The 56,117-nt window shown below is 65.8% G+C and carries 53 protein-coding genes and 1 pseudogene (1 of these 54 running past the window's edge); 23 read left to right on the forward strand and 31 right to left on the reverse strand.

Annotation, left to right across the window (positions count from 1 at the left end; all coding sequences use genetic code 11):
- Positions 1 to 135 precede the first annotated feature (135 nt).
- From AC50YM_RS12045 to AC50YM_RS12055, 3 genes are all read right to left on the reverse strand, one after another.
- Positions 136 to 651 carry a cupin domain-containing protein gene (locus AC50YM_RS12045; RefSeq protein WP_494957185.1) on the reverse strand — a complete coding sequence of 172 codons (516 nt, stop codon included), beginning with the start codon at positions 649 to 651 and terminating at the stop codon, positions 136 to 138.
- Positions 652 to 832: 181 nt separating this feature from the next.
- Positions 833 to 1,534, reverse strand: coding sequence for an SCO1664 family protein (locus AC50YM_RS12050; protein WP_494957186.1), 702 nt, complete (start codon positions 1,532 to 1,534; stop codon positions 833 to 835).
- Positions 1,535 to 1,577: 43 nt separating this feature from the next.
- On the reverse strand, positions 1,578 to 2,261 hold the full coding sequence (locus tag AC50YM_RS12055; RefSeq protein ID WP_494957187.1) for an MSMEG_4193 family putative phosphomutase: 684 nt from the start codon (positions 2,259 to 2,261) through the stop codon (positions 1,578 to 1,580).
- Positions 2,262 to 2,352: 91 nt separating this feature from the next.
- Here AC50YM_RS12055 and AC50YM_RS12060 point away from each other — a divergent pair.
- Positions 2,353 to 3,743 (forward strand): annotated as a pseudogene (locus AC50YM_RS12060) (sigma 54-interacting transcriptional regulator).
- Between the two features lie 14 nt (positions 3,744 to 3,757).
- Entirely contained in the window at positions 3,758 to 5,761 is a 2,004-nt protein-coding gene (locus AC50YM_RS12065) for a vWA domain-containing protein (RefSeq protein ID WP_494957188.1), read from the forward strand.
- A gap of 16 nt (positions 5,762 to 5,777) precedes the next feature.
- Here AC50YM_RS12065 and AC50YM_RS12070 read toward each other — a convergent pair whose 3' ends face one another.
- The 11 genes from AC50YM_RS12070 to AC50YM_RS12120 form a co-directional block, all read right to left on the reverse strand.
- Positions 5,778 to 6,350: an MOSC domain-containing protein gene (locus AC50YM_RS12070; protein ID WP_494957189.1), complete on the reverse strand. Its 573-nt coding sequence runs from the start codon at positions 6,348 to 6,350 to the stop codon at positions 5,778 to 5,780.
- A gap of 80 nt (positions 6,351 to 6,430) precedes the next feature.
- A complete protein-coding gene (locus AC50YM_RS12075) occupies positions 6,431 to 6,679 on the reverse strand; it encodes a hypothetical protein (RefSeq protein ID WP_494957190.1) in 249 nt (82 codons plus the stop codon).
- Positions 6,680 to 6,914: 235 nt separating this feature from the next.
- Positions 6,915 to 7,703 (reverse strand): SDR family NAD(P)-dependent oxidoreductase, encoded by a 789-nt coding sequence (locus AC50YM_RS12080; RefSeq protein WP_494957191.1) that lies wholly within the window; start codon positions 7,701 to 7,703, stop codon positions 6,915 to 6,917.
- Entirely contained in the window at positions 7,700 to 8,029 is a 330-nt protein-coding gene (locus tag AC50YM_RS12085) for a hypothetical protein (RefSeq protein ID WP_494957192.1), read from the reverse strand. The genes AC50YM_RS12080 and AC50YM_RS12085 overlap by 4 nt, the downstream gene beginning before the upstream one ends.
- 40 nt (positions 8,030 to 8,069) lie before the next feature.
- Positions 8,070 to 8,903, reverse strand: coding sequence for an alpha/beta fold hydrolase (locus AC50YM_RS12090; protein WP_494957193.1), 834 nt, complete (start codon positions 8,901 to 8,903; stop codon positions 8,070 to 8,072).
- A 55-nt stretch (positions 8,904 to 8,958) separates the two neighbouring features.
- Positions 8,959 to 9,543 carry a histidine phosphatase family protein gene (locus AC50YM_RS12095; RefSeq protein ID WP_494957194.1) on the reverse strand — a complete coding sequence of 195 codons (585 nt, stop codon included), beginning with the start codon at positions 9,541 to 9,543 and terminating at the stop codon, positions 8,959 to 8,961.
- Positions 9,544 to 9,625: 82 nt separating this feature from the next.
- A complete protein-coding gene (locus tag AC50YM_RS12100; RefSeq protein WP_494957195.1) occupies positions 9,626 to 10,516 on the reverse strand; it encodes an alpha/beta fold hydrolase in 891 nt (296 codons plus the stop codon).
- Between the two features lie 34 nt (positions 10,517 to 10,550).
- On the reverse strand, positions 10,551 to 12,338 hold the full coding sequence (locus AC50YM_RS12105; RefSeq protein ID WP_494957196.1) for a cytochrome b/b6 domain-containing protein: 1,788 nt from the start codon (positions 12,336 to 12,338) through the stop codon (positions 10,551 to 10,553).
- The gene (locus AC50YM_RS12110; RefSeq protein WP_494957197.1) at positions 12,338 to 13,324 is read right to left on the reverse strand and encodes an electron transfer flavoprotein subunit alpha/FixB family protein; all 987 of its coding nucleotides are present in this window, start codon (positions 13,322 to 13,324) and stop codon (positions 12,338 to 12,340) included. The genes AC50YM_RS12105 and AC50YM_RS12110 overlap by 1 nt, the downstream gene beginning before the upstream one ends.
- Before the next feature lie 11 nt (positions 13,325 to 13,335).
- A complete protein-coding gene (locus AC50YM_RS12115; RefSeq protein WP_494957284.1) occupies positions 13,336 to 14,112 on the reverse strand; it encodes an electron transfer flavoprotein subunit beta/FixA family protein in 777 nt (258 codons plus the stop codon).
- 61 nt (positions 14,113 to 14,173) lie between these two features.
- Positions 14,174 to 14,383, reverse strand: a complete 210-nt coding sequence (locus tag AC50YM_RS12120) for a hypothetical protein (protein ID WP_494957198.1) — start codon at positions 14,381 to 14,383, stop codon at positions 14,174 to 14,176.
- A gap of 303 nt (positions 14,384 to 14,686) precedes the next feature.
- On the opposite strand from AC50YM_RS12120, the gene AC50YM_RS12125 reads away from it, so the two are divergent.
- The 4 genes from AC50YM_RS12125 to AC50YM_RS12140 are packed head-to-tail and all read left to right on the forward strand — an operon-like array spanning position 14,687 to position 18,494.
- The gene (locus tag AC50YM_RS12125; RefSeq protein WP_494957199.1) at positions 14,687 to 16,408 is read left to right on the forward strand and encodes an MFS transporter; all 1,722 of its coding nucleotides are present in this window, start codon (positions 14,687 to 14,689) and stop codon (positions 16,406 to 16,408) included.
- 53 nt (positions 16,409 to 16,461) lie between these two features.
- Complete coding sequence (locus AC50YM_RS12130; protein ID WP_494957200.1) at positions 16,462 to 17,634, forward strand: cytochrome P450; 1,173 nt, start codon at positions 16,462 to 16,464, stop codon at positions 17,632 to 17,634.
- Positions 17,631 to 17,822 (forward strand): ferredoxin, encoded by a 192-nt coding sequence (locus tag AC50YM_RS12135; protein WP_494957201.1) that lies wholly within the window; start codon positions 17,631 to 17,633, stop codon positions 17,820 to 17,822. The genes AC50YM_RS12130 and AC50YM_RS12135 overlap by 4 nt, the downstream gene beginning before the upstream one ends.
- 57 nt (positions 17,823 to 17,879) lie before the next feature.
- Positions 17,880 to 18,494 (forward strand): TetR/AcrR family transcriptional regulator, encoded by a 615-nt coding sequence (locus AC50YM_RS12140; RefSeq protein WP_494957202.1) that lies wholly within the window; start codon positions 17,880 to 17,882, stop codon positions 18,492 to 18,494.
- A 51-nt stretch (positions 18,495 to 18,545) separates the two neighbouring features.
- On the opposite strand, the gene AC50YM_RS12145 is transcribed toward AC50YM_RS12140, so the two are convergent.
- Positions 18,546 to 19,190 carry a 4a-hydroxytetrahydrobiopterin dehydratase gene (locus AC50YM_RS12145; RefSeq protein WP_494957203.1) on the reverse strand — a complete coding sequence of 215 codons (645 nt, stop codon included), beginning with the start codon at positions 19,188 to 19,190 and terminating at the stop codon, positions 18,546 to 18,548.
- 242 nt (positions 19,191 to 19,432) lie between these two features.
- Between AC50YM_RS12145 and AC50YM_RS12150 the strand changes: the two genes are divergently transcribed.
- The 5 genes from AC50YM_RS12150 (at position 19,433) to AC50YM_RS12170 (ending at position 27,419) form a co-directional block, all read left to right on the forward strand.
- The gene (locus AC50YM_RS12150) at positions 19,433 to 25,342 is read left to right on the forward strand and encodes an Ig-like domain-containing protein (protein ID WP_494957204.1); all 5,910 of its coding nucleotides are present in this window, start codon (positions 19,433 to 19,435) and stop codon (positions 25,340 to 25,342) included.
- Between the two features lie 63 nt (positions 25,343 to 25,405).
- Positions 25,406 to 25,663, forward strand: a complete 258-nt coding sequence (locus tag AC50YM_RS12155; RefSeq protein WP_494957205.1) for a hypothetical protein — start codon at positions 25,406 to 25,408, stop codon at positions 25,661 to 25,663.
- Positions 25,664 to 25,840: 177 nt separating this feature from the next.
- Positions 25,841 to 26,050: a hypothetical protein gene (locus AC50YM_RS12160; RefSeq protein ID WP_494957206.1), complete on the forward strand. Its 210-nt coding sequence runs from the start codon at positions 25,841 to 25,843 to the stop codon at positions 26,048 to 26,050.
- Between the two features lie 264 nt (positions 26,051 to 26,314).
- The gene (locus AC50YM_RS12165) at positions 26,315 to 27,070 is read left to right on the forward strand and encodes a GOLPH3/VPS74 family protein (protein WP_494957207.1); all 756 of its coding nucleotides are present in this window, start codon (positions 26,315 to 26,317) and stop codon (positions 27,068 to 27,070) included.
- A gap of 46 nt (positions 27,071 to 27,116) precedes the next feature.
- Entirely contained in the window at positions 27,117 to 27,419 is a 303-nt protein-coding gene (locus AC50YM_RS12170; protein ID WP_494957208.1) for an antibiotic biosynthesis monooxygenase family protein, read from the forward strand.
- Positions 27,420 to 27,446: 27 nt separating this feature from the next.
- Here the strand turns inward: AC50YM_RS12170 and AC50YM_RS12175 are convergent, their stop codons facing one another.
- The gene (locus tag AC50YM_RS12175; protein WP_494957209.1) at positions 27,447 to 27,839 is read right to left on the reverse strand and encodes a VOC family protein; all 393 of its coding nucleotides are present in this window, start codon (positions 27,837 to 27,839) and stop codon (positions 27,447 to 27,449) included.
- A 240-nt stretch (positions 27,840 to 28,079) separates the two neighbouring features.
- Between AC50YM_RS12175 and AC50YM_RS12180 the strand changes: the two genes are divergently transcribed.
- On the forward strand, positions 28,080 to 28,865 hold the full coding sequence (locus tag AC50YM_RS12180) for an alpha/beta fold hydrolase (protein WP_494957210.1): 786 nt from the start codon (positions 28,080 to 28,082) through the stop codon (positions 28,863 to 28,865).
- Positions 28,866 to 29,011: 146 nt separating this feature from the next.
- On the opposite strand, the gene AC50YM_RS12185 is transcribed toward AC50YM_RS12180, so the two are convergent.
- From AC50YM_RS12185 to AC50YM_RS12205, 5 genes are all read right to left on the reverse strand, one after another.
- Positions 29,012 to 30,382, reverse strand: a complete 1,371-nt coding sequence (locus AC50YM_RS12185) for an MFS transporter (protein ID WP_494957211.1) — start codon at positions 30,380 to 30,382, stop codon at positions 29,012 to 29,014.
- A gap of 231 nt (positions 30,383 to 30,613) precedes the next feature.
- Positions 30,614 to 33,007: a bifunctional salicylyl-CoA 5-hydroxylase/oxidoreductase gene (locus AC50YM_RS12190; RefSeq protein ID WP_494957212.1), complete on the reverse strand. Its 2,394-nt coding sequence runs from the start codon at positions 33,005 to 33,007 to the stop codon at positions 30,614 to 30,616.
- 12 nt (positions 33,008 to 33,019) lie between these two features.
- Positions 33,020 to 34,678 carry an AMP-binding protein gene (locus tag AC50YM_RS12195; protein ID WP_494957213.1) on the reverse strand — a complete coding sequence of 553 codons (1,659 nt, stop codon included), beginning with the start codon at positions 34,676 to 34,678 and terminating at the stop codon, positions 33,020 to 33,022.
- Positions 34,679 to 34,718: 40 nt separating this feature from the next.
- Complete coding sequence (locus tag AC50YM_RS12200) at positions 34,719 to 35,624, reverse strand: acyl-CoA thioesterase (protein WP_494957214.1); 906 nt, start codon at positions 35,622 to 35,624, stop codon at positions 34,719 to 34,721.
- A 3-nt stretch (positions 35,625 to 35,627) separates the two neighbouring features.
- Positions 35,628 to 36,110 (reverse strand): cupin domain-containing protein, encoded by a 483-nt coding sequence (locus AC50YM_RS12205; RefSeq protein WP_494957215.1) that lies wholly within the window; start codon positions 36,108 to 36,110, stop codon positions 35,628 to 35,630.
- Positions 36,111 to 36,276: 166 nt separating this feature from the next.
- Here AC50YM_RS12205 and AC50YM_RS12210 point away from each other — a divergent pair, with 166 nt between their 5' ends.
- Positions 36,277 to 36,675 (forward strand): RidA family protein, encoded by a 399-nt coding sequence (locus AC50YM_RS12210; protein WP_494957285.1) that lies wholly within the window; start codon positions 36,277 to 36,279, stop codon positions 36,673 to 36,675.
- Between the two features lie 53 nt (positions 36,676 to 36,728).
- On the opposite strand, the gene AC50YM_RS12215 is transcribed toward AC50YM_RS12210, so the two are convergent.
- Entirely contained in the window at positions 36,729 to 37,175 is a 447-nt protein-coding gene (locus tag AC50YM_RS12215; protein WP_494957216.1) for an acyl-CoA thioesterase, read from the reverse strand.
- Positions 37,176 to 37,369: 194 nt separating this feature from the next.
- Here AC50YM_RS12215 and AC50YM_RS12220 point away from each other — a divergent pair, with 194 nt between their 5' ends.
- From AC50YM_RS12220 to AC50YM_RS12230, 3 genes are all read left to right on the forward strand, one after another.
- Positions 37,370 to 38,242 carry a PaaX family transcriptional regulator gene (locus AC50YM_RS12220; protein WP_494957217.1) on the forward strand — a complete coding sequence of 291 codons (873 nt, stop codon included), beginning with the start codon at positions 37,370 to 37,372 and terminating at the stop codon, positions 38,240 to 38,242.
- A gap of 263 nt (positions 38,243 to 38,505) precedes the next feature.
- Positions 38,506 to 39,282 (forward strand): cyclase family protein, encoded by a 777-nt coding sequence (locus tag AC50YM_RS12225; protein ID WP_494957218.1) that lies wholly within the window; start codon positions 38,506 to 38,508, stop codon positions 39,280 to 39,282.
- Complete coding sequence (locus AC50YM_RS12230; RefSeq protein ID WP_494957219.1) at positions 39,279 to 40,955, forward strand: thiamine pyrophosphate-binding protein; 1,677 nt, start codon at positions 39,279 to 39,281, stop codon at positions 40,953 to 40,955. Before AC50YM_RS12225 ends, AC50YM_RS12230 begins: the two co-directional genes overlap by 4 nt.
- A 157-nt stretch (positions 40,956 to 41,112) precedes the next feature.
- Here the strand turns inward: AC50YM_RS12230 and AC50YM_RS12235 are convergent, their stop codons facing one another.
- From AC50YM_RS12235 to AC50YM_RS12245, 3 genes are all read right to left on the reverse strand, one after another.
- Complete coding sequence (locus tag AC50YM_RS12235; protein WP_494957220.1) at positions 41,113 to 41,910, reverse strand: AraC family transcriptional regulator; 798 nt, start codon at positions 41,908 to 41,910, stop codon at positions 41,113 to 41,115.
- A 319-nt stretch (positions 41,911 to 42,229) separates the two neighbouring features.
- Complete coding sequence (locus AC50YM_RS12240) at positions 42,230 to 43,330, reverse strand: LLM class flavin-dependent oxidoreductase (RefSeq protein WP_494957221.1); 1,101 nt, start codon at positions 43,328 to 43,330, stop codon at positions 42,230 to 42,232.
- 64 nt (positions 43,331 to 43,394) lie between these two features.
- Positions 43,395 to 43,910, reverse strand: coding sequence for a flavin reductase family protein (locus AC50YM_RS12245; RefSeq protein ID WP_494957222.1), 516 nt, complete (start codon positions 43,908 to 43,910; stop codon positions 43,395 to 43,397).
- Positions 43,911 to 44,118: 208 nt separating this feature from the next.
- Between AC50YM_RS12245 and AC50YM_RS12250 the strand changes: the two genes are divergently transcribed.
- On the forward strand, positions 44,119 to 44,490 hold the full coding sequence (locus AC50YM_RS12250; RefSeq protein WP_494957223.1) for a VOC family protein: 372 nt from the start codon (positions 44,119 to 44,121) through the stop codon (positions 44,488 to 44,490).
- Between the two features lie 80 nt (positions 44,491 to 44,570).
- Here AC50YM_RS12250 and AC50YM_RS12255 read toward each other — a convergent pair whose 3' ends face one another.
- The 5 genes from AC50YM_RS12255 to AC50YM_RS12275 form a co-directional block, all read right to left on the reverse strand.
- Positions 44,571 to 45,830, reverse strand: coding sequence for an NYN domain-containing protein (locus AC50YM_RS12255; RefSeq protein WP_494957224.1), 1,260 nt, complete (start codon positions 45,828 to 45,830; stop codon positions 44,571 to 44,573).
- Between the two features lie 102 nt (positions 45,831 to 45,932).
- On the reverse strand, positions 45,933 to 47,441 hold the full coding sequence (locus tag AC50YM_RS12260; protein ID WP_494957225.1) for an MFS transporter: 1,509 nt from the start codon (positions 47,439 to 47,441) through the stop codon (positions 45,933 to 45,935).
- 141 nt (positions 47,442 to 47,582) lie between these two features.
- On the reverse strand, positions 47,583 to 47,759 hold the full coding sequence (locus tag AC50YM_RS12265; RefSeq protein ID WP_494957226.1) for a CsbD family protein: 177 nt from the start codon (positions 47,757 to 47,759) through the stop codon (positions 47,583 to 47,585).
- Positions 47,760 to 47,905: 146 nt separating this feature from the next.
- The gene (locus tag AC50YM_RS12270) at positions 47,906 to 49,249 is read right to left on the reverse strand and encodes a permease prefix domain 1-containing protein (RefSeq protein ID WP_494957227.1); all 1,344 of its coding nucleotides are present in this window, start codon (positions 49,247 to 49,249) and stop codon (positions 47,906 to 47,908) included.
- Positions 49,249 to 49,611, reverse strand: coding sequence for a PadR family transcriptional regulator (locus AC50YM_RS12275; RefSeq protein WP_494957228.1), 363 nt, complete (start codon positions 49,609 to 49,611; stop codon positions 49,249 to 49,251). The genes AC50YM_RS12270 and AC50YM_RS12275 overlap by 1 nt, the downstream gene beginning before the upstream one ends.
- A gap of 103 nt (positions 49,612 to 49,714) precedes the next feature.
- On the opposite strand from AC50YM_RS12275, the gene AC50YM_RS12280 reads away from it, so the two are divergent.
- Positions 49,715 to 50,269 (forward strand): hypothetical protein, encoded by a 555-nt coding sequence (locus tag AC50YM_RS12280; RefSeq protein ID WP_494957229.1) that lies wholly within the window; start codon positions 49,715 to 49,717, stop codon positions 50,267 to 50,269.
- Between the two features lie 34 nt (positions 50,270 to 50,303).
- On the opposite strand, the gene AC50YM_RS12285 is transcribed toward AC50YM_RS12280, so the two are convergent.
- Entirely contained in the window at positions 50,304 to 51,227 is a 924-nt protein-coding gene (locus tag AC50YM_RS12285) for an AraC family transcriptional regulator (protein ID WP_494957230.1), read from the reverse strand.
- 265 nt (positions 51,228 to 51,492) lie between these two features.
- Between AC50YM_RS12285 and AC50YM_RS12290 the strand changes: the two genes are divergently transcribed.
- The 5 genes from AC50YM_RS12290 to AC50YM_RS12310 form a co-directional block, all read left to right on the forward strand.
- Complete coding sequence (locus tag AC50YM_RS12290) at positions 51,493 to 52,842, forward strand: ABC transporter substrate-binding protein (RefSeq protein WP_494957231.1); 1,350 nt, start codon at positions 51,493 to 51,495, stop codon at positions 52,840 to 52,842.
- A 25-nt stretch (positions 52,843 to 52,867) separates the two neighbouring features.
- Positions 52,868 to 53,836, forward strand: coding sequence for a carbohydrate ABC transporter permease (locus AC50YM_RS12295; protein WP_494957232.1), 969 nt, complete (start codon positions 52,868 to 52,870; stop codon positions 53,834 to 53,836).
- A complete protein-coding gene (locus AC50YM_RS12300) occupies positions 53,833 to 54,750 on the forward strand; it encodes a carbohydrate ABC transporter permease (RefSeq protein ID WP_494957233.1) in 918 nt (305 codons plus the stop codon). Before AC50YM_RS12295 ends, AC50YM_RS12300 begins: the two co-directional genes overlap by 4 nt.
- Positions 54,751 to 54,806: 56 nt before the next feature.
- Positions 54,807 to 55,868, forward strand: coding sequence for an NAD(P)-dependent alcohol dehydrogenase (locus AC50YM_RS12305; protein WP_494957234.1), 1,062 nt, complete (start codon positions 54,807 to 54,809; stop codon positions 55,866 to 55,868).
- Positions 55,869 to 55,936: 68 nt separating this feature from the next.
- Positions 55,937 to 56,117, forward strand: the 5' portion of a protein-coding gene (locus AC50YM_RS12310; RefSeq protein WP_494957235.1) for a carbohydrate kinase family protein. 794 nt of this gene lie beyond the right edge of the window; only the first 181 of its 975 coding nucleotides appear in the window; its start codon is at positions 55,937 to 55,939; its stop codon lies beyond the right edge, outside the window.

A 56,117-nucleotide genomic window follows, 5' to 3' on the forward strand; every position in this document is an offset into this window, starting at 1 on the left:
AGGGGGGGCTCCCGCTGGCCCGACGCCAGCTTACACTTTGTGAGACCCCGCTGCAGGCTTGTCACTGCAGACGCGGACGTGCTGCCGCAGGACGGGTTCGGGTTTTCCAGGAGCACGCCAGTGCAGAGGTGAAGGTCAAGGAGCAAGCGGCGGCCCCATGATCTCAATGTTATGGCGGGCAGCAATGCTGGCCAGGACGTCGCCGTCGATGGGTGCGGGTTCCGGCAGTTCCCTCCGTGCTGCGGGGGCTCCCGCCTCGGCGGCGAAGGTTTCGAAGCCGGCCGGCACGGTGATCACCAGGCACCGGAAGAACTCGTGTGGGCCCGCGAGGAACGTGTGGGTGGAACCTTGGGGAAGGAAGACGAAATCGCCCGTTTGCACGCTGAAGCGGTCACCGTCACTCTCGAAGAGAGCCGTGCCCGAAATAATGTAGAAGGATTCGTCCTCAACCAAATGCCGGTGCATCGGCGGTGCGTATCCAGCCGGATGCAGAATCTCCATAACGGTCAGCCGCTGCTTTGTCTCGGGGCCGCCCGTCTTGACCGCGACCAGTGCGTTCGTGAACCACAGGGCGGTCCCCTCGTCGGCTGCGAGCTTGTACGCCCTGCCCTGTAAGCCGGTGGCCGCCGCCGTGTCGTCGGGCTTGTCCATGATGCCCCCTTGCCTGGATGTGCTAGCAATGCTACTCAGGATCCCGGTCCGATCAATGCTGCGCGGTGCCTGCCCTTGTCGCACCGTGCACGGCAGTCCACAGCATCCAAATCAGGATCGAGGGCGCCTCGGTCAGCTAGATGACGCCCGTTTCAGGATTCGGCAGCGTGTGTAGGAACGCCTACACCAGCGGCCACGGGTAACGCATGCCGGTGCGGTCAACCGGCAGCACCCCTGCGTGCAGCAGGTGTTGCACGCGGTGTTGCAGGGCGGTGACCTCGTCGTCGTCGAGTAGCCCGGCCACCTCGGGAGGCACGCCCGCTGCGAGCGGGGCGATGGCTGTAAGTAGCGCTTCGGGGATGGGCTCGCCCGCGAAGTCCCAGATCACGGTGCGGAGTTTGAACGCCGCGGAGAAACAGAGTCCGTGGTCGATGCCCCACACCCGACCGTCGTCGCCGCGCAGCACGTGGCCGCTCTTGCGGTCCGTGTTGTTGGCGACGTAGTCGAACAGGGCAATCCGCGCCAGCTCGCGGTGCGTCTCGGGGGCGTCCTCGTACAGCGTGAAGTAATGCTCGCCGAAGTCGCACTCGATGAACCACTGCAGCGACCCGACCCCCAAGGGGGCTTCCTCGCGGATCACCGTCGCCGGCACGAGGCCCCACCCCAGGGACTCGCTGAGCAGGTAGGCCGCGCGTTCCCGCCGGTAGAGCCCGGGCTCGAAATCGGACAGTGGCCTTTCGCCGGCCTCCGGCTTGTAGACCGCGTACCCGACGTCGTCCGCGCGGGAGACCTGAACCAGGAACGTCTCGTTGCTGCTGCGCGGGATGCGTCCGAGCAGCTCGACGCGGCCCTCGGTGAGCAGCGTCAGCTCCCGGCCGGACACCGTCGGCCCCTTGTCACCTGAGATACCAACTTAAGCACCAACCTCACGGCGCCCTCAGCCCGCTGAGCGGTTCCGACGTCGAATTCACCATCAGCACGGCGGGTGCCTGGCCCTCGACAAACGAGATAGCCGACACCGAGCCCGGGCTGATGACGATGCGCTGGAACAGGTCGAGGTGGGTGCCGAGGGCGTGCGCGACGGCGGCCTTGATGGGATCGGCATGGGAGAAGCACACGACGACGCCCCCGGCGTGGGCCGCGCACAGCGCCTCCATTGCGCCGACGACCCGTGCCTGCATCTGGGTGAAGCTCTCGCCGCCCGGGAAGCGGAACGCGGACGGATTGTGCTGGACGGTCTCCCACTCCGGCAAAGCCGCCAGCTCGGCGATCGCGGCGCCGGTCCAGTCGCCGAAGTCGCATTCGAGCAGCCCGTCGTATTGGTTCACGCTCAGTCCGGTGCTGGCCGCCGTCGGCTCCGCCGTCTCGCAGGCGCGTTCCAGCGGCGAGGAATAGATGGCGCTGATGGACAGGCCCGCGAGCCGTTCCGCGACCTGTTCGGCCTGGTTCCGGCCGCGGTCGGAAAGATGAAGTTCCGGGGCCCGCCCCGGGAGCACCGTTCCCGTCGTCGGAGTCTCCCCATGGCGCACCAGAAGGAGGAGCGTGCCCGGCTCCCTCGCTGGGAGCCCCGATGGTGGTGCCGGCGAGGCCGGCGGCGTTGCTGCAGTCATCAGCATCCAGCGTAAATCGCACGGCTGCCCGATGAGCAGAGAATCTGAAAATTCCTCGATTCCCGGCGTGGTCGAGGACTACCTTAGAGGGGTGAGTGATCGCCCCGATATCTTCACTGTTGGTGAACTGCGTGCCTCCGGCCACGTTCACAAGGACCTGCGCCGCGAAATCCGCGAGAACCTGCTCGCCGCGCTCGCCGCCGGCCGCGACCCCTGGCCCGGAATGTTCGGCTTCAGCCGCACCGTCCTGCCCCAGCTGGAGCGGGCCCTGCTCGCCGGGCACGACGTCGTCCTGCTCGGCGAACGCGGGCAGGGCAAGACCCGGCTCCTGCGCACCCTGACCGGGCTGCTGGACGAGTGGTCGCCGGTGATCGAGGACTCGGAACTGAACGAACACCCCTACGAACCCCTCACCGAGCACTCCCGCGCGCGCGCCCTCACCGAGGGGGACCGGCTGCGGGTGGCGTGGCGGCACCGCTCGGAACGGTACGTCGAGAAGCTCGCGACGCCGGACACCTCCGTCGCCGACCTGATCGGCGACGTCGACCCGATGCGGGTGGCCGAGGGCCGCCGGCTGGGCGACCCGGAAACCATCCACTACGGCCTGGTCCCGCGCTCCAACCGCGGGATCATCGCCATCAACGAACTCCCCGACCTCGCCGAGCGGATCCAGGTCTCCATGCTCAACGTGATGGAGGAACGCGACATCCAGATCCGCGGCTACGTTCTGCGGCTGCCGCTCGACGTCCTGGTCGTCGCGTCCGCCAACCCGGAGGACTACACAAACCGCGGCCGGATCATCACACCCCTGCGGGACCGCTTCGGTGCCGAGATCCGCACCCACTACCCGATCGAGCTCGACGACGAAGTGGCCGTCATCCGGCAGGAGGGTCATCTGGTGGCCGGCGTCCCGCCCGTCATCCTCGAGATCCTGGCCCGCTATACCCGGGCGCTGCGGCAGTCCCCGGCGATCAACCAGACCTCCGGGGTGTCCGCGCGGTTCGCCATCGCCGGTGCCGAAACCGTCGCCGCGGCCGCCCTGCGCCGGGCCAGCGTGCGCGGCGAGGACGAGGCCGTCGCCCGGATCATCGACCTGGACGCCGCCGTGGAAGTCCTCGCCGGGAAGATCGAGTTCGAATCCGGTGAGGAAGGGCGGGAACAGGACATCCTGGACCACCTCCTGCGCATGGCCACCGCGGAAGCCGTGCGGGCGCACTTCCACGGCATCGACATGGGCGAACTCGTGGCCGCGCTCGACGGCCACACCACGGTGACCACCGGGGAACTGGTCACCGCGCGGGAGTTCCTGGACAACCTCCCGTCGCTCAACGGATCAAGCCTTTACGACGACATCGGTGAGCGCCTCGGCGCGGAAAACGACGGGCAGCGCGCCGCCGCCGTCGAACTGGCGCTGGAGGGCCTGTATCTCTCGCCCGGCGGATCTCCAAGGAGTCCGACGACGAGGAAACGATTTACGGGTAAGGACGGGAGGCCTGATGAGCGTTCACAACCGGTCCCGGTACAGCCGGTACAGGGGAGGGCCGGATCCGCTCGCGCCGCCGGTGGACCTGGCGGAGGCGCTCGACGCCGTCGCCGAGGACGTGATGGCCGGCTACTCGCCCCGGCACGCCCTGCAGGAGTACCTGCGGCGCGGTGGCCGCAACCGGGAGGGGCTGGACGACCTCGCCGGCCGCGTGCAGCAGCGGCGCAGCGACCTGCTGGGCCGGCACCGGCTTGACGGCACGCTCAACGAGGTCCAGAAGCTGCTGGACACGGCTGTGCTGGAGGAGCGCAAGCAGCTGGCCCGCGACGCCATGATGGACAACACTGACCGGGCGTTCCGGGAGATGCAGCTGCAGAACCTGCCCAAATCCACGGCGGCGGCGGTCAACGAGCTCGCCTCCTATGACTGGCAGTCGAGCACCGCCCGGGAGGCCTATGAGCGGATCAAGGACCTGCTGGGCCGCGAGGTCCTGGACCAGCGGTTCGCCGGGATGAAGGAGGCCCTCGAGGTCGCCACGGAGGAGGACCGCGCGGCCGTGGCCGAGATGCTGCGGGACCTCAACGAGCTGCTCGACAAACACCGGCGCGGCGAGGACACGGACGCCGACTTCCAGGAGTTCATGGCAAAGCACGGCCAGTTCTTCCCGGAGAACCCGAAGTCGGTCGAGGAGCTGGTGGACGCGCTCGCCCAGCGCGCGGCCGCCGCGCAGCGGCTGCTGCAGTCCATGTCCGCCGAGCAGCGCGAGGAGCTGATGCGGCTCTCCGCCCAGGCGTTCGGCTCGCCCGAGCTTATGGCGCAGCTGGGCCAACTCGATGCCAACCTGCAGGCGCTGCGCCCCGGCGAGGACTGGTCCGGCTCCGAACGCTTCGAGGGTGAGGAAGGGCTCGGACTCGGCGACGGCACCGGCGTGCTGCAGGACCTCGCCGAGCTGGACGAGCTCGCCGAACAGCTGTCCCAGTCCTACAACGGCTCCCGCCTGGACGACCTGGACCTGGACGCCCTCGCCCGCCAGCTCGGACCGGACGCGGCGGTGTCGGCCCGCACCCTCGCGGAGATCGAGCGGGCCATGCACGACGGCGGCTTCCTCCAGCGCGGGGCCGACGGCGACCTCCGGCTCTCACCGCAGGCCATGCGGCGGCTCGGCCGGTCGCTGCTGCGCGACACCGCCAAACAGCTCTCCGGCCGGCAGGGCCGCCGGGACACCCGCGTCGCCGGAGCGGCCGGGGAACAGACCGGCTCCAGCCGACCGTGGGAGTTCGGCGACGCCGAACCGTGGGACGTCACACGCACCATCACCAACGCGATCCGCCGCACGATTGCCGACGGCGGCAACCCGCGCCACGGACTGCGCCTGGCCGTGGACGACATTGAGGTCACCGAGACGGAGGCGCGCACGCAGGCCGCCGTCGCGCTGCTGGTGGATGTGTCCTTCTCGATGGCCGCCGAGGGACGCTGGGTGCCGATGAAACGCACCGCGCTCGCCGTGCACCACCTCGTCTCCACCAGGTTCCGCGGAGACCGGCTGCAGTTGATCACGTTCGGCCGGTACGCGCAGTCCATGGACATCGGCGAGCTGACGGCCCTCCCGACGCTGCGGGAGCAAGGCACCAATCTGCACCACGGGTTGCTGCTGGCCGGCCGGTACTTCCGCCAGCATCCGTCGATGCAGCCCGTCCTGCTGGTGGTGACCGACGGCGAACCCACCGCGCACCTGCTGGCCGACGGCGAGTCGTGGTTCTCGTATCCGCCGGACCCGGAGACCATCCGCGTCACGGTGGCCGAGCTGGACCGCCTGGGGCGTGCCGGCACGCAGGCCACGTTCTTCCGGCTGGGCGATGACCCGGGCCTGGAACGGTTCATCCAGCGGATGGCCCGCCGGATCGGCGGCCGCGTGGTGGCGCCTGAGGCCGGGGATCTGGGTGCTGCCGTGGTGGGGGAGTACCTCCGCGCCCACTTCCGCGGCCGCCCCTACGACGACGCCGATTGGGCCAAGTAGACGGAGGCACCTCGTTCTACGGCAGCCGGGAGGGACGCAGCAGGGTCGCGTCTCCCGCGCGGTCAGGATCGAGGGGCACGGGACTGACCAGCACTGCCGGGCCGCGGTGCAGGACGCCGTCGGAGAGTACCTGGCACCGCACGCCGCCGCGCCCGCGCATGGCTTTGTGGGCGCCCGGGGCGAGCATCGCATCCATCCAGACGCACGGATGCGCGGGCCGCCCGGCCTTGAAACGCACCAGTTCCCCGCCGGACTCCAGCGCGAAGTCGTGACCGAGCAGCGGCGCCAGCTGGGCTCCGCGGATGTGCACGTTGCGGCGCGTCAGCAGCGGGTCAAGGGGCGCCGTTCCCAGCTCGGCGGCGATCGCTTCGAGGGCCTCGACGGCGAACACAGTGACGGCGGCATCCATGTGCGCGGCTTTGCCGAAGAACCGGTCGCCGACGATTCCCTTGCCGGCCACGAAGGCCGCCTGCTCGGCATCTGTGGTGGGGACAACGGCGGCGCCCTCTCCGGCGCGGCCGAAGTAGGCGTGCGCCGGCGACACGAGCAGGTGCAGGATCTCGACGTCGTATCTGTAGCTGGCCGTCATGCCACCAAACTATCGTCTCCGTGAGATTTCCGGTCTGGGGGTCCGGCCCGACCGCGCGTCAGGGCCGCGCACGGCGGCGCCTAAGGCTCGACGAGCATCAGCATTGTTTCCGGACGGACGCCGTCGAATTTCATGGCCTCGGCCGCCGCTTCAGACTCCATAATCCGCTGGAAAGTTTCCATATCGGGAACTTGGACGATCAGGCCTACACGGTCGCTCTTTGCCGGGTCGATGAAGGTTTTAACCGTTATGCCCAACGGCCCGAATACTTCTTCCCTTTTTGGTGAGTTGAGCCAGTGCTCAACGTCGTCGACTTCGTGGACGATCATGAGAGTTGGCATCGTTGCCTCTGCTTTCTGGGGTTGTGCCAGGAGCCGGGCGGGATAGGGGGCCGCGTTGGGACATCCTGATCACGCTGAACGTACCACGGCCTTGAATGCAGCGGTAGCGGGGAAAATCGACGGTTTGGCCCCCCGCAAAAGGGGCCCGCCGGGAGCTCCGCGCCCACTTCCGCGGCCGCCCCTACGACGACGCTGACTGGGCCTGGCAGATCCTTGCGTTCTCCTAGATGTCTGCAAGGGTCAGCGCGGGTGGGGACTCTCCGTCGATGTCCAGGACGCCGGACTCCTTCGCGACCGCCGCGGCGACGAGCACCTGGCCGGTGCGCGACATCAGGTTCGGATCATGGAACAGTGCGTTGATCACGCGGCCGATGAATTCGGGGCTTTCGCTGGTCGAGAGATCGAAAGTGCCGCTCTCCGCCGCCGCCAGCACCGCCTCGGTCCGGACCAGGCCGGGGTAGAGCGAGATCACCGGAATATCGAAAGGTTTGAGTTCGACCGCCATGTCGGACGTCATCTTGTCCGTCGCCGCTTTTGCGATGCCGTAGATCGTGTTGCCGAGGTGACGCTGGGCGGCCCAGAAGCTGATGTTGACGATCAAGCCGCTGTGCCGCGGCGTCATCATGCGCGCCGCATGCGCCGAACAGACAAAGGCGGCGCGGACGCCGGCGTCCATCATCCCGGTCCAGCGGTGCATCGGCTGCTCCCAAAACGGCGCGGGCCACGTGAACGCGCCGCCGTCGACCATCTTCTCGTAGCCGCCCCACGCACAATTGACGAGCAGATCGAGGCGGCCGCACTCGGCCCGGATCACGTTAAACACCCGCGCCGTCTCTTCGTCTTTGAGATGGTCGCAGCGCAGCCGCCGGATCTCCTGCGGCAGATCGGCCTGGTCGATCGAGCGGCCCGTGCCGTACACCCGAAACCCCGCGGCCAGAAGGCCAAGGGCGATGCCCCGGCCTACCCCTCGGCTCGCGCCGGTCACGAGCGCCACGTTGCGCACCAGGTTCATTCCCGGGCGCTGAGGTCCCAGTGGACTCGGATGGCCTCGGCAATGGGGCCAGCGGTGACGTCGACCCGGAAAGCAACGGGCGCGGTCCCTGTCTCTTCGATGACCGAGTCACGGTACACGCGGCCGCAGGAGGGACACAGGGTGTAGAGGTCCTCATCCGCAGGCCATTCCGCCAGCCCGCCCGGGGCCGGGGTGTTGCCGCCGATGTAGACGGGGACGCCTTGGGAGTTGGCCTGAATCAACCCGTCCTTGCTGACGGTGTTGCCGCACACGCAGGTGATGGTGGTGACATCATGATCGGTTACATCGGCGGTTTCAGGTTCCATGATGACCTTCCCGGCGCTGGACGAGATGTTTGATATCAGCTTATGCCTGCCGATCTGGCTTCTGAAAGGGAGTTTGCCCGCGCACGCGCGCGAGCCATTCGACAACCAGGGCACGTGTGAGGGCGGGTTGCTCGTGTAACAGGGCATGGCCGGCGCGGTCGAGGACAGCAAAGGTGGAGCGGGGGTAGTGCTCGATCAGCTCCCATGCCCCTGTGTACCCTGCCGTGGCATCCTGTCGGCCTGCAAGAATTAGCACGGGATGAGGATAGGTTTTCGCAGGTTCCGGCCCGTCCCGTAGCTCCCAGCGCGAAAAGATCCGCATCAGGCTCGACTCGTCAGTGAGTGACGCTGCGGGAGCCACAAACTCCTGGAAGCGGCTGAGCGTTTCGGTCGTCTGCACAACGAAGTAGCTACGATAGGACGCCTCGAGCTCCGGACTCAGGTCGCCGGTCAGGTCCGGCGACGAAGCGAGAACCTCGTGCTTGGGCACGTTGCGAGTGTGCGCGCCAACCGGGCAGATCAGCGCCAACCCGACAACCTGTGCAGGTCTCCGGTTGGCCACCGCACGGGCTAAGTACCCGCCGTATGAATGACCCATGACAAGAAACGGTTCATCACAGATGGTGCTGTCGATCAGGCCGAGCAGAATGTCCAGGACGTCGTCGTTGCCCGCAATCGACTCGGGCGCCGGAGTGCGGCCCATCCCCGGCAGGTCCGGATACAAGCGCCGGAATCCGGGAACGTTGCAGAATATCGGTTCAAGAGCGCCGGCGATCTCGCGATGATCGACCCCAGCGCCGTGCAGAGCGAGAACCGGCGTGCCGGTGCCGTACTCGGCGTAATGAACAGCTACTCCGCTGACCGTAGCCTCCATCCAGACAGTGTAGATCGCGTCGCGACGCGACTCTACGCTGTTCCGCCGGTGCGGGTCAGCCCGGAACGCCGGCGGCAACCCGCTCGCCGTTGAAGTATTCGAGCTGCCAGCCGTCAACAGTATGGTGGTGGGCCAGGTTGAGGACGGCGTTGTCGATGCTTTGCAGGGTTCGGCCGATGGCACGGCTGAGGCTCACCCGGATCAGCGAACCGTGGGCGACCACCAGGACACGGCGGCCGCGGAACTCCCCGGCGAGGGCTTCCAGCGACGACAACCCGCGGCGGGCTGCCCCGTCCTCGCTTTCTGCGCCTCGGAAACCACCGGGGATCCGGAGCGCGTCCAGTTCAGGGCCGCCCTGCAAGCCCTCCGCAGGGCCGAAGCTGCGCTCGGTGAGTTCGGCCACGCGGCGGGCGGGGCCGAGTCCCAGCCCCGCGGCGATCAGGTCGGCGGTTTCCGCGGCACGGCTCAGCGGTGATGACACGACGGCGTCCCACTGGTAGCCGGACAGGACGGCGACGGCGTCACGCGCCTGGCCGCGGCCGACGTCGTTCAGGGGAATATCGGTGGACCCCTGCAACCGGCGCTGGGCATTCCAGTCCGTCTGGCCGTGGCGGACAAGGGCGAACGTCGTAAGGGTCATGCGTTCCATTCTGCCCTGAATTCTGGCCCGAGGGGCCGGCTTCCGGCAGCAGCGAACGGCCCGGGCCCGCGAGCGGAAGCAACTAGAGCAGGCTCACCACGGCTTGCGCGAACGCGTCCGGATTCTCCTGCGGAACGTTGTGTCCAATCCCCGGCAGGACGCTCTGGCTGTAGGGGCCGCTGAAGTGGTCCCTGCCTGCGCCCGCCGCCGGGCCGCCGACGCCGTCGTCCCCGCTTTCGAGCACCACCGTCGGAACGGTGATGCGCGGCTCCCGGGCGATCAGGTCCTCGAACCGCTGGTACCGCGGGTCGCCGTCGACCAGCCCGTACCGGTGGCGGTAGGAGTGGATGACGACGTCGACGAAATCGGGGTTGTGCAGGCTCGGGGCGCTGGCGGGAAACGCCTGGCATGCCCCGGCCCAGGCGGGCGACCAGGTCCGCCAGAGGAGCTCGCACAGTTCGTTCCGGTTCCGTTCCAGCCCGCGGCGCCCCCGCTCCGAGTGGAAGTAGTACTGGTACCAGTAGCTTCGCTCCCACTCCGGGTCCACGGGCTCGCCGGAACGCGCGAGGTTGTGCATGTTGTAGCCGCCGACGGTGACGAGGCCGGTGACGCGTCCGGGGTCTAGTGCCGCGACGATGCACGCCGCCCGGCCGCCCCAGTCGTAGCCCGCGACGACTGCCCGCTCGATGTCGAGGGCATCCATGAAGTCGATGAGATCCTGCCCGAGGGCGGCTTGCTGCCCTGAGCGGACCGTCGTGGGTTCGAGGAAACGGGTCGGACCGAAGCCGCGGAGGTACGGCGCAAGCACGTGGGCGCCCTGGCCGGCAAGGGTCGGAGCGACGCCGTCGAAGGCCCGAACGTCGTACGGGAACCCGTGCAGGAGGATGACCGGGGTCCCGCCCGGATCGCCCGCGGACTCGTACCCGATTTCCAGGACGGGCGTCTGGATGCGGCCGAAGGAGGTAAAGCTCATGCTGCCGGGGTCCTCTCTGTTCCGGCGGTGAAGCCTAGCGGCTGCTCACCTGGCCGAACAGTTTCGCGATGGGTGCGAGCAGGATCGGGCGGGCGGCGTACCACCCGGCCACGGTGATGGCGATTGCGGCGGCGAAGAGCCAGAACCCGGCCCAGTTCACCTCATCGGTGCCGGCGAACATGTGGTTCAGGTTGCGCAGCGCGCCGGTCGAGAACACCAGGAACACGTGGATGAGAATGAACAGCACGAAGAACAGCATCGTCGGGAAGTGGATCGCGCGCGCAACCTCCACCGGGTAGACCTTGTTCAGCGTCTTCGCGTCCTTCGGCCAGAACTCGCTCATGCGCACACCCGTAACCGCCGCGAGCGGGGCCGCGATGAACACCACGAGGAAGTACATGAGCTGCTGCAGGCTGTTGTAGTTCACCCAGCCGTTCTCCACGGGCCAGTCCAGTGTCATGTACTGGAGCAGTGCGGAGAGCGCATTCGGGAACACCTCCCAGCTGGTCGGGACGATGCGCATCCAGTGGCCGGAGGCAAACAGCAGCACCGCAAAGATAAGCCCGTTGGCCAGCCATAAAATGTCGAGCGACTGGTGCAGCCACAGGTTGATGCTGATCTTCTTGCCACCGCGCTTGGGCGTCCAGAACGCCGGCGGCTTCTGCTGGGTGCGCACCTGATAGCCGGAGCGAATGATGAGCACCATCAGGAAGATGTTCAGAAAGTGGCTCCACTGCGCCCACCAAGGGAATCCCGGCTCGGCGGTCTCGGGCAGGTGATACTCGCCGGGGTACCTCACGAGGAACTCCGGCACGCCCGGCAGCGTCGTCACACCGCGCGCGGCGAGCACGAGAATCGCTGCGGCCGCCACGGCGCCGAGCGCGAGGAGCGCAACGCGGTTGATCCACTGAGCCAGGGTGTGTGAACCGTAGAGCCTGGCGTCGGCCTTTGGCTTCACGGGCTGTTCGACGGCGGCGGCCGGTGCCGCCGCTGCTGGCGTGGACGGTGCCACCGATACTGGGGCGGCTGGCGCCGCGGGGGTATTCGCAGCCGACGTCGGCTCCGCCTCGGCAACGGGCGCCACGACGCTGGGGGCCGGGGCCGGGGCCGGGGTCGTGGCCGGAGCCTGGGTCAGGGCGAGGTGTTCGGGGGCTGCCTGCACCGCCGCGGGGGCGGCGGCGACCGCCGGAGCAAGTCCAGCGGGCGGCCAGGGTTCACCGGCGGGGACCCGGGGGAGGCCGCGGCGAAGCGGGGTGGTGCCCTCCGTGAGTGGGGCGGGTTTGGTGGCGGGTGCGGTGGCCGGGGCAGCTGCAGCCGACGTCGCTGCCGGTACTGCTGGCGCAGCAACACCTGCGGCCACCGGGGGCGCAGGGGTATCCGGGGCCGGCCTGGGCGTGGCGACCACGGAGGGTGCCCCGGACAGAGCCGCCACTGATACCGAAACCTCACCCGCCGGCGGCCAGGGTTCGCCGCCCGGCACCCGCGGCAGGCCGCGGCGAAGCTGCCGCACCAGCGCTGAACCCGCTTGCACGGCAGGAGCTGCAGCGGTCGACGCCGCTCCCGGTGCCGCCTGCCGGGCGGGGGCGGAGGGCTCGACGGCGGTCGGCAGTACAGACTCTGGCGCGCGGGCCGAGGGAGAGGCGTCCGACGTCGGGACAGCCGCTGGGGCGGCGGTGACCGGTCCCAACCCGGGAGCAGCCGCCGTCGGGGCTTCCGCTGCTTTCGAGATGATGCGGGCGGGCGCCCGGCCTGCTGCCGGCCAGGCGTCCCCGCCTTCGACACGTGGCAGGCCCCGACGGATCGACCCAGACAGAGGTGCCATCACTGATTCTTCCGAGCCTCAAGGGCACTGATCAGCTGGGGCACAACCTTAAAGACGTCTCCGACCACACCAAAGTCGGCGATCTCGAAGATCGGCGCGTCTGAATCCTTGTTGATGGCGACGATTGTCTTCGCCGTCTGCATGCCGGCCCGGTGCTGAATCGCACCGGAAATGCCCAGCGCGATGTACAACTGTGATGACACGGAAACCCCGGTCTGGCCGACCTGGTGCGACTGCGGAATGTAGCCAGCATCCACCGCGGCACGCGAAGCACCAACGGCAGCACCGAGCGTATCGGCGAGCTGTCCAACGAGGGCGAACTGTTCCTCCGACCCGAGTCCGCGGCCGCCCGCGACCACCTTCGTGGCACCACGCAGCTCCGGCCGTGAGGTGGCAGCAACTGCCTCCTCGAATGAGTCGATCCGCGCGGCCGGCTTCTCGGAGCGGGCCACATCCAAGGTCTCCGACGCTTCCGGCTGGGCCGCAGCGCGCGCTTCGATGGAGCCCTGGCGAACCGTAATGACCGGCGCCCCGAACGTGGAGGTTGACGTCACATCGTAGGCACCGCCGTAGACGGAATGGTGGGCCACAACACCCTCGTCATCACGTGAGACGCCGATCGCGTCGGCGGAAACCGCGGCCCGCGTTCGGGCGGCGTAGCGGCCGGCAAGGTCGCGCCCGTTCAGGGAATGCGAAATCAGGATCGCGTCCGGCTGCACCTGCTCCACCGCGGCGGCAAGCGCGTCAACGCTTGGCGCCCCGAGCGCAGCAGGATCCGGAGTCTCCGCGATCAGGACGCGTGCGGCACCGAGGGCCGCGGCCTCCGCGGCGGCGGCGCCCCCGGCGCCGGCTGAGGCAAGGACCAGTGCAATTGGGGTGCCAGCGGCAGCGGCGGCACCGAACAGTCCGGCTGCAGCCTTCTCGAGTTCACCGGAAGACCCGGCTTCCACGACAACCAGGATTGCGTCAGGAGCGAATTCAGTCATGTCGTTACTCCCTAAGCCAGTCGGTTTTCAACAAGGAAGGCAGCGAGTTTCTCGCCGGCATCACCCTCATCAATGATCTTTACGCCCGCCGCACGCGGGGGCTTCTCCGCAACGGTCAACATGATCGAACGTGCCGCGTCCGGGTTGTCGGCCGTAATCCCCAGGTCGGCGAGGCTAAGCGTCTCAAGCGGCTTCTTCTTTGCCGCCATAATTCCTTTGAAGTTCGGGAAGCGCGGCCCGGGAAGCGCCTCGGTAATCGAAATCACCGCGGGCAGGTCCGCTGACACCTTCTGGACGCCGGATTCAACGGGCCTGGTGCCGGACACCACGCCATCGCTGATTTCCACGGAGCTGAGTCCGGAAGCTAGCGGCACGTCCAGCAGTTCTGCAAGCATCGCGGGAATCATGCCGCCGGACCCATCGGTGGAGACGTTGCCGGTGATCACAAGGTCAAACTCCATGCGACGGATCGCTGCGGCAAGGGTTTCAGCGGTGAGGCCAAGATCCGCCCCCCGGAGCGCCTCGTCAGAGACGAGGGTGGCGCTTCCGGCGCCCATTGCAAGGCCCTTGCGGATCGATGCCGTGGCACCCTCGGGAGCAAGGGAGAGGACCGCGACCTCAGTGCCGGCGTTAGCGTCGGCATACGTCAGCGCCAGCTCCAGGGCCCGCTCGCCGATCTCATCAATGACTGCCTCGCTGGCTCCCCGGTCGGCGAGGCCTGTTTCAAGGTTCAGTTTTCGGTCCCCGTACGTGTCGGGGACCTCCTTAACTAGGACGATAATCTTCATCGATGCTCTTCCGTTGGCGGGCACGTCTCACTAGGGGAGACCTGTCGTATCTCCCCTGAGTCTACAAAGTCGAGGCCTCCTTGGCTGACAGAGCCACTCCAGTGGGCAATTCGTTCTGCGCTGTTTCCGCGGTGGCCTCCGGTGCCAGCGGCGATTCGACGGGAACCTGCCAGGAGGTGCCCAGGACAGCGGTCAAGGCCATGGCGGCCAAAGCGGCCTTGAGCCCGGTGCGGCCGGTGGTAAGCGGGGCGATGGGGCGGTAAATGATCATCTGGTCCTCCTGGAAGCGTGAGTTCTGGAATCACTCTCCATCGGGGGACTTTGTGGGGGACCCAGGTTGACCTGTGCCCCGGCTGTGCAACCAAATCTTTAGCCCAAACGCGGCCCGGTGATCATGCGCGGTCCTCGGCCGGCAGCATTCAAGTCGTAAATTCTCTTGACACAGTGTAAACCTGGGCTTCACACTGTCGTATGGCGCTTATCACTTTTGGACCCCGCAGGGCGGTCGGAGGGCAGTAGGCGAAAGCCCCGGGCACCAGCCCCAGGATCGAACGGAAACAAGGGAGTTTCATCGATGAGTCAAACCATTCAGGTGTCGAGCCGAGGTTCGGTGCGTGCGACATTTGTTGCCGCCTACAGTGCGGTCACCCTGGCGCAGATCACCAACGCCCTCCCGGGCGCCCTCAGCGGCACCTTTGCCGCGGAATTCCACACCTCGGGCGCGGGCCTGACCTGGATCGCCGGCATGTTCTTGATGGGCATCGTGGTGTTCGAGCTCAGCTGGGGGCTCCTGGGTGACCTGTTCGGACGCAAGAAGCTTCTGTACGTCGGCGCGGCGTTGAGCGTCGTCGGATCCGTCCTGGCTGCGCTGGCGCCGACGACCGAGATGATGATCTTCGCGCAGGCGGTCGGCGGCATCGCGGCGGGCATCCTCTTTCCCATCTCGCTGTCGATGATCGCAGCGATCACCCCGGATCACCGGGCGCGCGCCCGGGTCATCGCCACCTGGGCCGGGTTCCTGTCGCTCGGCGCGGTCATCTCACCGGTGCTCGCCGGCCTCACCGCCCAGTTGTTCACGGTTCCGGGCGCTGCACCCGGCGCGCCGAATGTGTTCAGCGGCTGGCGGGTGGCCTACCTCGTTGCGGCAGCGGTCGCCGTCGTCGTTCTCCTCGTCGCGCTCCGGGCGAAGGACTCCGCGGCCGCCGAGGGACGCAAACTCGACCTGCCCGGCCAATTCACCCTCGCGCTGGGCCTGATCGCCGTGCTCTTCGCGACCGTCCAGGCGGTGGATGCGGGCTTCAGCGCCTGGGATGTTATCGCCAGTTACGCCGTCGGCGTCATGCTCCTGGTCGCATTCGTCATCATCGAGACGCGCACCAAGCACCCGCTTATCCACCTCTCCCTGTTCAAGAACAGCGCCTACTCGATCACCGGCATCGTCGCGGTCACCGGCATGTTTGCCTTCCTGGCGATCTGCTTCAGCACCAGCGTCGCCGTCGGCGGTCTGGCCCTGGCCGAGACCTGGAAGGTCGGCGTGCTGTTCGTCTTCATCCAGGGCCCGGCGTTCGCCTTCATCCCGGTGGTGGGGTGGCTCATCCACCACGTGGCGCCGCGCTGGGTGCTGACCTCGGGCTTCGCCTTCATGGCTCTCTCCGGCTTCTGGCTCTCGACGTTCTCACTGGGCACGCCGGAGGCCTTCGGCGGTACGCCGTGGACGGCCTTCATTCCGCCGCTTCTGCTGCTGGGCATCGGCTTCGCGCTCACCGTTGGCTCCGTCACCGCGGTGGCGATCAACACCGTCCCGCCGCAGCACATCGGGATGGCCTCAGCGACGACGAACCTGCTGCGCGACCTCGGCTTCGCCCTCGGCCCGGTCATCGGCTCGGCCATCGCGTTCGGCATCGGCGCCTCGGTCTTCGCGCGTCCGCTCGGCGGGATCCTCGGCGGTGCGGGCCTGCCCGCCAACGCCGTCGAAGGGCTCGCCCAGGTGCCGCCCCTGGGCTACCTCTCGGGCTGGGACGGCGTCATCGCCCAGTTCTCCGGCCAGGCACTGGCCGGCGGCGCACCCGGACCGGCCGTTGATGGCATGGTCCAGGCCCTCACCGCCGCGCAGCAGCAGATCCAGGGCGTGGCCGGGGCCTCCCTCGGCCAGGGCTTCCAAACGGTTTACGTCGTCGCTGCCATCGCGGCGACGGCCTCAGCCATCCTCACCCTCTTCATCACCGCCCGTTCGACGGCGCCCACAGCCGACGCCATAGCGGAGACCACAGAGGCGAACGCCGAAGCGGCCGTCTGAACCTGACGGCTCCACTCCACCGACCATCACCCACCATCCGCCAGGAGAACACCGTGACTGCACCCCTCGAATCAGACATCGACATCTGGAACGACGACATCCTCGTCGACCCCTACCCCACCTACACCGCGCTGCGCGAGCTGGCCGGCGTCGTCCATCTGCCCAAGAACGACCTGTACGTGCTGACCCGCTACGACATCATCCGCGACGTGCTCGGCGATCCGGCCACGTTCTCGTCCACCACCCTCGGCTTCAACCCGATGGTGAACGAAGCGCTGCAGGGCACCTCCCTCGCCTCCGACCCGCCGGTACACACCCAGCTGCGCGCGACCCTGTCCGAGAACCTCACACCCCGCGCCCTGCGCGGCCTGAAGGTCACCATCGACGAGAAGGCGGACAACCTGGTCGCCGAACTCGTCGCCAGCGGCAGCTTCGAGGCGATCGACTCCCTGGCCCGCGCGTTCCCGCTGGAGATCGTCGCCGACCTCATCGGCTTCAGCGGACACGTCAAGGACAACATGCTGCGCTGGGGGCAGGCAGCGATGCAGGTTCTCGGGCCGCTGAACCACCGCACCCAGGAGAGCTTCCCGATCGCCGGCGAGCTCTACGGCTGGTGCTCCTCGGTCACCGGCGACGACCTCGTTCCCGGCTCGATCGGCCGCGGAATCTTCGACGCCGAGACCCGCGGCGACATCCCCGAAGGCTCCGCAGGGCACATCATCCACCAGTACCTTGGGGCAGGCGTCGACACAACGATCGCCTCGATCGGAAACATCGTGGCGCTGTTCGGCCGCCACCCGGAGCAGCTCCAGCTCGTCCGCGAGAACCCGCAGCTCGTCCCCGCAGCCTTCGCCGAGGTGCTGCGCTACTGGACCCCGCTGCACATTTGGGGCCGCACGGCGACCCGCGACGTGGAGATCGACGGCGTGACGGTTCCCGCAGGCGCCCAGCTGGGAATTCTCATCGGCGCCGGCAACCGCGACGACCGCCACTATGACAATCCCGATGCCTTCGACGTGACACGCAACCCGGTGGACCACCTCTCCTTCGGCTACGGGCCGCATGGCTGCGCCGGCCAGGGCCTGGCGAAGCTCGAGGGCCACGCCATCGTGAGCGCCCTCGCCCGCCAGGTGAAGTCGATCACGATCACCGACGTCGTCCGCGTCCCCAGCAACATGACCCGGAGCATCGACAAGCTCCAGGTCGCCGAGGTTGTGGCCGCGTGAGGATCGAACTCGACCGCCCGCGCTGTGAGAACCACGGACTCTGTGAGGAGGCAGCACCCAAGCTCATGCACCTCGATGATGACGGCGAACTCGTGATCGATGTCGAGGAGGTGGCCGGGGTCGACGTCGACGCCGCGACGGCGGCGGTAAGAGTCTGCCCTGTCGCGGCGCTCCGACTGGCTTCTTAGACAGCCGCTGGCTCCTTCCGCCGGGCAACTACTGCACACCATGGATAGGATTGAGTCATGTCGTCACTGCGAGAGGCCCAGAAGCAGCTGACCCGCGACACGATCATCGACCGGGCGCTGGAGCTCTTCACCGAGAAGGGCTACGCTGCGACGACGATCGACGAGATCGCCGTGGCGGCCGGGACAACCCGGGCGACGTTCTACGCGCACTACCCCTCACGCGCCGATCTGATGAGGGACTTCATGGCGCGCGTCAACGCCGTGCTGGAGCGCGCGGATGGCCCCGACCGGGCGACAACGGCAGCCGAGCTGGTCGACGTCGTCCGGGCGGGCCAGCTTCCCGGCATCCTTGATTGGCTCGAGTCCCGCGCGGTGCTCTGGCCGGTCTTCCGCCCCTACCTCGACGTGCTCGACGAGGCCGCCGCCGTCGATCGCGACGTGCGGACCCTGGTCCGGGGATGGCATGAAGAGGTCATCGCCGACCTTGTCCGGGGCATGCAGCTGGCCGGCCGCTTCTCAGAGGAAACCCGCCACATCCGCGGCACGCTCGCTTTCACGCAGCTCGACTACGTCGCAACGCTCTGGACGAGACGCAAACTCGAGCCCCACCGCGAGCACGCCCTCGAGGTGCTCGCCGACAGCTGGTACCACCTGCTCTGCGACGAAAGCTAGCCGGACTCCTCGACCCGGTCCGGTGCCCGCGGTCAGGGCCGGGATGACCGGTCAGTCCCGCCCCTGCCACGTCGCGATGTCGACGACGTTCCCCTCGTGGTCGATGAGTGACACCCACGCCGGCGCGTACCGGTCTCCCAGGACCCGGCCACCGGCCGCGATCACTGCATCGACACGGGCCTGCGCCTGGTCGTGCGGCACGGACACGTCCACGTGGATACGGTTGCGCGGCGGCACGTGCTCCTTGTCCTGGAACCACGCCGGCGGTCCAATGAGGTTGGGTTCGACGAGGTCCTCGTCGCTGATCGGGACGTAACCGAGCGCCGCACGCCAGAACTCCATAACGGCCGGCCGGTCGGCCGCGTCAAAGGCGAGCTGCACCTGCTGTACCGCTGCCGGGTCCGCCGCCAGCCCGAGCTGAGCAGCGGCGGTTGAGATGCGGCGGGCAAGCTCGAGGTCGAGGTCACTGAGACCGACCCCCGGCGTGATCACTTGAACTGTGACGGTGTCCGGTCGCATATCCACCAGCGGGGAATGCCCCAGCGTTGCTGCGATCTCCGCGATCGCAGCAACCAGCCTGGCACCGGTGGCGAAATCCCCGGTCTTGAACAGCGTTTTCGCACCCCAGAAGAGCACCCGCCAGTCCGCCGCGCCGTCGTCGGCTGAGAACTCGGCATCGGAAATCCTGGTTGCCATGCCTCAGACTATTCGTCGCCAAAGGCCCGGCAGTCAAGGCCTGCCTTCCGGGCCGCGTATATTGGCTTCTGGCTAACGATGAGACTGGGGGACGGATGCCGCTTCGATCATGGGTGCGCGCAAAACAACGGGCACTGGCGTCGGCGACAACGTTTTCGGCAGTTGGACTGCTTGTTGCAGCGGCAGTTATCCACCCGGGCTTCACGACTACACGGGTCGACCTGAATGAAGGCGGCGTGTGGGTGACCAACTCCGACCTGAACCTCGTGGGCCATTTGAACTTCCCGTCGAAAACCCTGGACGGCGGGCTCAGGTCGGCCAGTGCCAACTTCGATGTCCTCCAGCACAGCAGCAATGTGCTCGTGTCGGACCGCGGCGATGCCTCCCTGCGCAAAGTCAAGGTCTCCAACGTCACCCTTGAACAACCCCAGCAGCTCCCCGGAACAGCGGTTCCGACGTTCGGGGAAAAAGCGGTTGCCTTGGCTGATCCGAGCTCGGGCCGTCTCTGGGTGACGCAGAGCAGCATGCTGGGTTCCATCGACTACGACACCCAGGAACCCGTGGTGACCGATGCCCAGGGAATCGTCGCGACGGTAGGAACCGACGACGTCGTGCACGCCGCCGACCCCGCACGCGGGGAAGTGACCTCCCTCCGCGTGAACGCGACCGGCGGAGTGGACTCCCGCGACACGGTCCGGTACGAGGAGATCCGCAACGTTGAGAACGTGCAGATCGCCGCCGTCGGGGACAATCCGGTCCTGTTCAACCCCGAAGACGGAACACTTCACCTTCCCGGCGGCCGCCAGGCGCAGCTGCCTGACGCCAAGGACGCAAAACTGCAGCAAAGCGGGCCCGCCGCCGACTTCGTCGCCGTCGCCACTAAGACTGCCCTGATCAAGCAGCCCCTGGGCGGCTCGGCCGCGACCGTTGTGGAGCTCGGAACCTCCGGAACCCCTGCCGTTCCGGCCCACGTCAACAATTGCGTCTATGCGGCCTGGTCCGGCGCAGGCAAATACCTCCGCGAGTGCACGAACCCCGCAGAAAGTAACCGCGCCGACGTCCCGGGTGCGAGCGCCCGGTCCAACTTCGTCTTCCGGGTAAACCGGGACCTCGTGGTCCTCAACGATGTCAGCTCCGGCAACGTCTGGCTGGTCACCGAGAATATGAGGCTCGTCGCCAACTGGGACGACATCATTCCGCCACCGGACAAGACCGAGGACCAGGACGAACCGGCCGCTGATGACAACCCGGTGAATACCCTTCCGGACCGCACCAAAGAGAACCGCCCGCCCTCCGCCGTGGACGACCAGTTCGGCGTCCGACCCGGGCGGACCACGCTCCTGCCGGTGCTGGACAACGACTCCGACCCCGACGGCGACGTCCTCACCGCGCAGGTCCAGGGCAACAACCCCACCGTCGGAGCCGTGCAGCCCGTCTACGACGGAACCGGCCTGCAAGTGAAGGTTCCGGCCGACGCGACCGGAACCTCCCAGTTCCAATACCAGGCCAGTGACGGCCGCGGTGGCACCGCCGGGGCCAAGGTCACCGTGACCGTGAAGGACCCTGCCGGCAACGAGGCACCGAAGCAAAAACGCGTGCCCACGATCATCCTGGAACAGGGCAAGAGCATCTCCCAGAATGTCCTCACCGACTGGGTGGACCCGGACGGCGACGACCTGCTGCTGCTGGGTGCCCGCGCCACGAGGGACGGCGACCAGGTGCGCACCCGGGCCGACGGCCTCCTGACGTTCCAGGACGTGGGGGCATCCCTGGGCAAGAAGGAAGTGGTGGTCACCGTCTCCGACGGCCGGGACCAGGCCGAGGGCACGGTGGTGGTGGACGTCCGTACCAAGGGCAACCTTCCGCCGAAGGCCAACGCCGACCACGTTTCAGGCATCGCGGGGCAGGACATCCTGGTTTCTCCGTTGAAGAATGACACTGACCCGTCCGGAGCAGGACTCCGGCTGACCCGGGTCGCAGGACCGCCGGAGGGCACCGCCACCCCTGACTACCAGACCGGGACCTTCACCTTCCGGGCGGCGAACCCGGGAACGTACTACGTCACGTACCTGGTAACGAACGGACCGGACAGCTCTGAAGGGCTGGTGCGGATCGACGTCAACGCGGCCGGGGGAGCGGGCGATCCGGTGGCCGTCGCTGACCTGGCGCTGCTGCCGGTGGGCGGCGAAGTGCTGCTCGACGCCCTCGCCAACGATTCCGATCCGGCCGCCGGCGTCCTCGTCATCCAGTCCGTCGGGTTGCCCCGGAACTCGGCAGTCTCGGTCGCGGTCCTGGACCACCGCATCCTGCGCATCACCGACGTCCGGGGCCTCACTGCGCCCACCAGCCTGACCTACACGGTGTCCAACGGAGTTGCCAGCGCCACCGGCGAGGTCACCATCGTGCCCATTCCGGCGCCCGCCAAACTGGTCCCGCCGGTCGCTGCCCCGGATGAGATCACCGTCCGGGCGAACGACATCGCCACCATCGCCGTCCTCGCCAATGACTCCCACCCCAATGGCGCCAAGCTTAAGCTCAACCCGGTCCTCGTGCAGGGAATCGACCCGGCCCAGGGCCTCCTTGCCATCTCCGGGGATGTGCTGCGCTTCAAGGCGGGCGGAGCAGGCGGAACGCTCCACGCCATCTACGCGGTCACCGGCCCCGACGGGCAGGAAGACTCCGCCCAGGTGACCATTCACATCCGCGGTGAGAGTACCAACTCCAGGCCGCTTCCCCAGCAGATCACCGGCAGGGTTGTTGCCGGTAACACGACGCAGATCGCCATTCCCTTGGACGGCATTGATCCCGACGGCGACTCGGTCACCCTGGTGGGCCTGGAGCAGGCGCCGCGCAAGGGGACAGCGGCTGTAGGTGCCACCTACGTGGAATACACGGCGCCGGCGAACGCCTCCGGCCAGGACAGCTTCTCCTACGTTGTGGAGGACCGGTACGGGGCACGATCCACCGGGATGGTGCTGGTAGGCATCGCCCCCGCGCCCGGCTCCAACCAGAGTCCGACGGCCGTGGAGGACAGCATCACAGTCCTCCCGGGCCGCCACGTGGCAGTGGACGTGCTGGCCAATGACTCCGATCCCGACGGCGACAATGTCACCCTTGCAGCCAACCGGCTGGAAGCTGCCGCAGAATTGAAGGCCGACGTCATCGACGGACGGGTTCAGCTCACCGCCCCGGCGGCCGGCACCGCCACGACGGCGGTCGTCCGGTACGAGATCAGCGACGGCCGGGGCGGCACCGCCGTCGGCACCCTGAAAGTCCAGACCCGCAGCGATGCCGCCACACTGGCCCCCATCGCCCGGGACGACCGCGTGACGTTCGCCGAGACCCTGGGCAGGACCGTCGTCGAAGTTCCCATCCTGAAGAACGACGAAGACCCCGACGGAGTGGCAAGCGAACTGCGGATCACGTTCCCCGAGGACGCACCCACGGCCAGCATCTCCGCCCCGGGCAAAGTCTCCGTGCAGCTCGGCGGCCAACCGCAGATCATCGCGTACACCGTGACCGACATCGACAACCTCCGCTCGACGGCGTTCATCCTGGTTCCCGGCCTCGACGGGCAGGCGCCAGCGCTGCGGAGCACTGCGCCGCTGGAAGTCGTCAGCGGCCAGCAACTGACCCTGAACCTGCAGGAGCTGGTGGTTGTCCGGCCTGGCAAGAGTCCCCGCATCACCCAGGATTCGAAGGTACAGGCTGTCGCCTCCAACGGGGCGCCGCTGGTGAAGGACGCCACCACCATCGTGTTCACCTCCGCCGACGACTACACCGGCCCGGCGGCTGTTTCCCTCGAGGTCACCGACGGCGCCACCGTCGACGACCCCGACGGGCGCACGGCGGTCCTCACGATCGGCATCAACGTCCTGCCCGACCCCTCCCGCAACCATCCTCCAGCCTTCCCCTCAAGCACCCTTGAGGCAGCGGTGGGCGAGGACGCCACCCTGGAGCTGCGCGACGTTGCCTCCGACGTCGACGAGGCCGACAAGGACAAGCTCACCTTCGCGCTGCCGGGCACGCCGCCTGCCGGGATCAAGGTCGCCCTCGACGGCAGCCTCTTCCAGGCCACCGTCGACGGCGCAGCCAAAGGCAGCACGCTCTCCGTCCCGGTTACCGTCTCGGACGGGCGCAGCGCACCTGTTGCAGCGGCCGTCGACATCCGTGTGGTCGCGTCGAAACGACCGCTGGCCGCGGCCAACGACGACGTCATCGCCAGTGCCCGGGCCGGACAGTCCGAGCGCGTACAGGCGCTGGACAACGACATCAACCCATTCCCGGAAACACCGCTGGACATCCTCAGCGCTTCCGTCGAAACCGGAACAGGTACGGCCGCAGTGGACGGCGACGCCGTCATCGTCACGCCCGCCGAGAAGTTCGTGGGCACCATGGTGGTCCGCTACCGGGTCCAGGACAAGACCCAGGACGCCGAACGCGAAATCGACGGCCGCGTCCGGCTTACCGTCAAGGACAAACCGGATGCTCCGTCAACGCCGACCGTCGGCGAGGTCCGTGACCGCACCGTTGTCCTCAACTGGTCGCCGCCCGCCAACAATGGTGCAGCGATCACCGGCTACAAGGTCAGCAGCAGCGGAGGATTCTCCCAGCAGTGCCCCGCCACCACCTGCACCCTCACGGGCCTGACCAACAACGTCGAATACACCTTCACGGTGGTGGCCACGAACGAAGTGGGCGACTCCGCACCGTCCCCTGCTTCGGCGCCAGCCCGCCCGGATGCCAAGCCGGACACGCCCGCAGCGCCGGCGCTGGAATTCGGCGACAGGTCCCTCGCGGTGAACTGGGTCCCGCCAAACAGCCCCGGCTCACCGGTGGAAAGCTACAGCCTTGAGATCTCCCCGGCACCACCCGCTGGCAACATCCGGGTAAGCAACCTCACCGGCACGTCGTACCAATGGACGGGCCTGCAGAACGGGACGCCCTACCAGGTGAGGATCCAGGCCACCAACCAGGCGCCGGACCCTTCGGAATGGAGCGCCTATTCAGCGACGGTCATCCCAGCCGGTGTGCCTGGCGCCCCGGGCAAGCCAGCGGTCACCCGGTCCACCTCGGGCGGCTCGGAATCGATCATGGTGGTGTCGTGGGCTCCCGCGGCGGACAACGGAGCCTCCATCGACACGTATACCGTGAACGCGGTTCAGGGCGGATCCACCGTGGCGACCAGCACGGTGTCCGGCAGCCAGTTGAGCGTCCCCGTGACAGTCGGGAACTCCACCAGCGATTACTCCTTCACGGTGGTGGCCAGGAACAAGGCAGGCACCTCGGCGGCCAGTCCGCCGTCGGACCCCCGCCGTGCCTTCGGCGCTCCGGGTGCCGTCCCCAGTGTCCGGGCCGATCCGCTCGACAACGCGGTACAACTTTCCTTTGGCGACGCCGCGGGCAACGGCGCCACCCCGAGCTACCAGTACCAGGTCAACGGAAGCGGCTTCCAACCCGTGCCCTCGGACAGGGTCATCCGCGCGGGTGTGCCCAATAACGGCAATTACACGATTGGCGTGCGGGCCGTGAACAGCATGGACGGGGCAACCTACGAAGGGCCGGTCACCAACTCCAATCCGGTGGCGCCCTACGGCAAGCCGCACGCCGCGAGCATCAACCCTGTCACTGTCGGTACGACGGTGAGGTTCGACGTCGGCGCCGTGGTCAACAACGGGCGCCAGGTCGTGGCGCTGGAGTACCAGTCCTCCGACGGGAAGTCGGGGACCTGGGGCGCCGGTGGAGGATCTGTCACGACCGGGAACGGGTACGACCAGTCCATCTCCATCACCGTAACGGTGGTGGATGACCTCGGCCAGCGCACAGCTGTCTCGGCGAACGGAAGAACAGCGCCCGCGAAATACCTCGTGGTGGACAACGGTTCCGCCAGCCCCGGAACGTGCGAATGGCCCACGAACAGCACCTCAGCGCCTGACACGGCAGCGAACTGTGCGGCCGGAGGCGGAACGTTCGTGGCCCAGGGCTCCCGGGTGCAGGTCACGTGCGTGACCACCGGTGCGGCGTACACCATTTACGACGGAGCGACCGGCCAGCCCACAGGGACCACGAGCAACGTTTGGTACAAGGTGATCAACAACCTCTGGATCCGCCCGTCCGACGGACCCGTGGATTCCGGGGTCCCCGCCTGCTGATGCTTAGGGGTGAGCCCCGGCTGACGGGAGCCGGGGCGGTGCCTCCGGGTTTATCTTGGATGCATGGAGTCCCTGAGAGGTCCGTTGTATCTGGACATCGCGGCGAAAGGACTGTCCCTGGCGGGCATTGTGTTGATGATTTTCGGGCAGGGCGGCTGGTTCACCGCCGGCGTCTTGGTCGTGTTCATCGGCGTGCTGATCGGGGCCTGGGCCATAATTGCCGCCCGGCAGGTGAGGTCACCGAACGGCCCGGCCCGCCCGGCACCGTTCGGCAGGTGGAACCGCCGGGACGGCGCTTCGAATGAGGACGGAATCCCTTGAACAACGGTCAGTCACGATGTCGATCTCGGCGGGTGCAGCTCCTGGGGACCCCACGATGTCACCGGACCGACTTCGCCTGAGGGTCTTGACCGGCCCAATCCTCGGAGACAGGATGAGAGTGGGTGCGGCCGGCAAGCCGGGCAGCAACCGAGTGGGTTGACCAGGAGAGGCAGTGCCGTGAGTGAAACGCCAGATCAAACCGAGCGCCGCCACGCTGAAGCGCCGGCGGAGGGCGAGGCAGAGAGCGAGGCGGGCTCCGTCGACGCTGTGTCCGGCGGCCGGGTCCACGCTCAGGAGCCCGCGGAGGGCGCCGCGAGTGAGGCCAGCCCCGCAGGCGCGGACGATCCAGACACCCCGGGGCCTGCCGGTGGAGTCCATACCAGCTGATGTTTAATCCCAACCCGTTCGGCCCAGCCGGACGGCCCATGGCCGGCCTTGTGGGGCTCCCGATCCAGGACGTGCCAGACAAAATCCTGCAGTGGGGCGCCCGTTGCCTCGCCAACGTCTCAAGAATGCCGAAGGCAGCCAAGGAGCCCGAGGCCAAAGAAGACTTTACCTAGCTCGAGCCGGAACCTGTCGGCGCCTTAGCATTCTGTGAGAACGGGTCTAAATCCTCATGTGGTGGCAGTCCACCGGGGCCACCATGGTCGTATGGATGCTGAAACAACTAAGGCGGACGAGCTGAGCCTTCCCCAGGCTTTCCTGCTCTTGGCAACGAACGATAAGAACGGCAAGCCTGAAGTGCCGGTGTTCGCACTCAGGACCACCTTGGCCGGGGCAATTTTGGCCGAGCTGGAGTTCCTCGGTGCCATCGCCCTGGAGGGGAAGCACGTCCGTGCCACCGGCGCCGCCCCGCCAACGGACTTCCAGCACGAGCTGGAGCTCATCCGTGGCAAGTCCCGGCCGCACACTCCCAAGCGGTGGGTTTCCATGCTGGAAGGCCGGGCCGAAGCGCAGCGTGTCTACGAGCGGATGGCGTCACTCGGGATCGTCGAACATGTCGGCGAAAAACACCTTGCTCTGTTCAAGTCCACGCGGTACCCGGAGAAGGACCACGGCCCGGAGGCTGCGCTCCTCCAAAAAATCAAAGACGCACTCAGCGGTGCGCCGCTTGTGCCGCCGAAGCCTGCTTCCAAGCCTGATGCCAAGGCGCCCGATGAGAAGGCGCCCGATGAGAAGGCGCCAGAAGCGAAGCCGGATTCCAAGGCGCCCGCCGCCAAGGCGGCCGATGCCAGGACTACGGCGCTGATAGCCCTGCTCCAGGCCGCCGGCCTGCTCGGCAAGCTCTTCCCGGCAGCAGACCAAAGCCGGGCAGCGCAGCTGGCGAAGGATTACTGGCCTTCCCGCGCGGTGGAGGACGAACTTCGGTTGATCAGACTTGCGGAGGCGGAATCTCCAACCCTTTGATGCCGACTGGGAACTGGCACCACGGCGAATCTGCGACACTGAGCCGATGATTACCGAACACGCGCTGTTGCCTGTCATTTCCGGTCTTGAACAAGAATTTGAGGCGGCGTTCGATCGGGCCCGACTGATTATTGCGTCGATGCCCGGCTTCGTCGCGATGTCGCTCTCGCGCTCCGTCGAATCCCCCAACACCTACTTGCTGCTCGTGCAGTGGGATCGTCTGGAGGATCACACTGTCGGCTTCCGAGGATCGCCGGAGTATCAGCAGTGGCGCGAGCTATTGCACCGCTTCTATGAGCCATTTCCCGTGGTCGGGCACTACCAGCTTCTGAGCTCCACCCCTGGTTGATAAATGCGTTTGCGGCCAGTGGCGAGGCTACCCGCCGGCGGGTTGGAACAACTCGACAACGTTGCCGGACGGGTCTTCCAGCAGGATCTGCTGTCCGCCTGGACCGGTGACAATGTCATTTCGGAACGTGAGACCTGCGGCGCGCAGTCGGTCCACTTCGGCCGCGATGTCGCTCACGATGAGGTGGATCCGGTTCCAGCCTCCCGGTGCCGGCACCGTGCCGTCCGGCATTGCTCGGCCTGCCGAGCTGCCCGGTCCGCTCAGCAGCAGCCGTAGCCGGCCCCTGGTGACGTCGGCGAACGCCGGTGCCGCGCTCATCCGGACCGTGAACCCGAGGTGCTGAGTGTAGAAGTCGACCGCCGCGTCGACGTCGTCCACCATGTACCGGACAGAGACCAGGTCATTAAGGTCGTTTGGCATTTCCAGCTCCCTTCCGAACCCGTGGGAATACTCGATTGCGTAAAGGCAGTTGCGCCTTCAAGAGGTGAGACGAGTTCGAGCCTGAGTGCAGACCGCTGCCCTTGTCATCATTGTCGGGCGAGCGTAGGGTCTCGCGCTACCCACGTGCTCAGCGGGTAAACCGGTGATCGGAGCTCCTGATGCATCCAGTCCGAGCCTTGCCCATCTTTTCGCCGGCAGCGCCCGGCGTTATGATGCCGTGTGAGCTTCACCCACGGCTACGCGGACAACGGCGGGCTTCGTATGTATTACGAGGTGCACGGCCCGGCCGTGGCCGGCCAGCCGCCGCTGCTCCTCATCCCGGGCGGCGGCTCCACCATCGGCACCAACTTCGGCGAACTCATCCCCCTGCTGACTGAACATCGCCAGGTCATTGCGGTTGAGGAGGAGGGACACGGCCGCACCCAGCCCACCAGCCGTCCCCTCACCGCCGAGAATTCCGCCGGCGACATCCTCGCTGTTTTGGACCAGCTCCAGGCGGAAACAGTGGACGTGCTCGGGTTCAGCTCCGGCGGGCACACCGCCATCGCGCTGGCGCTCCGGCATCCGGCAGGTGTCCGGCACCTCATTGCTGCCTCCACCTTCGCGAACCGCGATGCCCGGCCGGAGGAATTCTGGAACGGCATGGCGAAAGCCACCCTCGAGGACATGCCGGACATCTACAAGGACGCCGACCGCGTTCTGAACCCCGAGCCCGGCCATCTGGAGCGGCTCTTCGAGCTGGACAGTCGGCGCCTCCTCGACTTCCCCGGATGGTCCGACGACGAGCTGGGAACCCTCACGGCCTCAACACTGGTGGTGAACGCCGACCGCGACTTCATCCCCGCCGGATATGCCGCGCGGATGGCCGCCGCCATCCCGGGCGCGCGACTGCTGGTTGTCCCCGGCGGCCATGGCGACTACCTCGGCGAGCAGGGCGCCAGCGCCGGGGACCTGCGGACGATGCACGCCACCATTCCCTTCCTGCTTCGGTTCCTGGGCGAGTAGACCCCCGGACCCCGTAGCCGAAGGCCCCACCGGGCGTGCGGACCGAAGCATGCGGCTGTGCCGAGAGGACGTTAAAAGGGATCGGACGATGCACCTAAGGGGCGCATCGTCCGATCCCTTCAGGCAGCTATATCAGGTCCTGATCGTCACTGCCGTCGGCTCGAAGACTCCAGCTTGTCGGACGCAGTCGTGTCCATGAGGGTCTTTGAGCCTGGCTTATTGGGGATCAGCGCTACCGCAACGGCGGCCAGGATGGCCACGAACGCGAAGACGATGAAGTTCCACTGGAACGGAAGCTGTGCCGATCCGATCCAGCCGCCGATGAGTGGCCCGGAAATCGCTCCGATGCGGGCAAAGGATAGGGCCCAGCCGGTGGCTGTCGCCCGGGCGTAGGACGGGTAGTAGTCGGCCACCCAGCCTGTCAGGACGAGGGATGTTGAGATGGAACCCACCCCGGCCAGGGCAACGAAGACGTAGTTGACGAAGATATTGTTCGGGAACATCAGCAGCAGGATTCCTACGCCGCCGATGGCGTAGAAGAGGACGAGGATGAGTTTCTTGCCGTAGATATCGGCGGCCCGGCCGAGCACCATGCCGCCGATGGCGGAGGCGAGGCTGAAGACGGCCAGGAACGTCAGGGATGAACCCAGGTCGTAGCCGGCCTTCCGCATGATGGTGGGAAGCCAAGTGTTGAGACCGTAGACCAGAACCATGCCGCAGAACAGGGATATCCAGAAGAAGACGGTGGGCCTGAGGTAGTCGCGGGAAAAGAGAGCCATCAAAGACTGTTTCCACCCCACGGGCTTCAAAGCCTCGCCGGCAACCGGTGCCGGAGCCCAGTCGTTGTCGACAAACGGCGTGACGCCCAGCTTGCCCGCGAGGCGCTGGGCCTCAGCGCGGCGGCCCTTGCTCATCAGGAATTCAAGGGATTCCGGGAGTATCCATGCCAGGATCGGGACAAGGACGATCGGAATGAACCCCACGCCAATCACCCAGCGCCACCCAAGCGTCGGAAGCAGCGCGAGGGCAACCAGGGCTGCTGCGAGAATTCCGAATGAGTACCCGGAATACATAACGCCGTAGTTGAAGGACCTGCGTTTGGGGGCCGAATACTCGATGGTGAGGGCAGCTGCGACCGGGATGATGCCGCCCATGCCCAGGCCTCCCAGGAAGCGGAACAGTCCGAACATTTCCGGCGTAGGCGCAAATGCTGCGCCCAGCTGTGTGGACGTGAAGATCAGGACGGACAGCAGCAGCATGTTCTTGCGGCCGACGCGGTCTGAGAGAGTGCCGATAGTCATGGCACCGACCAGCATCCCGATCAGGGCGTAGGAGCCGAGCCCGCCGAGCTCCAGCGGGCTCAGGTCCCATTCCTTGTATTCGGCGAGGGCGGGAATGATGGCGCCTAGAACCCCGACGTCGTAGCCCTCCGCAAGGATGGCTAGCCAGCAGGCGAGCAGTACACGGTTGGTGGTCTTCGGTGGAACTGGCCATTGGGTGTGGTTCAACGCAGCCATTGAGGTCCTTCGGTGGTGTTGGAAGTGGTGACTGGTGGCACGGGGCGGCTTCGAAGTTGAAGCCGGGGACGGTCTGGTGCCGTGATCCTTATGGTAAGAACATAACGGACGTCACAGAACTGCGATAGACCTTGGCTGAAAGACTTGCAAAGTTTTCAGCCGGGCAATCAGCCGGAAATAAGGCCTTACCGCCGCCGCCGCATCACCGATGAGTCATGGATTCGGCAAGTCCTACTGCGCCAGACTCGGCTCCGCGGCAGAGATTCCGGGCGTCCAGCGCAGATGGCCGTCGGGCATGACCAACTCCGGCTCCTTGAGGAGGGACAACCGCGGACGGACGGCGTCCGTCCGGCCGCTGGGAGGCTTGCGGCGGCCGGCCTTGAACTGGGGGATCCACTGTGACCCCGGGCCCTGGTATTCCTGCTCCGCGGCGGCGTGGAGAGTCCACTGCGGGTCGTAGAGATGCGTGCGGCCCAGTGCAACGAGGTCGGCCCGGCCTGCGAGCAGAACGGAATTGACGTCGTCGAAACTTGAGATGGCTCCGACTGCAATCACCGCGACTCCTGCCGGCCCCGCAACCTCCTGCCGGATCCTGTCGGCAAACGGCGTCTGGTAGCTCCGGCCGAAGGCGGGCTTTTCCTCCTTGGCAACCTGCCCCGTGGAGACGTCAATGCCCGCCGCGCCATGATCGACGAATGCCTGGGCAATCACGACCGCGTCGTCTGAGGAGTTTCCTCCCTCGATCCAGTCAGTCGCTGAGATGCGCACCGTCAACGGCTTGTCAGCAGGCCAGGTGGCGCGAACGGCGTCGAAGACCTCGAGCGGGAACCGTAGCCTGTTCTCCAGGCTGCCGCCGTACTCGTCCGTGCGCTGGTTGGAGACGGGGGAGAGGAACGAGGACAGCAGGTATCCGTGGGCAGCGTGGACTTCGAGTAGGTCGAAGCCCGCTTCTGCTGCCCGTCGTGCTGAGCTGACGAAATCAGCTTTGACACGGTCCATCTCGGTCCGGTTGATTTCGCGGGGGAGGTGGTTTCCGGGCCCGTAGGGGAGGGCTGACGGGCCGACGGGCTCCCAGTTCCCTTCCTTGAGAGGCTCGTCGATGCCGTCCCACATGAGCCGGGTGGAGCCTTTGCGGCCGGAGTGGCCGATCTGGACGCCGATTTTCGCGGTCGAGTGCGTGTGGACGAATTCGACAACTGATTTCCAGTTCTCACGCTGTCCGTCGGTGTACAGGCCCGAGCACCCGGGGGTAATGCGCCCTTCGGCTGAGACGCAAACCATTTCGGTCATGACCAGGCCCGCGCCGCCGAGTGCCTTGGACCCGAGGTGGACCAGATGGAAGTCCCCGGGCATGCCGTCGACGGCGGAGTACATGTCCATGGGGGAGACGACCACGCGGTTCTTGAGCTCCAGCTCCCCGATGCGGTAGGGCTGGAACATCGCGGGGGCGATGTCCGGCAACCCCTGGGATTCAGCGAAGTGGCGCTCCACGGTTTCAGCGAATCCGGGGTCGCGCAGGCGCAGGTTCTCCTGCGTGATCCGGCGCGAGCGGGTGAGCAGGTTGAACGCGAACTGCGTGGGCTCCTGGCCTTTGTACTGTCCAACCCGTTCGAACCATTCAAGCGAGGCCTGGGCGGCCCGCTGGGTGGACTCGACGACGGGGCGACGCTCGGTCTCATAAGCTGCGAGGGCGGTTTCAAGGTCCTCGTGCTCGTGAAGGCAAGCAGCCAGTGCGAGCGAGTCTTCCATGGCGAGTTTGGTGCCTGAGCCGATGGAAAAGTGCGCGGTGTGCGCGGCGTCGCCCAGCAGCACGATGTTTCCGTGGCGCCAGCTGCGGTTCTTGACCGTGGTGAAGTTCAGCCACTTGGAATTGTTGGACAGTACTTCGTGTCCGGCGAGTTCATCGGCGAAGATGGCGCGGATTTTATTGATGGCCTTCTCATCGGAGACACCGGGGGCGAACACCTCGGCAGCGCTCTCGCCGAAGCCGGCCGCATCCCACACATCGGGGGACATCTCCACGATGAAGGTGGAGCCTTCGTCGGAGTAGGGGTATCCGTGGATCTGCATGGTGCCGTATTCGGTGTCCTTGACGAAGAACTTGAACGCCTCGAAAACCTGGTCGGTGCCCAGCCACATGAATTTGTTGGGCCGGGGGTCAAGGCTGGGCCCGAAGGAGTCCGCGTAGGTTGCCCGGATCTGTGAGTTGATCCCATCGGAGGCGAGCACCAGGTCGAAGCCGGCCTCGAGCTCGGCGATGGGCGGCGCGGGGGTGCTGAACCGGACGTCCACGCCCAGTTCGATGCAGCGGCGCTGCAGCAATTCCAGCAGCTCCTTGCGGCTCATCGCGGCGAAGCCCTGGCCCCCTACCGTGAGGATTTCGTCGCGGAAGTGGATGTCAATGTCAGACCAGCGGGCAAACCGACGGCTCATGTATTCAGCAACCACAGGGTCGGCGTTGCCGATGCCCCCGAGGGTTTCGTCAGAGAAAACAACGCCGAATCCGAAGGTGTCTGAGGCGGCGTTGCGCTCCCAGAGCGTGATGTCGTGCGAGCGGTCCAGCTGCTTCATTAGTGCTGCGAAGTACAGGCCCCCGGGGCCGCCTCCGACGATAGCGATCTTCATGGTCTGCTCCTTCTAGGGCCGGGTGGCGGCTGCGCCGGCCAGCTGGTCGTTATCGAGTTCGAGGCGGTCGCGCAGCTTGAAGTGCTGCAGCTTGCCGCTGGGGTTGCGGGGGAGTTCACTGACGAAGCGGACGTCCCGCGGGTACTTATACGGCGCGATGGTGGCTTTGACGAAGTCCTGGATCTCCCTGCGTTTGGCATCGTCGGCAGCGACACCTTCGCGCAGGACGATGAAGGCGCAGACCACGCTGCCGCGTTCAGGGTCGGGGCGGGCGACGACGGCGTTTTCAACAACGTCGGGGTGCTGGTCGATGGCCGCCTCAACTTCGGGGGCGCCGATGTTGTAGCCGGAGGAGATGATCATGTTGTCTGAACGGGCCTGGTAGATGAAATACCCGTCGGCGTCCCGGATGAAAGTGTCACCGGTGACGTTCCAGCCGTTGACGACGTAGTTGGCCTGCCGTTCGTCATCCAGGTAGCGGCAGCCGGTGGGGCCGATTACTGCGAGCCTGCCGGCCTGGTTGGGACCCACCTCGTTACCATCCTCGTCCAGGATGGTGGCGCGGTAGCCGGGTACGGGCAGGCCAGTGGTGCCCGGCCGGATGTCGTCCCCGGATGCTGAGATGAAGACGTGGAGCAGCTCGGTGGAGCCGATGCCGTTGACCAGGCGGAGGCCGGTGGCGTTGTAAACGGCCTCCCATGTTTCTTTGGGCAGGTGTTCGCCGGCGGAGACAGCGATCCTGAGCCGGCTGAGGAGATCGCCGCGGCCGGCCTGGAGAATTGCCCGGTAAGCCGTTGGTGCCGTGAACAGGATGGTGACGCCGGCGGCGGCGGCGTGCTCCGCCAGCTCGACCGGGGCGGCTCGTTCGGTCAGGAGTGATGAGGCGCCGAATCGCAACGGAAAGACGACAAGTCCGCCGAGGCCGAACGTGAACGAGATCGGCGGTGACCCTGCGAAAACATCGTTGGGGGTGGGCTGGAGGATGTGGCGGGCGAAGGTGTCTGCATTCGCAAGGATGTCGCGGTGAAAGTGCATGGTGACTTTGGGCGTACCCGTGGTTCCCGACGTTGGCCCGAGGAGCGCGACGTCGTCGGCCGCGGTTTGCACGTTGCTGAACTCGCCGCTCTTGGTTGCGCACCGGGCAATGAAGTCATCGGCACCGGTGCCGCCGTACGGGACCACCGTCACGTCGTCGCCTGCGGCGAGAACCATTTCGTCCAAAAAGCGGTGGTCCGAGATCGCCAGGACGGGCGTGGTCAGCCGGAGCAGGGTGGCAACTTCGGATGAGCGAAGGATCGGCATCGTGGTGACAACTACGGCGCCGGCTTTCAGGACTCCCAGCCAGGCTGCGACGATCCACGGGTTGTTGGGACCACGAAGCAGGACGCGGTTGCCCGGCACGACGCCGAAATCCTCCGTGAGGACCTGGGCCGCCTGATTGGCGTGCTTCTGAAGCTCGCCGTAGCTCCAGGTTGTCCCGTCCGGGGTGTGCAGCGCGGGGCGGGAGGCTCCGTATTCGGCCACAGCCTCGTCGATAAGTACCGCGCCGGCATTGAGCATCGCGGGGTACTGGAGTTCCGGCAGGGTGAACTCCAGCGTCGGCCACGTCTCGGCGGGCGGCAGGTGGTCACGGGTAAAGGTGTCCACATGGGCTGAGGAAGCTGGTGTCATGGCCACTCCTTTCAGTGCGTCTAATTGTTTGGCTTGGTGATCAGGAAGCTTGGCGGATCATGCCTTCTTGGGCCACGGTGGCGAGCAGGCGGCCGTCCTTGTCGAAGAAGCGACCCAGTGCCAACCCGCGGTTGTTCTGAACCGAAACGGCTTCCTGCGCGTAAAGGATCCAGTCGTCCGCGCGGCCGTCACGGTGGAACCACATGGAATGGTCAAGGCTGGCCGTGCTCAGCCCTGGCGAGGACCAGTGCAGGTCATTTACCCGCAGCAGCGGCTCCAGGATGGTGTAGTCGCACACGTAGGCCAAGGCGGTGCGGTGCAAGTCTGCCGTCGCCTGAGCGTCGCCGGCATCAGGCAGCAGGTCGAAGGCCTTCACCCAGACTGCTTGATGGGGCTGGCTTTCGCCCTCGACCTGGACGTAGACAGGACCTGGAATGTGGCGCATGTCGAAGCTGCGTCCGGCGGACCAGTAGGCCGCGGCCGCGCCGGGTGTACCCTCGAGCGCATCGGCGGCCGAGCGAAGGGATTCGGGCTCAACCGCTGCCGGGGCGTCCGGTTGGAAGTCCGGGCCGTTTTCCCGCACGTGGAAGGACCCCATCGCGGCGAACACGGTTTTGCCGTTCTGGTAGCCGCGGACGCTGCGCGTGGAGTAGCCGCGGCCGTCGCGCAGGCGCTCAACTTCATACCGGACACTCGACTCGAGCTCCACTGGCCGCATGAAGTAGCTGTGCATCGAATGCAGGCTGCGGTCCGACTCCACGGAACGCATCATCGCCGCCGCGGACTGGGCGACCATGTCGCCGCCGTAGGACTTGGGCCACGGCACATACTGCGTCACCGCCTCGTAGGCCTCGTCCGCATGCTGGGCTGGAACCGGCGTGAGGTTGATGGCGCGGAGAAAGTTCTCCGACGTGGGGGCTTTGATTGCCGGGGTTGCTGGAATCATCGTCTATGCCCTGCGGTAGCCGTTGAGCGTGTCATCGGCGACGTCGTCCAGGTTGACGACAATGTTTTCCGGGGTGCGGGCGGTGAGCCACACGAGCTCCTCGGTCACCGACATGTTCGCCTCGACGTGGGGCATGAACGGGGGAACGAAGACCCAGTCTCCGGCTTTCATGTCCTGGTACTCGGAGTAGTTCTCGCCGAAGTAGATTCGGCCGTGGCCGCGCAGGACGTAACCGCCGGTCTCTGCTTCGCCGTGGTGGTGCGGCAGGGAACGGTAGCCGGGAACATTGGATACCTGGCCGAACCAGATCTTCGTGGCCGGGGTGTGCTGGATGGAGACGCCCGAAACGCGGACGCAGTCCCCGGACTGGGCCGTATTGGTGTCTTCCTCCCCGGCCCTCGTGACCACGGGAACTACTCGCCCGTCGGATCCGGCATAGATCGAGTTGTCACCCTCGGTCAGGTATTCGGTGGTTGTATCTGTCATGGTCTTCACTCCTTGGTGCTGGTGGCTGCAGCCGACGTGCGGGATCCGGCCCCTTCAGTCCATATATCGACTTTGTTACGGTCGTCACATATGCTCAAGTTAGCACGACAGAGAAGATCTGAATAGTGCCTTTCACGCACCAGCAACAACGCCGATACAGGAGATCATTGTGAACAGGACCATCAACCCCGATTCACTGCCCAAGCCGTCCGGGTATGCGCACGGCATCCTTTCCGGAAACATGGTTTTCCTGGGCGGGCAGACAGCACTCGACAAGGACATGAAGATCGTCGAGGGGGGAATTGTCGAGCAGTTCCGGCAGGCATTTTCAAACGTGCTGGCGACGCTGACTGCTGCGGGCGGCGAGGCGCGGGACCTGGTCAGCGTCACGATCTATCTCACCGACGTCGATGACTACATGGCCAACGGCCGCGAGATCGGCCGGATCTGGCGGGAAATGGCCGGCACTGAGTACCCTGCCATGGCGGGGATCGGCGTCACGCGGCTCTGGCAGAAGGAAGCGGAAATCGAAATTCAGGGCATAGCGGTAATTGCGGACCGCTGACGCCTCACAGCCGGCCCGCTTCGCCGTCCAAGGCCATTTAGGCCCAGTGCCATTTATGGGGCAGGGATATTTTCTGCCATCAGTCTGTTGATGGCGTCCACCAGGCCACCGGGCCACGGCTGCGATGTGTCGGAGCCCGGTGGCACGTGGGCAACCGTCACGGTGCCAAAGGCGGCGACGCCCCCGGCGGACTTGGCGTGTGGGTGGCCGCGGACTTCGAAGGCATAGGTCAGGGATGTACGGCCGAGCTTCTGGACTTCGACGGCCGCCGTGATGAGTTGTCCGAACCAGAGTTTGGACCGGTAGGAGATTTCCTGGTGGACGCGTGGCGCACTGGGAAAGTAGTCAGGCAGGTCGAGGCTCCGCATGAGTTCGGCCTCTGCAGCTTCAACCCACCGCATGATTGCGGAGTTGTGCTGGTGCCCCGAGGCGTCGGTATCAATCCACTCGACGACCTTGTCGATGCTGGCGTGACCGACCCGTGGAGTTCGTGCTGACATGGCGCTCCCGGACCCGTGGAGGTATGGTCCCTCCGGTTTATTATGTAAGGTGTTTGACGACCGTTCCAATGGTGCCACAGCGGGTCTCTCCAACTGAAAACAGCCGCGCCTCCCACTGCAATTAGAGGGCCGGCACGGCCGAGCTGTGAAAGTGCCGGCTATTACGGCCAACTCCGACCAACCCGAGGTGCCACATGGCGAACGCCGAAACTGTCCCAGATATGGTCCCGATGCCGCGCCATCAACACCTCATCGTGACGGTCTATGGACTGTATGCCCGGGAGCTTGGCGGCGTCCTCGCCGTCTCGGACCTGATCCGCCTGCTCGGCGACCTCGGAGTCGAGTCGGCCGGTGTGCGGTCGTCGGTGTCCAGGCTCAAGAAGCGCGGGGTGCTGGTCAGCCTCAAGCGTGGCGGCTCTGCAGCGTACAGCCTCGCTCCGGGACTGGAAGAGGTGTTCAAGGCCGGTGACGAGCGCATCTTCTCTCCCCGCCGGGCCGAGGAAGGCGACGACTGGTTGCTGGCGTCATTCTCGGTGCCAGAGTCCCAGCGGCACCTGCGCCACAAGCTGCGCACCATACTGACCCGCATGGGCTGCGGACAGGTCTCCCCGGGGCTCTGGATCGCCCCGGGCAGCCTGGCGGGTGAAATCGCCCAGCAGCTGGACCGCGCCGGGCTGATGGAGTACGTGGACCTCTTCAAGGCAGCCCACCTGGGCGAAGCAAGCAGCAGGGCAAAGGTCGGCCAATGGTGGGACCTGCCAGCCCTTGACGCCCTCTATTCGGACTTTTTGGTGCGCCACGAGGACGTGCTGACGCGCTGGTCCGACCGGCGGCCCGGGCAGACCGATACGCCGGAAGAGATGCGGCAGGCGTTCATTGACTATGTGCCCACGGTGACCCAGTGGCGCCGCCTCCCGTACCTGGACCCGGGGCTGCCGGAGAAGTACCTGCCGGAGGGCTGGTCGGGTATTGCGGCAGAGGCGCTCTTCGCTGAGGTGCACGCCCTGCTGGGCCCCAAGGCCCAGCGGTACGCCCGATCGGTGCTCGCTCCTGAACATCCGGCCTAAGCGGGGATGCCCGCGATTGCCTCGACGACGCCGTCATAATGTACTGAAACTATTTCGATCGCAAATAAAGCGATACAAATGGTGCCGGTTGTGGTTAGAATCAGTAAAACCCGGAGACGCAGGAGCGGACCCGCCGATCAACCGGACCAACCAGCTCCCGTGAATGCCCCGGGCTGGTGTGCTCGGCCCGGCCGGAAGCGTGAAGGATACGCCCCGCCCGGCCAGGCCCGTTTGACTGATGAAGCAAACTGGATAGGAGAGCAATGTCTGTAGTAGATGCCCTGATTAAGGCCCTCGCTGACGGTTCGGTGAAAGTCCTCGACCTCACGACTCCGCTGAGCAGGGATACCCCGATCCTCAATCTGCCGGAGCCTTTCGCCAACACCGTGGCCCTGAGCCTGTCTGCCGTGAGCAATTTCGACGACGCGGGGCCGGCGTGGGCGTGGAACGACGTCTCCGTCGGAGAGCACGCGGGCACGCATGTGGACGCGCCGGTTCACTGGATCTCCGGCCGAGACGGCAAATCGGTGGATCAGATCGAACCGTCCCGCCTCATCGGACCTCTCGTTGTCATCGACAAAACGGCGGAAGTTCTTGCGGATCCGGACTTCCTCCTGGAGCCCGAGCATCTGGAGCAATGGCAGGAGGAGCACGGCACGTTCCCCGCTAACTGCTGGATTATCTTCCGCACCGGCTGGTCCGCCAGAGGCGCGAACGCCGAAGACTTCGCCAACGCGGACGAGGACGGACCACACACGCCGGGAGTCTCGGCCGCCGGTGCCAAGTGGATCTCGACGAACACCAGCATCAGTGGGTTTGGGGTGGAGACTGTTGGCATTGATGCAGGACAGGCCGCAAATTTTGACCCCATGTTTCCGGTTCACTCATACCTCATGGGTGCGGACAAATACGGCGTGACTTCCCTCCGCCAGGTCGACAGGCTCCCTGTGCTCGGAGCCACTCTTATTGTTGCGCCTCTGCCCATTGTCGGTGGAACCGGTAGCCCGGCCCGCGTCTACGCACTGGTGGAAACGCCGTGAGCGAGGCGACCCGGACATCCACTCTAGTCGGGCAGACGTTGGCGAAGCTCGGCGTCGGCCACGTTTTCGGTGTTGTCGGAAGCGGAAACTTCGACGTAACCAACACTCTTATCCGCGAAGGCGTGCCTTTCACTGCGGCCCGGCATGAAGGCGGCGCCGCGACAATGGCGGATGCCTACTCGCGGATGTCAAACAGGGTCGGCGTGGTAAGCACGCACCAGGGTTGTGGCCTGAGCAACGCGATCACGGGGATTGGGGAGGCGGCAAAGAGCCGCACGCCCATGATCGTCCTGACAGCCGATACCCAGGGCGCGGCGGTCCGATCTAACTTCAAGATTGACCAGGACGGACTTGCCCGAAGTGTCGGTGCCGTAGCCGAGCGGATCCACTCCGCTGAGTCCGCCGTTGCGGACACCGTTCGGGCCTTCCGCACAGCGGTCAACGAACGGAGAACCGTTGTCCTGAGCCTTCCCCTGGATGTTCAACAAGCGGCGGCTGCCGGTTCCGTTGACGACGTGACCCTCCAGCCATCCGCCCGCCTGCGTCCCGATCCCGCTGCAGTCGAGCAGCTCGTTCAGCTCCTCCGGCAAGCTGAACGTCCTGTCTTTGTGGCCGGACGTGGGGGACGAGGCGCCCGCGGCTCGATTCTTGCCCTTGCAGAGTTCAGCGGCGCACTGGTGGCTACCTCCGCGGTAGCCAACGGGCTCTTCAACGGTGAGACCTTCAACCTGGGCATCTCCGGAGGTTTCTCGTCTCCGCTGACCGCCGAGCTCATCGCCGGGGCGGACCTGATCGTCGGCTGGGGCTGCACCTTGAACATGTGGACTATGCGGCACGGCCGGCTGATATCGCCGGATGCCAAAGTGGTCCAGGTCGACGTCGAAGACTCCTCCCTGGGGGCCAACAGGCCCATTTCGCTGGGAGTGCTTGGCGACTCGGCCCTCACCGCGGACGATGCCTTGGTCCTTCTGAAAGACATGGAGCCGGGGCCAACGGACAAGTACCGCACTGGGGCGAATGCCGTGCTCATCAAGCAGGCTTCGAGATGGCGTGACGTGGAAACCCCCGACCTGTCCACAACGACGTCGATTGATCCCCGTGTACTTAGCCGGGAACTCGACTCGATCCTCCCGGCGAACCGCATTGTCTCCGTGGACTCCGGAAATTTCATGGGCTATCCCAGCCAGTACCTGGCGGTGCCGGATGAATTCGGTTTCTGCTTCACCCAGGCATTCCAGGCCATAGGCCTCGGGCTTTACACCGCCATCGGGGCGGCGCTGGCCCAGCCGGATCGGCTGCCTGTGCTGGGCGCCGGTGACGGTGGGTTCCTGATGGGCATCAGCGAGCTGGACACGGCCGTCCGCCTGAAGCTGCCGCTCGTGTGCATCGTCTACAACGATTCCGCGTACGGCGCGGAAGTGCACCATTTCGCCCAGGAAGGCGAAACCGTTGACCTTAGCAGTGTGACCTTTCCAGACACTGACATTGCTGCGATTGCCCGAGGATTCGGGGCTGTTGGAATTACGGTACGAAACCGGGAAGATCTGCATGCAGTCAAGGAATGGGTGGCCGACTTTGAGGCCGGATCCCAGAACCGCCCTCTCGTGATCGATGCGAAAATTGCATCCGACGGCGGATCCTGGTGGCTCGCCGAAGCCTTCCAGGGACACTGACCGCCTGGGCAGGCCGGGCAGGCCGTGGCCGCCCGGACAGCCCGCCCAGCCAGAGGATGCCGTTCATCGCCCAGATTTCACGGGCGATGAACGGCATCACATGTTTGGTGGTCCTTTGAGTCCGTAGTTAATGGTTCTGCGGAGGACCCTTCGCGGGCTATGTCGAGACGACGCCCTTGGCTTCGGCGCGTAGCCTTTGGACCGTCGCAGACGGCGACTCCTGGTATCTCTGGGTGTAGTACGCAGAGAATCGCCCAAGGTGCGAGAACCCGGAATCATAGGCAGCCCCCGCGATGGAAATCTTCATGGACGGGCCCATCGTCTCCAGTTTATGCCGGGCGTTGGCCAGTCTCATGTCCCGCAGAACCTGGGCAGGGGTCCGTCCAAGGTGGTCCTTAAAGGCCGAATGCAGCTGCCGTGTGCTGATTCCGACTGCGGATGCCACGTCGTCGATTCGGATATTTCCCCTGAGGTTCTGGTCGAAGTACCGGCACGCCAACTCGACATAGGGCGGGATGCCGGACTCCGGCAGCGGGGCGAAGGACGTCTCTAGAAAAGGGGCAAGTCCCGCGGACATGGTGGCTAAGAGGATGCTTTCAAGCCATCCAATTGCTTGTGGCGGGACGCCTTGGTCCAGTTCATGGCATGCATCAAGCCAGGTGTGGGTCACCATGGCGGGGCTGCTGAGCTGGAGCGGGACGCCGCTGGAGAGCGATATTGGCTTAACCATGAGCCGGCCGGAAGTCGAGGCCAGATGGCTTTCGAGGATGTCGGCGTCTACTCCGCCGATCAAGGCTCCCCGGTCGGGGTCGGGGACCATCTTGGTCTGATGGTGCGAGCTCAGCGCGAATGGAGTGGTGGCAACCCACTGGTTACCGCAGGACTCCACCAGCATGGGTCCTCGCGGGATGACAAGCAGTGCCCTCCGGCCGGAGGGCGGGCTGACGACAGTCACGCCGGCGCCGTAAGCCACAAAGACGAGGCTTACAGCGCCGACGTGGCGCCCGTTGACTGTTCCGTCAATATTTTTTCCGCGGTGGGGTACCAGCAGGTGTTCCTCGGCGGTCAGACTGTTGACTGAATCCCGGACGACGGCCGCCGACCTGCTTCGCGTCAGTGGATATGCGGCAAGAGGCTGCCCAGCCGGCCCGCTTAGGGAAACATCTGCGCCACTGGAAGTGCCCATGCAAATGTCCTCTCAATGCCCAGGACTCCATTCTAGTTCAGGCGGCCACCCCCTGCATAGAGCTCCCCTGACGGTGAAAAAATTAATGCTATACGGCTGCGAGCAGCGGTTGCCGCACGCCCAAACGCTCGAGGCGGGGCAATACCTCCTGGGTGAAGTACTCAAGCTCGCCCGCGTAGTCGACGAACGCCAAAGTCATCCCGTCGAAGCCGGCCTTCGCAAACCTGGCGATCTCGTTAGCCACATCATCCGGGGTTCCGATCAGCGGGCAGGAGCCGTGGCCGGCTGCGAACCTGGTTCTCATGGTTGCCAGCATTTCCTTGGTGAAGGACTCTGCGTGGAGTCCTTGCAGATTCATGAGGTAGTCAACTGCGCCCCAGTCCGCGTTTTCCTCCGCATAGTAATGCAAGTAGTCAGTAGCTTCCTGGTGTGTGGGCCGGCAAACGACATGGCTAAGGGTGAGGACGCCAACTTCGCGCTGGTAGTCCTCCATGGCCTTGCTTTTGACTGAACGGACAATATCCTCTCCGTCTTCAGGCCCGCCCACGATTGTGAACACGAAGTCCGAATTCCGGCCGGCAAAGTTGCGGCCCTGCGCAGAGGACCCGGCGTTCAGGATCGGGACCCTTCCAGCGGTGGGTTTCGGCAGGGACTCGACGTGCTTGAGCGAGAAGAACTTACCGTCGAAATCAAAGATTTCGTCACGATCCCATGCTTCTCGCACGACGTCCCACCACTCCTGGGCGAATCCGTATCGATCATCATGGGCCTCAGCCATGTCCACGCCCATCGTTTCGTATTCCGGCTGGTTCCAGCCGGCAACGATGTTCAATCCTGCCCGGCCGCCGCCGATGGCATCCAGGGTGGCAATCTGCTTGGCCGTTACCAAAGGATGGTTGAACGCCGTATGAACCGTGGAAAAAACGGAGATCCGCTCCGTGGATGCCAGGAGCGCAGCGGCCCAGGGGATGGGCTCCAGCACAGAGCCATGAAAGTTCGTGTCGCCCTTGTATCCGATCCAACGTGCAATGGGAAGCAGGAAGTCAATTCCGGCTTTGTCGGCGATGCGGGCCATTCTGAGATTCTCCTCCCAGGTGGCGCCCCAACGCTCCTCGATCTTGGTCACTGCCAGCCCGCCGGAACAATTCGGTGAGAATAGGCCGAGCTTGAAGTGGTCTTTTCTGTTCATGGGGTGCATGATGCCTCTTTCTGGTTGGTGGGAGATGCTCTGGAGAGAACGAAATGGCGAATGCTCAGGGTTTCCGCAGCTGGTGCAGCAGCAGCGGATCGATCGATGCCGGCTGGGATATGTGCTCCACCCGGCCCAGCAGAATGATGTGGTCTCCGCCCTCGTACCGGCTCCACAGCCTGCAATCCAGGCGGAGTTGCACTTCGGGCAATGCCGGTGCGCCGGTAGCGCCCGGCTGCGTCGTGAGGCCGTCAAACTTGTCTACGCCACGCCGTGCGAACCGGGGAACATAGTGGGCGTCGGCCTGATCCAGAACATGGATTGAAAAGTTGTCTGTCTCCATCCAGATGTCAAAACTCGTAGATGCCTTGTCAACGCACCAGGAGACGAGCGCGGGCTCCAAAGAGACCGAGGCGAAACTGTTCATCACCAGCCCTGCCTGCCGGCCGGCCGTCGCTGTAGTCACGACGCAGACCCCGGTTGCCCAGTGCCTCATGACCGATCGGAGCTCGGGTGCTGCCACCGGGACCCGTGGTTCATCTGCCCTGGTCCTGTGACCCGGCATGCTGTCAACCAACATTGGTAAACCTCCTCAGTACTGCTAGTTCCTCAATTCTGGGGTTGGCGGCGGGCGCGTACTATCCGGATTGCGCGGACCTTTGGCCGTTTTTGGTGACGTAGCTCACGCCTGCCCTCCCGGTGACCTGACTGAGCTGTAGCACGCGTGACCGGAATATGGCCGCGGGTATCATCGACTCAAACCGTCCTTCTGGAGAGTGGAGCAACACATGCAGCTCGGCGCTTTTTCGATCAGCCTCGCCGTCAAGGACATCGAGGCTTCCGCTGCCTTCTACGAGAAACTTGGCTTCAGCCGTTTCGGCGGCGACATCACCCAGAACTGGCTGATCCTGAAGAACGGTGAGACGGTCATCGGCCTGTTCCAGGGCATGTTTGAGAAGAACATGCTCACGTTCAACCCGGGCTGGAACCAGAACGCGGAGGCCGTGGACCCCTTCACCGACGTGCGCGAGCTCCAGCGGGAACTGAAAGCCACGGGCACCGAGTTACTTTCCGAGGCAGACGAAGGAACGACGGGACCCGCGAGCTTTATGGTCCTGGATCCGGACGGCAACCCGGTGCTCGTCGACCAGCACGTCTGATCCGAGAGTGGTTGCGGCCACTTCGAATGATCAGACGTGCGGAGCCAGCAGCCCAACCTTGGGGATGCTGGCTGAAATCGCTAGGCGCGGGAGTTGTCAGTCTGCGTGGGCTCCAGCAGCCCGCCGCTGGCCCAGCGACGTACCGCGAGCTTCTCGGCGGCGTCGAACTCCAGTAGCGCAACCCGGCAGAGTTCTTCCACGTTCGCGGTCCAGGCTGCTGCCAGATCCGCTGCTGTCGCCTCGTCATTGAGCTGGAAATTGGCGTAAGCCAGGCCTTGAAGGACAAAGTTCACGGCGTTGCGGGAGACCGGCTGGCCCGCGCTGACGCAGTCATCCCGGACAAGCCGGGACAATTCGGTGCGGTTGAGCGGATGCTCACGAAGCCTGGCCGCCATGGCCAGGAATACCTGCCGGAACTGGGCGCCGGAAAGTGCCGGAACATCCGTCACCCGGGTGACCTGCTCCTCGATGCCGGGCTGCGCGTCAGCCGGGGCAGGAAGATCCTCGTTCGAGAACCGTTTGGCGTCCCAGACCCACCCGCCCTGCGCTGGGGAATATTCGACACTTTGGCCGATCTGGGCCACCCAGGTCCCAAACTTTCCGAAGCCGCCCCAGTCTGTCTTCAGGGACGGATCCATGGTGAGGGCCCGATGGGCCACCATCGCGCCGACGACCGGTCCCGGTGCGTTGCGGACGAACTCCAGTACGTCACGGACCGCGGGCGAGGCTGCCTTGGTTTTCAACTTCGCTGTGGCCGGGACGTGCTGCTGCTTCGGGGACTCCACGGTATGGATGGGCTCCACCGTTGTGCCGTTGAGGATTGCGACGAAGTCGTGGGACTCCACCACATGATCCGCCATCTCCCGGTATGCGAAGGCGACGGCGCCGGCTGCGATGACGGTGGTCATCCGGTCAGCGGCCCGGAACCGCTGGATCAGGGACGTGAAGTCGGCGTCGGCCGAGGCGATGAAGAACTCGTCGATACCACCGCTGCCGGAAAGTGCGTCCATTGCCTCGAGCACCAGGTTGATGTCCGTGCTGCTCTTGCCGCGTTGCGTGAGGGAGGGGCAATCGATCACGCGGAAGCCGGCCCGGGTCCAGTAGGGCCTGTACCTGGAGTAGACCACCGGGTTGAGATAGCAGTTGCGAATCAGGAAGCGCCGGGACTGCTCGCCCGCGCCGCCGTTGGCCAGCGCTTCCGTCCAATGCTTGGGATCTTCAGCGAACCTCTTGGCAGCGGCCGGATCCAGCGCCATCAGGCCCGTGTAGACGTTGTCGAAGTCGACGAACATCGCCGCGCGGATGCCAGGCCGTCTGGGCTGGGAAAGAGGTTCAGTCATCGGCCCAGTGTGCCAGCAGGAGTGCGGCCAATGCCGGATATTGCTTCCGCGGCGTGCACTTCGACCCCGCATGTCCGGATGCACTAGCCAACACGTTCGTCCTCATCCGGAGGATGGGGACGCGGTCTTCGCCGACGCCGGCGCGTCTGCTGATGTCCGCGCATACGACGCCGAAACCCGGCGGTAGACCGGCGTCAGGAAAGCCAGCAGCGCGGCCGCGATCATGATCATCCCGGCAATCAGGAAGACCAGGGCGATGCCGCGGGAGGTGCCCTCGCCCAACAGCGGGGCGAGCTGGGCGGCGCCGTCAGCGGACCGCGCGTACGGGATGATCCAGAATTGGGCGATCGGCGCGATGAGGAACGCGGTGACCGGCGCTGCCGCGGACTCGAACGCCATGGCGAATCCGAACACCCTGCCCTGCCGATGCAGGGGCACCACCTGCTGGATGACCGTCTGCTCGGCGGCCTCAACGAAAGGCACCAGGACCAGGTAAAGCCAGATGCCGGCGATGTACAGCCATGCCCACTCCCGCAGCGTAAACACCGCACCGAGGACCCCCATCACGATCACCGCGATGAGCATGGTGCGCAACGGGTTGGACCCGAGCCCGAACTTGCCGATCAGCGCGCCGCCCACGATGAATCCGGTGGCGCCGAGCGCGAAGTACGTCCCCCACAGCTCCACGGGGAACATCTCCAGGCCGTAGGGATCCATCAACGCCATATAGACTCCGCCGATGAAGTTGTTGAACGTGGAGAAGAGGATCAGCGCGAACAGTCCGGAAATGGCCAGCACGGCGGCGAAGGAGCCGCGCAGGTCGAATCCGCCGTGGGCGTCCGTGGCGGCCGCGCGCACCTCCTCGGGCATGCGCAGCGTGAGCAGGTGCGCGAATGCCAGCGCCGTGAGCACCAGGGCGACGACGATGGTCCAGCCCATGCCGAGCAGCCCGACCGACAGCCCGGAGAGCACCGAAGTGACGATGAACATCAGCCCTTGCACCATTCCCACCAGCCCGTTGGCGTTGGCCCGCCGATCCGGTTCGATGAGGATGGTGACGGTAGTGGAGAGGGCAATGTTGCGCATGTTTTCCACCACTGCCCCGACCAAAATGACCAGGGTGAAGACCCAGAACCACGGCTGGGTGAGGTCCAGCAGCCAGGCGGTCGGTGTCAGCAGGAACATGGCCCCGGACAGCACGAACATCACCAGGGTGAAGCCGGCGGCGAAGCGCATTACCGACAGCTTGCGGTAGCGGTCCACGAGGGTGCCGAAGCTGATGCTCGAAAGGGCGATCAACAGCATGTACGCACCGCCGATCACCCCGGTGGCGATCACATTGCGCGTCTGCAGGTACACCCAGAATGTCAGGGCGAACCACAGGTAGCTGGTCGTGATATTGGCGAGGGCGGTGTTCACCAGGATCCCCGCGAAGGTTCGGGACCGCCGTGCCGGACTGCGCAAGGACACGTCGCGGGCGTCGGGATCGGCCGGGCGCCGGGCCTCACCGTCGTCGACAGAAGTGGAGGTGGCGGCCAGGTCCTCAGGGAAGTCCGTGCTGCCGTCTGGCGCCGCAGCGGCCCTGGACGTGGCCGGTTCCTGCTCGGTCATGCGTCCCAGTTTACTGACAACTAACCGGTGCGGACATGGTCGCTGCCCGGGCGGAAAGGCATTTGCCGGAAGAATTGCCGGGTGGCAGACAAGAGCCGAGGCGCGTTCCGCGGACCGCGCCTCGGCCTCTGACGGTCTGTATCAGTGCCTCTTGAAGGCGTGCCTGACTCTTTCGCCCGCCTGCTTCAGGTCGGACTTGAGATGGAGGCGCTTGCCCTCGGCCTTCATCCGGTCGTTGCCGGTGGCTTCGCCGGCCGCCATTTTGCCCTTGCCGTGCAGTTTCTCAGCGGCATTGTGGAACTTCTCACCCAGGCCCATGGTGATCCTCCTTGTTTGGTCGCCCCCGCGACCGGTTGCCGTGGAGGCCAACACTTTAATTGTAGAGACAGAACCGTCGAAATTTGAGGCCCGCCGGCCAGTATTTGCGATGGAGTGCCGCCCGGAGGGATGGCCGCGGGTCCTGCCTAGACGAAGCCGAAGACGGCGGGGAAGACCAGGGCCACGACCGTCGCCCAGACGCCGTAGACCGGCAGATACCGGGTCTGCCAGCGCTCGACCGTGGCGAACCGGCGTCGGCCGCGCAGGAATCCGACGGCGAGCCAGGCGGCCATGAGGAGGTGCACCAGCAGTAGAAGGTTCAGGCCCAGTGCGGCGACCTTGTTGGGGCTGTAGCCGAACTCCGCGATACGGGTAAGCATGGCAGTCAGCATCACGGCATCCACTGCCAGGGCCGCGGCGACCAGGACCAGCTGCATGGCATCGAACAGCCCGGGAGGGGCGAGCGAGTCGCGGGCCGAAATCGAGTAGAGCAGCAGGCACAGAACCAGCACGAGGACTGCGTCCATGAGGATCAGCAGGTTGCGGTCGATGCCGGCGAAGCCGCCCGCGGTGGCAAGCACGGCCAGAAGGACCAGCAACATGGCAACGGTCAGCGGCGTAAATACGCGGGTGAGGACGGGGGCGATGTTCTCGACGACCTGCTGTTTGGCCTCGACCAGCCACGTGGCAACCACAAACGCGCCGGGCACCGCGAATGGCAGGATCCAGCCCTCCAGAACCGGTTCGAAGTCGGCGCCCACGATCTGGAGCATCGCGAGGGTGAGTGCGATCAGGACTGCGCCGCCGAGCGCCAGCAGCGTGAAGTAGATGGCGAGCTCGCCGGTGAATCGGACGAAGTCCATGCGTCGCTTGTCTGACCGCCACCGCCCGCCGACATAGGCGACTCCCAGCAGCAGCCAGAGAACGGCCGGGGCGTGCAGTGCGGCGAGCAGCTGGGTGGAACCGCCGGGGGCGAACGGGTAGACGTTGAGGGCGACCGCCAGAACGGCAAAGCAGACGATCAGCGCCGCCGCCACCGCCCCGCTGAGGCGGCGCTTCCAGGCGAAGTAGGCGGCCAGGAACGGGAAGACGAGCAGGCCGAGGTTGCGCATCAGGGCGCCGTCCTCGAGCCAGGCAAGACCGGCCCTGACCGCCACGCCCGCGCCGACGGCGAGGGCGAGCACCATGGCCAGCTCGCGCCACGGTGGTGTGCCGCCGTCGCTGCCCTCCGGCACGAGGACGAGCTGCTTCCACAGCCGGTCGGAGTGTTCGCGGGCAAACTCGCGGGAGACGGCGTCGAGGTTGCCGAGGCGCTTGATGGCGACCAGGAAGGCCTCCTCGTCGTCGAGCCCTGTCGCCTGCCGGTCGGCAATCTGCTCGCGCAGATGGTCTTCCAGTTCGTCGACGTCGGCGGGGGAGATCGCATGGCGCCGCTGAACGTAGCCGCGCCAGCGGTCGATCTGGGCCTCCAGCTCAGCGTGTGACGCCATCACGCCCACCCCTCAACTGTCCCGGAAGGCCGCGGCGAGCTCTGCCACACCTGACGCAGTGCGTCGGCGACGACGGTCCACTGCTCCTGACGGTCCGCCAGGGCATCCCGGCCCGCCGGAGTGATGGCGTAGTGCTTGCGCCGGCGTCCGGCGTCGGACGTGCCCCACGACGACGAAACGTAACCAAGCCGCTCGAGTCGGTGCAGCAGGGGGTAGAGCATCCCGTCGGTCCACTGCATGCCCCCGCCCGACAGCTCACTCACGCGTTTGAGGATGGCGTAGCCGTAGAGGTCGCCGCCGGACAGGATGCCCAGGACAAGCGGCGTGGCCGAGGCGGCGACCAGGTCTTTATCAATGCGCACAACGTCTCCTATACCTAGAGCTGAAGGGTATCAAACCTAGCAGCTCTAGGTATAGCCAAACAGCCTCCGTTTGCCTGCCGGTGAGTGGTGGCATACTTGCGCCATGAAGCTGACGGGAAGGCTTGGGCCCGAAGAATTCTGGGATCGATACGACGAAATGGAGCAGCGGGTCAGGGAGTCCGCCGGTGAACTGCCCTGTTACGGGCTCCACGGGTGGTCCGGGCCGAGGGCTATCGGCGAATGGGATCTCGGCAGCCGTCCGCCTACTGCAGTGGGCCTGGTCTACGGCTCCGAGGGATCGGGTCCGTACCTGCGGACCTCGACGACGACCCAGGACCCGCGGACGGCCATCGGCCACCGCCGGCTGGCCGAGGGCGGGCCTCCGGCCAGCGGGGCGGAATTGGCACGTCGGCTGGAGGCGCTCCTGTCCGAGCCCAGCGAGGAAGTGGCCATGCTGGTTGACGACTTTCCTGAGGTCTTCGACGTCTGGCGGGATGCTGACCGTTGGTGGGCCAGCGGCAGGCACGGGGGCGACGGGATTGTCCTGGAGGGGAGAGGGATGGAGCCCGCTTCCCTGTCACTGCACCGGGTCCCGGATGTTGAGCCTTTTCTGGATGGCCGCCGTGCGCAGATCCGCGCTGCGCGCGGGGAGGGCTAGCGGATTCGCACAGGGGGAGCATGTCCCGCGACCGTCAGTTCTGCACGCGCTGACGGTAGTCGCGCGGGGTTTCGCCGGCGTCGTTGAGGAAGTGCCGGTTGAAATTGGACAGGTTCGAGAAGCCCACTTCGTAGCAAATGGCGGAGATGGCCTTGTCGCTGTGTTCCAGCAGCCGCCGCGCATGGGCGAGCCGGAGTTTGCGGACCAGGTCACTGAAGTTCTGGCCGGTGGCCCGCTTGAAGTATTTCGAAAACGTCGGCTCTGACATCCCGACCAACGCCGCGGCTTCGGACATCTTGACGCTGCCGGCGTGGTTGCCGAAGACGTACTCGAGGACGATGTCCACCACGGCCGCGGCCTGGCCGTCGAGTTGGGGCCGGAACCATTCCTCGGCGAGGTAGCGGCGTTCCTCCTGTGGGGCGCGGGCAAGAACCGTGAGCAGCTCAAAAAGGTGGTGCAGTCGCGCCAGCCCGGTGGAGGCGCCCATTGCGTTGATGGAGTCGGCCGCAGATTTGGCTGTCTGGCCCAGGAACTCGATCCCGCGTGAGGACTGTTCCAGCAGGGGCTTGACCTCGGCCATTTCCGGAATGATGGCGGCGGCCTGTTCCACCCATTTTCCGTCGAACTGGATGAGTGCATCCCTGCCCTGGAGGACTTCGCCGGGCTCGAGGTCGCTGACCCAGTCGTGCGGCAGCCCCGATCCCACCAGTGCCACATGTCCGGCCTCGAACGTGCCGATATGGTCACCCACGATGAACTTTCCGGCGCCTTTCCGGATCAGGTGCAGCTCATATTCGGGGTGGTAGTTCCAGCGTGCCACCGGGCTGGGGTAGTCGTGCTCGTGCCACCGGACTGAATGGTCCGGGTCTTCCGGGATGACCTCCCGGTTGGCGCGCATGCCGAGCAGCCTTTCTGCCAGCCGGGCGGCTGCGCCGTCGCTGGGATCTGCCGCGCTCATCATGGACCTCCCGGGGTTAGGTAAAACAGACAGCGCCGTTGGTTGCCTCCAGCGTAGCGCGCGGCCCCAGGCCGGTCGGGAAAATTAGTATCAGAAACCGGCAACCAGGCCGCTAGTTGTGGCCTATCCCACAGGCCTAATCTTGAGGAACATCAGCGCGGCAACCCCGGCTACCAGCCCCGGTCCCGCCTTCGGCGCCACACCCCGACACAGCAGTCGGAGTACAGGTCGCATTGCATCCCCGAAAGAACAAAGGAGTCCTTGAATGCGCGCAAAAACACGCGTCGCCGCGTTGGCCACAGGTGCCCTGTGCGTGGCGCTCAGCGCCTCGGCCTGTGCAGGAGCCGGCGGAGGCAACTCCGCAGCAGACCCGAAGGCCATCAATGTCCTGATGGTCAACAACCCCCAGATGGAGGACTTGCAGCGGCTCACCGCGGATAACTTCACCAAGGAAACCGGCATTCGGGTGAACTACACCGTCCTGCCGGAAAACGACGTCCGCGCCAAGATCAGCCAGGAGTTCTCGAGCCAGGCCGGCCAGTACGACGTTGCGTCCCTGTCCAACTACGAGATCCCGTTCTATTCGGCGAACGGGTGGCTGGCACCGCTGGACTCTGTGGCCCAGGATGCCGAGTTCAACCAGGCGGACATTCTGCCGGCGTACACGGCGTCGCTGACCGGGAACGACGGCAAGCTCTACGGCGAACCGTTTTACGGGGAATCCTCCTTCCTGATGTACCGCAAGGACATTCTTGAGGCCAAGGGACTTTCGATGCCGGAGAAGCCCACCTGGGACGAGGTCGCAGCCCTGGCCGCAGAGGCCGACGGCGCCGCCCCGGGCATGAAGGGAATCTGCCTGCGCGGCCAGCCCGGCTGGGGCCAGGTCTTCGCACCGCTGACCACGGTGGTGAACACTTTCGGCGGAACCTGGTTCGACAAGGACTGGAACGCAAAGGTCGACTCGCCCGAATTTACCGAGGCCGTGGATTTTTACACCAAACTGGTCCGCGAGCACGGTGAAGCCGGCGCCGCCCAGGCCGGATTCACCGAATGCCTGACCAACATGAGCCAGAGCAAAGTGGCCATGTGGTACGACGCCACGTCGGCGGCCGGAGCCCTGGAAGCCGAGTCCTCCCCGGTGAGAGGCAAGATCGGCTATGCCCAGGCGCCGGTGAAGGAAACCAAATCCTCGGGCTGGCTCTGGACTTGGTCCTGGGCCGTGCAGGCGGCCTCCAAAAAGCAGGATGCCGCCGGGAAGTTCATCGCCTGGGCCAGCTCAAGGGAGTACGAGGAGCTCGTGGCGTCCAGGCTCGGCTGGGCCAAGGTTCCGTCCGGCAAACGCATCTCCACCTACGAGAACACCGAGTTCCAGAAGGCCGCACCGTTTTTCAAAGCCGAACGCTCCGCCATCGAAAACGCTGATCCGAAGAACCCCGGCGTCCAGCCCCGGCCGGCCGACGGCATCCAGTTTGTCGGTATCCCCGAGTTCGCCGCCCTTGGTACCCGGGTATCCCAGGGTGTCAGTTCCGTCATCGCCGGCCAGGGATCGGTCGCCGAAGCGCTGGCCAAGGGCCAGGACGCCGCCCAAAAAATCGGCGACAAGTACAAGAAGTAACCCACCTAAACCGCAGGAGAACATCATGACCAACGCAACGGCGCGCATCTCCCGCCCCGGGGACAGCGCACCACAACCTTCCAGGAACGCCAGATCGCGGGAACGGGCCCTTGCCTGGGTACGGCGTGCACCGCTGCTGCCAGCCCTGATCTTCCTCATCATCGTCACCCAGCTTCCGTTCGTGGTGACCCTGATCATTTCGTTCCTGAACTGGAACAGCCTGAGCCCGGACAAGACCGGGTTCGCCGGCTTCGACAACTACCTCCAGGTCCTCACCGATCCCTATATGCAGCAGGCGATCGTCACCACCATCATCCAAACCGTCGCCGTGGTCCTGGCTAGCCTGGTCCTCGGCCTGGGTTTGGCCCTGCTGCTGGACAAGAAATTCATCGGCCGCGGACTGGCGCGAACCCTGCTGATCGCACCGTTCCTCGTGGTGCCGGTGGCCGCGGCGCTCATCTGGAAGCACGCCATCCTCAACCCCGTCTATGGCCTGATCAACGGCACCCTCACCTGGGTCTGGTCGCTCTTCGGCAGCGACACCCCGCCCCAGACGGACCTGCTGTCGCAGGCACCGTTGCTGGCGATCATCATCTCCCTGGTCTGGCAGTGGACACCGTTCATGATGCTCATCCTGCTCGCCGGTCTCCAGTCCCGTCCCATGGACACGGTAGAAGCCGCCCAGATGGACGGCGCCTCTCCCTGGGCGATCTTCCGCCACCTCACCCTGCCGCATCTGCGGCAGTACCTGGAACTGGGCGGACTGCTCGGAGCCATCTACGTCGTGCAGAATTTCGACGCCGTCTTCACCCTCACCTCCGGCGGCCTCGGCACGGCCAACCTGCCCTACGCCATCTACGAGACGTTCTACTTCGCCAACGAATATGGCCTGGCGTCCGCCGCCGGCGTCGTGGTGGTCACCGGCACCATCATCGTGGCGACCTTCGCACTCCGCACCGTATTTTCGCTCTTCAAGAAGGAGGCAGCACGATGAGCACGCTCACCCCCGCCCAGCCCCGGGCCTCGGTTTCCGGCCCAACCGCCCCTCACATCACACCACGGCGCCGCGGCAAGTCGCGGATGGATCCCACCCGCAACAACACCGCCGCGGGGATCGCCGCCTGGCTGCTGGCCCTGCTGTTCGCGGTGCCGGTCCTGTGGATGATCCTGACGTCGTTCCATTCGGAAACGGACGCCGCGACGAACCCGCCCTCCATCGCCGCCGATCTCACCCTGGACGCTTACCGCGAGTTCTTCGGCGCCAGCTCCGGCGTCAGCCCGTGGCCGTCGCTGATCAACTCCGCCACCGCCTCGATCTTCTCCACCGTGCTGGTCCTGCTGCTGGCTATCCCGGCTGCGTACGCCCTCTCCATCCGGCCGGTGAAGAAGTGGACCGACGTGATGTTCTTCTTCCTCTCCACCAAGATGATGCCTGTGGTCGCCGCCGTCCTGCCGCTCTACCTGTCCGCCAAGAACGCCGGCGCGCTGGACAACATCTGGTTCCTGGGCCTGATGTACACCTCGATGAACCTGCCCATCGCCGTGTGGATGATGCGCTCCTTCCTCGACGAAGTGCCGGTCGAAATGCTTGAGGCCGCCCAGATTGACGGCGCCGGCCTGCTGCTGACACTCCGCAAGGTCGTCGCTCCCGTGGCGATGCCCGGCATCGCCGCCACAGCCCTGATCTGCTTCATTTTCAGCTGGAACGAACTCCTCCTGGCCCGGGTCCTCACCGGCGTGGTGGCCGGCACCGCCCCGGTCTTCCTCACCGGCTTCGTCTCCAGCCAGGGACTGTTCCTCGCGAAAGTCTGCGCGGCCGCCGTCGTGGTCTCCCTGCCGGTGCTGTTCGCGGGCTTCGCCGCTCAGGACAAACTCGTCCAGGGCCTCTCCCTGGGCGCCGTGAAATAACGCCGTCAAATAACCGGCCCACACCACCGATCAGGATAGGAAAAAGGAATACTCCCATGACAACCTCAACCGCACAGTCCCGGACCCCCGGACACCCGGAAGTACCCGCAACGATGCGCGCCGCCGTCCTCAAGCGCCAGGGCGACATGGCCATGGAAACCCTGGCCGTCCCGCAGCTGGAACCCGACCAGGTTCTGGTAGAGGTCGCCGCCGTCGGCGTCTGCGGCAGCGACGTCCACTACTACGAGCACGGCCGGATCGGCGACTACGTCGTTGAACACCCGCTGATCCTGGGCCACGAGCTCTCCGGACGGATCGCCGCCGTCGGAAGCGCCGTGGACCCCGCCCGGATCGGCAAGCGGGTCGCCGTCGAGCCCCAGCGGCCCTGCCGCAAATGCAAGCAGTGCAAGGCCGGACGGTACAACCTGTGCCCGGACATCGAGTTCTACGCCACCCCGCCGATCGACGGCGCCTTCGCCGAATACGTCACCATCCAGGGCGACTTCGCCTACGACATCCCGGACAGTGTCAGTGACGAGGCGGCCGCGCTTATCGAACCGCTCTCCGTCGGCCTCTGGGCCTGCGAACGCGCGCAGATCAGGCCCGGCAGCAGGGTGCTGATCGCCGGCGCGGGCCCCATCGGCATCATCGCTGCCCAGGCCGCCCGCGCCTACGGGGCCACCGAAATCCACATCTCGGACATCGACGAGGTTCGGCTGGCGTTCGCGCTCGAACACGGCGCCACGCACGCCCTGAACGCCAGGACGGACAGCGTCGAAGGGCTCAACGTCGATGCGTTCATCGACGCCTCCGGCGCCCCGCAGGCCGTCCGATCCGGGATCAAGGCCGTGGGACCGGCCGGCCGGGTCATCCTCGTGGGACTGGGGGCCGACGACGTCGAACTCCCCGTCTCGTACATCCAGAACCGGGAGATCTGGCTCTCCGGAGTCTTCCGCTACACCAACACCTGGCCGCTCGCCATTCAGCTGATCGCCGACGGGAAAGTGGACCTGGACATCCTGGTCACCGGCAGGTTCGCCCTCGCCGACTCCGAACAGGCACTCAAAGCCGGAAAACAGGCCGGCCAGCTCAAGGCCATTGTGTACCCCGGCCGCTAAGCCCCGGCCACCAAAGCCCCAAGCGCCCGGACCAGCCATCACGTTCACCACCCTGCAAGGAGGCAGCCATGCCAGCACAAGGGGAAGGTCCCCGGCCAGGCCACCCTGACGACGGATTCCTGGTCACCGTCATCGGCGAATCACTCGTTGACATCATCGATGACCCGCGCCGCGGAACCGGCACACCCGAAGCCCATCCCGGCGGCAGCCCCCTCAACGTGGCCGTCGGCTGCTCCCGCCTGGACCTTC

Source organism: Pseudarthrobacter sp. RHLT1-30-1, from assembly GCF_059383415.1.

Excerpts from the sequence above, each read along its gene's own strand:
- AC50YM_RS12045 (WP_494957185.1), bottom strand. The coding sequence starts at position 651 with ATGGACAAGCCCGACGACACGGCGGCGGCCACCGGCTTACAGGGCAGG.
- AC50YM_RS12055 (WP_494957187.1), bottom strand. The coding sequence starts at position 2,261 with ATGACTGCAGCAACGCCGCCGGCCTCGCCGGCACCACCATCGGGGCTC.
- AC50YM_RS12065 (WP_494957188.1), top strand. The coding sequence starts at position 3,758 with ATGAGCGTTCACAACCGGTCCCGGTACAGCCGGTACAGGGGAGGGCCG.
- AC50YM_RS12070 (WP_494957189.1), bottom strand. The coding sequence starts at position 6,350 with ATGACGGCCAGCTACAGATACGACGTCGAGATCCTGCACCTGCTCGTG.
- AC50YM_RS12075 (WP_494957190.1), bottom strand. The coding sequence starts at position 6,679 with ATGATCGTCCACGAAGTCGACGACGTTGAGCACTGGCTCAACTCACCA.
- AC50YM_RS12080 (WP_494957191.1), bottom strand. The coding sequence starts at position 7,703 with ATGAACCTGGTGCGCAACGTGGCGCTCGTGACCGGCGCGAGCCGAGGG.
- AC50YM_RS12085 (WP_494957192.1), bottom strand. The coding sequence starts at position 8,029 with ATGGAACCTGAAACCGCCGATGTAACCGATCATGATGTCACCACCATC.
- AC50YM_RS12090 (WP_494957193.1), bottom strand. The coding sequence starts at position 8,903 with ATGGAGGCTACGGTCAGCGGAGTAGCTGTTCATTACGCCGAGTACGGC.
- AC50YM_RS12095 (WP_494957194.1), bottom strand. The coding sequence starts at position 9,543 with ATGACCCTTACGACGTTCGCCCTTGTCCGCCACGGCCAGACGGACTGG.
- AC50YM_RS12100 (WP_494957195.1), bottom strand. The coding sequence starts at position 10,516 with ATGAGCTTTACCTCCTTCGGCCGCATCCAGACGCCCGTCCTGGAAATC.
- AC50YM_RS12105 (WP_494957196.1), bottom strand. The coding sequence starts at position 12,338 with ATGGCACCTCTGTCTGGGTCGATCCGTCGGGGCCTGCCACGTGTCGAA.
- AC50YM_RS12110 (WP_494957197.1), bottom strand. The coding sequence starts at position 13,324 with ATGACTGAATTCGCTCCTGACGCAATCCTGGTTGTCGTGGAAGCCGGG.
- AC50YM_RS12115 (WP_494957284.1), bottom strand. The coding sequence starts at position 14,112 with ATGAAGATTATCGTCCTAGTTAAGGAGGTCCCCGACACGTACGGGGAC.
- AC50YM_RS12120 (WP_494957198.1), bottom strand. The coding sequence starts at position 14,383 with ATGATCATTTACCGCCCCATCGCCCCGCTTACCACCGGCCGCACCGGG.
- AC50YM_RS12125 (WP_494957199.1), top strand. The coding sequence starts at position 14,687 with ATGAGTCAAACCATTCAGGTGTCGAGCCGAGGTTCGGTGCGTGCGACA.
- AC50YM_RS12140 (WP_494957202.1), top strand. The coding sequence starts at position 17,880 with ATGTCGTCACTGCGAGAGGCCCAGAAGCAGCTGACCCGCGACACGATC.
- AC50YM_RS12145 (WP_494957203.1), bottom strand. The coding sequence starts at position 19,190 with ATGGCAACCAGGATTTCCGATGCCGAGTTCTCAGCCGACGACGGCGCG.
- AC50YM_RS12155 (WP_494957205.1), top strand. The coding sequence starts at position 25,406 with ATGGAGTCCCTGAGAGGTCCGTTGTATCTGGACATCGCGGCGAAAGGA.
- AC50YM_RS12165 (WP_494957207.1), top strand. The coding sequence starts at position 26,315 with ATGGATGCTGAAACAACTAAGGCGGACGAGCTGAGCCTTCCCCAGGCT.
- AC50YM_RS12170 (WP_494957208.1), top strand. The coding sequence starts at position 27,117 with ATGATTACCGAACACGCGCTGTTGCCTGTCATTTCCGGTCTTGAACAA.
- AC50YM_RS12175 (WP_494957209.1), bottom strand. The coding sequence starts at position 27,839 with ATGCCAAACGACCTTAATGACCTGGTCTCTGTCCGGTACATGGTGGAC.
- AC50YM_RS12185 (WP_494957211.1), bottom strand. The coding sequence starts at position 30,382 with ATGGCTGCGTTGAACCACACCCAATGGCCAGTTCCACCGAAGACCACC.
- AC50YM_RS12190 (WP_494957212.1), bottom strand. The coding sequence starts at position 33,007 with ATGAAGATCGCTATCGTCGGAGGCGGCCCCGGGGGCCTGTACTTCGCA.
- AC50YM_RS12195 (WP_494957213.1), bottom strand. The coding sequence starts at position 34,678 with ATGACACCAGCTTCCTCAGCCCATGTGGACACCTTTACCCGTGACCAC.
- AC50YM_RS12200 (WP_494957214.1), bottom strand. The coding sequence starts at position 35,624 with ATGATTCCAGCAACCCCGGCAATCAAAGCCCCCACGTCGGAGAACTTT.
- AC50YM_RS12205 (WP_494957215.1), bottom strand. The coding sequence starts at position 36,110 with ATGACAGATACAACCACCGAATACCTGACCGAGGGTGACAACTCGATC.
- AC50YM_RS12215 (WP_494957216.1), bottom strand. The coding sequence starts at position 37,175 with ATGTCAGCACGAACTCCACGGGTCGGTCACGCCAGCATCGACAAGGTC.
- AC50YM_RS12220 (WP_494957217.1), top strand. The coding sequence starts at position 37,370 with ATGGCGAACGCCGAAACTGTCCCAGATATGGTCCCGATGCCGCGCCAT.
- AC50YM_RS12225 (WP_494957218.1), top strand. The coding sequence starts at position 38,506 with ATGTCTGTAGTAGATGCCCTGATTAAGGCCCTCGCTGACGGTTCGGTG.
- AC50YM_RS12240 (WP_494957221.1), bottom strand. The coding sequence starts at position 43,330 with ATGAACAGAAAAGACCACTTCAAGCTCGGCCTATTCTCACCGAATTGT.
- AC50YM_RS12245 (WP_494957222.1), bottom strand. The coding sequence starts at position 43,910 with ATGTTGGTTGACAGCATGCCGGGTCACAGGACCAGGGCAGATGAACCA.
- AC50YM_RS12250 (WP_494957223.1), top strand. The coding sequence starts at position 44,119 with ATGCAGCTCGGCGCTTTTTCGATCAGCCTCGCCGTCAAGGACATCGAG.
- AC50YM_RS12255 (WP_494957224.1), bottom strand. The coding sequence starts at position 45,830 with ATGACTGAACCTCTTTCCCAGCCCAGACGGCCTGGCATCCGCGCGGCG.
- AC50YM_RS12260 (WP_494957225.1), bottom strand. The coding sequence starts at position 47,441 with ATGACCGAGCAGGAACCGGCCACGTCCAGGGCCGCTGCGGCGCCAGAC.
- AC50YM_RS12265 (WP_494957226.1), bottom strand. The coding sequence starts at position 47,759 with ATGGGCCTGGGTGAGAAGTTCCACAATGCCGCTGAGAAACTGCACGGC.
- AC50YM_RS12270 (WP_494957227.1), bottom strand. The coding sequence starts at position 49,249 with ATGGCGTCACACGCTGAGCTGGAGGCCCAGATCGACCGCTGGCGCGGC.
- AC50YM_RS12280 (WP_494957229.1), top strand. The coding sequence starts at position 49,715 with ATGAAGCTGACGGGAAGGCTTGGGCCCGAAGAATTCTGGGATCGATAC.
- AC50YM_RS12285 (WP_494957230.1), bottom strand. The coding sequence starts at position 51,227 with ATGAGCGCGGCAGATCCCAGCGACGGCGCAGCCGCCCGGCTGGCAGAA.
- AC50YM_RS12290 (WP_494957231.1), top strand. The coding sequence starts at position 51,493 with ATGCGCGCAAAAACACGCGTCGCCGCGTTGGCCACAGGTGCCCTGTGC.
- AC50YM_RS12295 (WP_494957232.1), top strand. The coding sequence starts at position 52,868 with ATGACCAACGCAACGGCGCGCATCTCCCGCCCCGGGGACAGCGCACCA.
- AC50YM_RS12300 (WP_494957233.1), top strand. The coding sequence starts at position 53,833 with ATGAGCACGCTCACCCCCGCCCAGCCCCGGGCCTCGGTTTCCGGCCCA.
- AC50YM_RS12305 (WP_494957234.1), top strand. The coding sequence starts at position 54,807 with ATGACAACCTCAACCGCACAGTCCCGGACCCCCGGACACCCGGAAGTA.